Origin of the sequence: Pseudomonas sp. C 49-2 (genome assembly GCF_003970195.1) — a bacterium.
GTDB lineage: Bacteria > Pseudomonadota > Gammaproteobacteria > Pseudomonadales > Pseudomonadaceae > Aquipseudomonas > Aquipseudomonas canadensis.
Genome location: NZ_RXYG01000003.1, coordinates 342,939 through 397,132 on the forward strand (window position 1 = coordinate 342,939; position 54,194 = coordinate 397,132).

At 60.0% G+C, this 54,194-nt stretch carries 60 protein-coding genes and 2 tRNA genes (1 of these 62 only partly in view); 33 read left to right on the forward strand and 29 right to left on the reverse strand.

All coding sequences use genetic code 11. From position 1 onward, the window contains the following. From EJ576_RS07880 to EJ576_RS07895, 4 genes are all read left to right on the forward strand, one after another. Window positions 1-807: the 3' portion of a LysR family transcriptional regulator gene (locus tag EJ576_RS07880; protein WP_126569992.1), read on the forward strand. The gene continues 105 nt to the left of window position 1, outside the view; 807 of the gene's 912 nt are visible here — the last part of the coding sequence; its start codon lies off the left edge, out of view; the stop codon is at window positions 805-807. Between the two features lie 218 nt (window positions 808-1,025). Beyond that, window positions 1,026-2,219, forward strand: a complete 1,194-nt coding sequence (locus tag EJ576_RS07885) for a CaiB/BaiF CoA-transferase family protein (RefSeq protein WP_122724819.1) — start codon at window positions 1,026-1,028, stop codon at window positions 2,217-2,219. Next, complete coding sequence (locus tag EJ576_RS07890; RefSeq protein WP_078047311.1) at window positions 2,216-3,157, forward strand: hydroxymethylglutaryl-CoA lyase; 942 nt, start codon at window positions 2,216-2,218, stop codon at window positions 3,155-3,157. Before EJ576_RS07885 ends, EJ576_RS07890 begins: the two co-directional genes overlap by 4 nt. A 59-nt stretch (window positions 3,158-3,216) precedes the next feature. Beyond that, a complete protein-coding gene (locus EJ576_RS07895; protein WP_078047312.1) occupies window positions 3,217-4,548 on the forward strand; it encodes an MFS transporter in 1,332 nt (443 codons plus the stop codon). Here the strand turns inward: EJ576_RS07895 and EJ576_RS07900 are convergent, their stop codons facing one another. Continuing rightward, a complete protein-coding gene (locus EJ576_RS07900) occupies window positions 4,549-5,037 on the reverse strand; it encodes a DMT family transporter (protein WP_126569993.1) in 489 nt (162 codons plus the stop codon). A 68-nt stretch (window positions 5,038-5,105) separates the two neighbouring features. Between EJ576_RS07900 and EJ576_RS07905 the strand changes: the two genes are divergently transcribed. The 4 genes from EJ576_RS07905 (at window position 5,106) to EJ576_RS07920 (ending at window position 7,801) form a co-directional block, all read left to right on the forward strand. Further along, a complete protein-coding gene (locus EJ576_RS07905; RefSeq protein WP_126569994.1) occupies window positions 5,106-6,032 on the forward strand; it encodes a LysR family transcriptional regulator in 927 nt (308 codons plus the stop codon). Window positions 6,033-6,047: 15 nt separating this feature from the next. After that, window positions 6,048-6,458, forward strand: coding sequence for a fosfomycin resistance glutathione transferase (fos, locus tag EJ576_RS07910; RefSeq protein ID WP_126569995.1), 411 nt, complete (start codon window positions 6,048-6,050; stop codon window positions 6,456-6,458). Between the two features lie 54 nt (window positions 6,459-6,512). After that, window positions 6,513-7,154, forward strand: coding sequence for a LysE family translocator (locus EJ576_RS07915; protein ID WP_122724829.1), 642 nt, complete (start codon window positions 6,513-6,515; stop codon window positions 7,152-7,154). Between the two features lie 119 nt (window positions 7,155-7,273). Further along, on the forward strand, window positions 7,274-7,801 hold the full coding sequence (locus EJ576_RS07920) for a DUF4142 domain-containing protein (protein WP_016975135.1): 528 nt from the start codon (window positions 7,274-7,276) through the stop codon (window positions 7,799-7,801). Window positions 7,802-7,854: 53 nt separating this feature from the next. Here the strand turns inward: EJ576_RS07920 and EJ576_RS07925 are convergent, their stop codons facing one another. From EJ576_RS07925 to EJ576_RS07945, 4 genes are all read right to left on the reverse strand, one after another. Then, window positions 7,855-8,280: a low affinity iron permease family protein gene (locus EJ576_RS07925; RefSeq protein ID WP_028619315.1), complete on the reverse strand. Its 426-nt coding sequence runs from the start codon at window positions 8,278-8,280 to the stop codon at window positions 7,855-7,857. Between the two features lie 82 nt (window positions 8,281-8,362). Further along, window positions 8,363-8,863 (reverse strand): methylated-DNA--[protein]-cysteine S-methyltransferase, encoded by a 501-nt coding sequence (locus tag EJ576_RS07930; protein ID WP_122724833.1) that lies wholly within the window; start codon window positions 8,861-8,863, stop codon window positions 8,363-8,365. Window positions 8,864-9,356: 493 nt separating this feature from the next. Then, entirely contained in the window at window positions 9,357-9,767 is a 411-nt protein-coding gene (locus EJ576_RS07940; RefSeq protein WP_126569996.1) for a type II toxin-antitoxin system HicB family antitoxin, read from the reverse strand. Window positions 9,768-9,903: 136 nt separating this feature from the next. After that, window positions 9,904-10,788: a LysR family transcriptional regulator gene (locus tag EJ576_RS07945; protein ID WP_126569997.1), complete on the reverse strand. Its 885-nt coding sequence runs from the start codon at window positions 10,786-10,788 to the stop codon at window positions 9,904-9,906. 95 nt (window positions 10,789-10,883) lie between these two features. Between EJ576_RS07945 and EJ576_RS07950 the strand changes: the two genes are divergently transcribed. Both EJ576_RS07950 and EJ576_RS07955 read left to right on the forward strand, forming a co-directional pair. Beyond that, entirely contained in the window at window positions 10,884-12,047 is a 1,164-nt protein-coding gene (locus tag EJ576_RS07950) for an MFS transporter (RefSeq protein ID WP_122724839.1), read from the forward strand. After that, entirely contained in the window at window positions 12,044-13,210 is a 1,167-nt protein-coding gene (locus tag EJ576_RS07955) for an MFS transporter (RefSeq protein WP_126569998.1), read from the forward strand. Before EJ576_RS07950 ends, EJ576_RS07955 begins: the two co-directional genes overlap by 4 nt. On the opposite strand, the gene EJ576_RS07960 is transcribed toward EJ576_RS07955, so the two are convergent. Both EJ576_RS07960 and EJ576_RS07965 read right to left on the reverse strand, forming a co-directional pair. Next, window positions 13,203-13,511 carry an addiction module antidote protein gene (locus EJ576_RS07960; protein ID WP_126569999.1) on the reverse strand — a complete coding sequence of 103 codons (309 nt, stop codon included), beginning with the start codon at window positions 13,509-13,511 and terminating at the stop codon, window positions 13,203-13,205. The genes EJ576_RS07955 and EJ576_RS07960 overlap by 8 nt on opposite strands. A gap of 2 nt (window positions 13,512-13,513) precedes the next feature. After that, the gene (locus EJ576_RS07965) at window positions 13,514-13,807 is read right to left on the reverse strand and encodes a type II toxin-antitoxin system RelE/ParE family toxin (protein WP_068937614.1); all 294 of its coding nucleotides are present in this window, start codon (window positions 13,805-13,807) and stop codon (window positions 13,514-13,516) included. Between the two features lie 466 nt (window positions 13,808-14,273). On the opposite strand from EJ576_RS07965, the gene EJ576_RS07970 reads away from it, so the two are divergent. Further along, window positions 14,274-14,513, forward strand: coding sequence for a DUF6124 family protein (locus EJ576_RS07970; protein ID WP_028619323.1), 240 nt, complete (start codon window positions 14,274-14,276; stop codon window positions 14,511-14,513). A gap of 78 nt (window positions 14,514-14,591) precedes the next feature. Here EJ576_RS07970 and EJ576_RS07975 read toward each other — a convergent pair whose 3' ends face one another. The 7 genes from EJ576_RS07975 to EJ576_RS08005 all read right to left on the reverse strand — a co-directional run bounded on the left by EJ576_RS07975 (window position 14,592) and on the right by EJ576_RS08005 (window position 19,658). After that, entirely contained in the window at window positions 14,592-14,897 is a 306-nt protein-coding gene (locus tag EJ576_RS07975) for a DUF6482 family protein (RefSeq protein ID WP_122724843.1), read from the reverse strand. Between the two features lie 23 nt (window positions 14,898-14,920). Beyond that, window positions 14,921-15,445: a DUF3833 domain-containing protein gene (locus tag EJ576_RS07980; RefSeq protein WP_122724845.1), complete on the reverse strand. Its 525-nt coding sequence runs from the start codon at window positions 15,443-15,445 to the stop codon at window positions 14,921-14,923. Window positions 15,446-15,631: 186 nt separating this feature from the next. Beyond that, a tRNA-Gly gene (locus EJ576_RS07985) sits at window positions 15,632-15,705 on the reverse strand. A gap of 167 nt (window positions 15,706-15,872) precedes the next feature. Continuing rightward, complete coding sequence (locus EJ576_RS07990; protein ID WP_126570000.1) at window positions 15,873-16,757, reverse strand: alpha/beta fold hydrolase; 885 nt, start codon at window positions 16,755-16,757, stop codon at window positions 15,873-15,875. 305 nt (window positions 16,758-17,062) lie between these two features. Beyond that, window positions 17,063-17,755 carry a pseudouridine synthase gene (locus EJ576_RS07995; protein WP_126570001.1) on the reverse strand — a complete coding sequence of 231 codons (693 nt, stop codon included), beginning with the start codon at window positions 17,753-17,755 and terminating at the stop codon, window positions 17,063-17,065. Then, on the reverse strand, window positions 17,755-17,967 hold the full coding sequence (locus EJ576_RS08000) for a cysteine-rich CWC family protein (RefSeq protein WP_028619328.1): 213 nt from the start codon (window positions 17,965-17,967) through the stop codon (window positions 17,755-17,757). The genes EJ576_RS07995 and EJ576_RS08000 overlap by 1 nt, the downstream gene beginning before the upstream one ends. Window positions 17,968-18,035: 68 nt before the next feature. Beyond that, window positions 18,036-19,658 carry a methyl-accepting chemotaxis protein gene (locus EJ576_RS08005; RefSeq protein ID WP_122724851.1) on the reverse strand — a complete coding sequence of 541 codons (1,623 nt, stop codon included), beginning with the start codon at window positions 19,656-19,658 and terminating at the stop codon, window positions 18,036-18,038. A 262-nt stretch (window positions 19,659-19,920) separates the two neighbouring features. Here EJ576_RS08005 and EJ576_RS08010 point away from each other — a divergent pair, with 262 nt between their 5' ends. Beyond that, window positions 19,921-20,283, forward strand: coding sequence for a hypothetical protein (locus EJ576_RS08010; protein WP_028619330.1), 363 nt, complete (start codon window positions 19,921-19,923; stop codon window positions 20,281-20,283). Between the two features lie 55 nt (window positions 20,284-20,338). Here the strand turns inward: EJ576_RS08010 and EJ576_RS08015 are convergent, their stop codons facing one another. Next, window positions 20,339-21,451 carry an enoyl-CoA hydratase/isomerase family protein gene (locus tag EJ576_RS08015; protein ID WP_126570002.1) on the reverse strand — a complete coding sequence of 371 codons (1,113 nt, stop codon included), beginning with the start codon at window positions 21,449-21,451 and terminating at the stop codon, window positions 20,339-20,341. A gap of 136 nt (window positions 21,452-21,587) precedes the next feature. Here EJ576_RS08015 and ung point away from each other — a divergent pair, with 136 nt between their 5' ends. Further along, on the forward strand, window positions 21,588-22,280 hold the full coding sequence (gene ung / locus EJ576_RS08020; RefSeq protein WP_010212240.1) for a uracil-DNA glycosylase: 693 nt from the start codon (window positions 21,588-21,590) through the stop codon (window positions 22,278-22,280). A gap of 15 nt (window positions 22,281-22,295) precedes the next feature. Here ung and EJ576_RS08025 read toward each other — a convergent pair whose 3' ends face one another. From EJ576_RS08025 to EJ576_RS08050, 6 genes are all read right to left on the reverse strand, one after another. Beyond that, entirely contained in the window at window positions 22,296-23,231 is a 936-nt protein-coding gene (locus tag EJ576_RS08025) for a YncE family protein (protein ID WP_126570003.1), read from the reverse strand. A 120-nt stretch (window positions 23,232-23,351) separates the two neighbouring features. Then, window positions 23,352-24,380 (reverse strand): AbrB family transcriptional regulator, encoded by a 1,029-nt coding sequence (locus EJ576_RS08030; protein WP_122724857.1) that lies wholly within the window; start codon window positions 24,378-24,380, stop codon window positions 23,352-23,354. Then, window positions 24,373-25,887 (reverse strand): tripartite tricarboxylate transporter permease, encoded by a 1,515-nt coding sequence (locus tag EJ576_RS08035; protein ID WP_122724860.1) that lies wholly within the window; start codon window positions 25,885-25,887, stop codon window positions 24,373-24,375. Before EJ576_RS08035 ends, EJ576_RS08030 begins: the two co-directional genes overlap by 8 nt. Before the next feature lies 1 nt (window position 25,888). Further along, window positions 25,889-26,347 (reverse strand): tripartite tricarboxylate transporter TctB family protein, encoded by a 459-nt coding sequence (locus tag EJ576_RS08040; protein WP_126570004.1) that lies wholly within the window; start codon window positions 26,345-26,347, stop codon window positions 25,889-25,891. A gap of 59 nt (window positions 26,348-26,406) precedes the next feature. Beyond that, entirely contained in the window at window positions 26,407-27,390 is a 984-nt protein-coding gene (locus EJ576_RS08045; RefSeq protein ID WP_016975161.1) for a tripartite tricarboxylate transporter substrate binding protein, read from the reverse strand. Window positions 27,391-27,423: 33 nt separating this feature from the next. Further along, window positions 27,424-28,716: an OprD family porin gene (locus EJ576_RS08050; protein ID WP_123476402.1), complete on the reverse strand. Its 1,293-nt coding sequence runs from the start codon at window positions 28,714-28,716 to the stop codon at window positions 27,424-27,426. Window positions 28,717-28,950: 234 nt separating this feature from the next. Between EJ576_RS08050 and EJ576_RS08055 the strand changes: the two genes are divergently transcribed. Beyond that, complete coding sequence (locus EJ576_RS08055; protein ID WP_010212220.1) at window positions 28,951-29,622, forward strand: response regulator; 672 nt, start codon at window positions 28,951-28,953, stop codon at window positions 29,620-29,622. Next, window positions 29,615-31,000 carry a sensor histidine kinase gene (locus EJ576_RS08060; RefSeq protein WP_028619336.1) on the forward strand — a complete coding sequence of 462 codons (1,386 nt, stop codon included), beginning with the start codon at window positions 29,615-29,617 and terminating at the stop codon, window positions 30,998-31,000. The genes EJ576_RS08055 and EJ576_RS08060 overlap by 8 nt, the downstream gene beginning before the upstream one ends. Here the strand turns inward: EJ576_RS08060 and EJ576_RS08065 are convergent, their stop codons facing one another. Both EJ576_RS08065 and EJ576_RS08070 read right to left on the reverse strand, forming a co-directional pair. Then, window positions 31,001-31,822, reverse strand: coding sequence for an HDOD domain-containing protein (locus tag EJ576_RS08065; RefSeq protein WP_068937622.1), 822 nt, complete (start codon window positions 31,820-31,822; stop codon window positions 31,001-31,003). It lies immediately after the preceding gene. Between the two features lie 36 nt (window positions 31,823-31,858). After that, entirely contained in the window at window positions 31,859-32,800 is a 942-nt protein-coding gene (locus EJ576_RS08070) for a folate-binding protein YgfZ (protein ID WP_126570005.1), read from the reverse strand. Window positions 32,801-32,940: 140 nt separating this feature from the next. Here EJ576_RS08070 and EJ576_RS08075 point away from each other — a divergent pair, with 140 nt between their 5' ends. Beyond that, window positions 32,941-33,195: a succinate dehydrogenase assembly factor 2 gene (locus EJ576_RS08075; protein WP_012722757.1), complete on the forward strand. Its 255-nt coding sequence runs from the start codon at window positions 32,941-32,943 to the stop codon at window positions 33,193-33,195. Then, entirely contained in the window at window positions 33,179-33,625 is a 447-nt protein-coding gene (locus EJ576_RS08080; RefSeq protein WP_122724872.1) for a protein YgfX, read from the forward strand. The genes EJ576_RS08075 and EJ576_RS08080 overlap by 17 nt, the downstream gene beginning before the upstream one ends. Here EJ576_RS08080 and nadB read toward each other — a convergent pair. Continuing rightward, entirely contained in the window at window positions 33,594-35,210 is a 1,617-nt protein-coding gene (gene nadB, locus EJ576_RS08085; RefSeq protein ID WP_122724875.1) for an L-aspartate oxidase, read from the reverse strand. The two genes, EJ576_RS08080 and nadB, sit on opposite strands and share 32 nt — an antisense overlap. A gap of 463 nt (window positions 35,211-35,673) precedes the next feature. Here nadB and rpoE point away from each other — a divergent pair, with 463 nt between their 5' ends. The 4 genes from rpoE (at window position 35,674) to EJ576_RS08110 (ending at window position 39,536) form a co-directional block, all read left to right on the forward strand. Then, a complete protein-coding gene (gene rpoE, locus EJ576_RS08090; RefSeq protein WP_003172477.1) occupies window positions 35,674-36,255 on the forward strand; it encodes an RNA polymerase sigma factor RpoE in 582 nt (193 codons plus the stop codon). Window positions 36,256-36,287: 32 nt separating this feature from the next. Next, on the forward strand, window positions 36,288-36,875 hold the full coding sequence (locus EJ576_RS08095) for a sigma-E factor negative regulatory protein (RefSeq protein ID WP_003172479.1): 588 nt from the start codon (window positions 36,288-36,290) through the stop codon (window positions 36,873-36,875). Between the two features lie 15 nt (window positions 36,876-36,890). Beyond that, window positions 36,891-37,853, forward strand: coding sequence for a MucB/RseB C-terminal domain-containing protein (locus tag EJ576_RS08100; RefSeq protein ID WP_126570006.1), 963 nt, complete (start codon window positions 36,891-36,893; stop codon window positions 37,851-37,853). A 234-nt stretch (window positions 37,854-38,087) separates the two neighbouring features. After that, complete coding sequence (locus EJ576_RS08110; RefSeq protein WP_126570007.1) at window positions 38,088-39,536, forward strand: DegQ family serine endoprotease; 1,449 nt, start codon at window positions 38,088-38,090, stop codon at window positions 39,534-39,536. A gap of 66 nt (window positions 39,537-39,602) precedes the next feature. Here the strand turns inward: EJ576_RS08110 and EJ576_RS08115 are convergent, their stop codons facing one another. After that, window positions 39,603-41,036, reverse strand: a complete 1,434-nt coding sequence (locus EJ576_RS08115) for a M48 family metalloprotease (protein WP_016975171.1) — start codon at window positions 41,034-41,036, stop codon at window positions 39,603-39,605. Between the two features lie 94 nt (window positions 41,037-41,130). Here EJ576_RS08115 and EJ576_RS08120 point away from each other — a divergent pair, with 94 nt between their 5' ends. Both EJ576_RS08120 and EJ576_RS08125 read left to right on the forward strand, forming a co-directional pair. After that, entirely contained in the window at window positions 41,131-41,370 is a 240-nt protein-coding gene (locus tag EJ576_RS08120) for a sulfurtransferase TusA family protein (RefSeq protein WP_028619344.1), read from the forward strand. 31 nt (window positions 41,371-41,401) lie between these two features. Next, on the forward strand, window positions 41,402-42,472 hold the full coding sequence (locus EJ576_RS08125) for an AI-2E family transporter (RefSeq protein ID WP_033902651.1): 1,071 nt from the start codon (window positions 41,402-41,404) through the stop codon (window positions 42,470-42,472). Between the two features lie 161 nt (window positions 42,473-42,633). On the opposite strand, the gene EJ576_RS08130 is transcribed toward EJ576_RS08125, so the two are convergent. Further along, on the reverse strand, window positions 42,634-43,107 hold the full coding sequence (locus EJ576_RS08130) for a peroxiredoxin (protein WP_065928211.1): 474 nt from the start codon (window positions 43,105-43,107) through the stop codon (window positions 42,634-42,636). Between the two features lie 10 nt (window positions 43,108-43,117). Next, on the reverse strand, window positions 43,118-43,678 hold the full coding sequence (locus tag EJ576_RS08135) for a glycine cleavage system protein R (RefSeq protein ID WP_003172487.1): 561 nt from the start codon (window positions 43,676-43,678) through the stop codon (window positions 43,118-43,120). Between the two features lie 273 nt (window positions 43,679-43,951). Between EJ576_RS08135 and dapA the strand changes: the two genes are divergently transcribed. The 7 genes from dapA (at window position 43,952) to EJ576_RS08170 (ending at window position 48,596) form a co-directional block, all read left to right on the forward strand. Next, window positions 43,952-44,830, forward strand: coding sequence for a 4-hydroxy-tetrahydrodipicolinate synthase (gene dapA / locus EJ576_RS08140; RefSeq protein ID WP_016975174.1), 879 nt, complete (start codon window positions 43,952-43,954; stop codon window positions 44,828-44,830). A 17-nt stretch (window positions 44,831-44,847) separates the two neighbouring features. Next, a complete protein-coding gene (gene bamC / locus EJ576_RS08145) occupies window positions 44,848-45,963 on the forward strand; it encodes an outer membrane protein assembly factor BamC (RefSeq protein ID WP_028619346.1) in 1,116 nt (371 codons plus the stop codon). A gap of 4 nt (window positions 45,964-45,967) precedes the next feature. Further along, window positions 45,968-46,726, forward strand: a complete 759-nt coding sequence (locus EJ576_RS08150) for an MBL fold metallo-hydrolase (protein ID WP_123476389.1) — start codon at window positions 45,968-45,970, stop codon at window positions 46,724-46,726. Between the two features lie 27 nt (window positions 46,727-46,753). Continuing rightward, a complete protein-coding gene (gene purC / locus EJ576_RS08155) occupies window positions 46,754-47,467 on the forward strand; it encodes a phosphoribosylaminoimidazolesuccinocarboxamide synthase (protein ID WP_126570008.1) in 714 nt (237 codons plus the stop codon). 84 nt (window positions 47,468-47,551) lie between these two features. After that, window positions 47,552-47,641, forward strand: a tRNA-Ser gene (locus EJ576_RS08160). Between the two features lie 120 nt (window positions 47,642-47,761). After that, window positions 47,762-48,157, forward strand: a complete 396-nt coding sequence (locus tag EJ576_RS08165) for a nucleotidyltransferase domain-containing protein (protein WP_123476578.1) — start codon at window positions 47,762-47,764, stop codon at window positions 48,155-48,157. Then, complete coding sequence (locus EJ576_RS08170) at window positions 48,147-48,596, forward strand: DUF86 domain-containing protein (protein ID WP_126570009.1); 450 nt, start codon at window positions 48,147-48,149, stop codon at window positions 48,594-48,596. Before EJ576_RS08165 ends, EJ576_RS08170 begins: the two co-directional genes overlap by 11 nt. Window positions 48,597-48,654: 58 nt before the next feature. On the opposite strand, the gene EJ576_RS08175 is transcribed toward EJ576_RS08170, so the two are convergent. Then, window positions 48,655-49,881, reverse strand: a complete 1,227-nt coding sequence (locus EJ576_RS08175) for an MFS transporter (protein ID WP_123476385.1) — start codon at window positions 49,879-49,881, stop codon at window positions 48,655-48,657. A 282-nt stretch (window positions 49,882-50,163) separates the two neighbouring features. Between EJ576_RS08175 and EJ576_RS08180 the strand changes: the two genes are divergently transcribed. After that, complete coding sequence (locus EJ576_RS08180; protein WP_123476383.1) at window positions 50,164-50,412, forward strand: hypothetical protein; 249 nt, start codon at window positions 50,164-50,166, stop codon at window positions 50,410-50,412. 67 nt (window positions 50,413-50,479) lie between these two features. Here EJ576_RS08180 and EJ576_RS08185 read toward each other — a convergent pair whose 3' ends face one another. Next, window positions 50,480-51,418, reverse strand: a complete 939-nt coding sequence (locus tag EJ576_RS08185; protein ID WP_126570010.1) for a LysR family transcriptional regulator — start codon at window positions 51,416-51,418, stop codon at window positions 50,480-50,482. Window positions 51,419-51,576: 158 nt separating this feature from the next. On the opposite strand from EJ576_RS08185, the gene EJ576_RS08190 reads away from it, so the two are divergent. Together EJ576_RS08190 and EJ576_RS08195 are read left to right on the forward strand one after the other, a co-directional pair. Continuing rightward, window positions 51,577-52,896, forward strand: coding sequence for an MFS transporter (locus EJ576_RS08190; protein ID WP_028619354.1), 1,320 nt, complete (start codon window positions 51,577-51,579; stop codon window positions 52,894-52,896). 13 nt (window positions 52,897-52,909) lie between these two features. Beyond that, window positions 52,910-54,139 (forward strand): Zn-dependent hydrolase, encoded by a 1,230-nt coding sequence (locus EJ576_RS08195; protein WP_122724895.1) that lies wholly within the window; start codon window positions 52,910-52,912, stop codon window positions 54,137-54,139. Window positions 54,140-54,194: the final 55 nt, after the last annotated feature.

Consider the following 54,194-nt stretch of genomic DNA (forward strand, 5'->3'; position numbering starts at 1 on the left):
ATCGCTGTATCGGCCGCCAGCAAGCGTTTGATGGAGCTGGAGCAGGTGCTGGGGGTCAGTCTGTTCGTGCGGCGGGCCAAGGGCATGGACCTGACGGCCGCTGGCGAAACCCTGTTGCACCATGCGCGGCAGATGCTGTTCAACGTCGAGAAGATGGGCCTGGAGCTGGGCGAGCACAGCCATGGCGTGCGCGGTTATGTGCGGATGCTGGCCAATCTGTCGGCAATCATTCAGTTCCTTCCGGAAGACCTGCGGGATTTTTCCGAGCGGCATCCCGAAGTGAAAACCGACCTGGAAGAACGTCCCAGCAATGGTGTGGTGCAAGGCGTGCTGGATGGCGTGGCGGACCTGGGCATCTGCTCCAGTGACACCGACACCAAAGGCCTGCCCAGCGTGACGTATCGCCACGACAAACTGGTGGTGCTGATGCCGGCGGATCACCCATTGGCGGCGCGCAAAACCCTGGCGTTTGCCGACACCCTGGACAGTGATTACGTTGGCCTGCACGCCGCCAGCTCGATCAACATGCGCACCCACGCCGCCGCGCGCGAGGCGGGCAAGATGCTGCGCCTGCGCATTCATGTGCCGGGGTTCGATGCGATGTGCCGGATGGTCCAGGCGAATATGGGCATCGGTATCCTGCCGCAGAAAGCGTATGAACTGTTTGGTCGTGCATTGGGTTTGCATGCCGTGCCGCTGACGGACGACTGGTCGGATCGCAGCCTGATCCTGGTGGTGCGTGATGAGGCGCAGCTGTCGCCGGTCAGCCGGTTGCTGTTCGAAGATCTGCGCAGGACGACGGGTTGAGCGAAACCCTGTTGGCCCCATCGCGGGCAAGCCCGGCTCCCACATTGGAACGCGCTCAACTGTGGGAGCCGGGCTTGCCCGCGATGGCGATCTGATCAGCACTGAGCATGTAGGGGCGTTCGTATTTGGCGAATGCTCCTTGCCAACTGACGGTTGGATTTATCCTGTTCCTGGCCTTTAGTCTTGGCGCCACATTCCAAGAATAAGAGGTACACCCCATGACGGCTCCCCTGAGCGGTATCAAGGTGATTGAGATCGGCACCTTGATTGCAGCGCCGTTCGCCGCCCGGTTGATGGGCGAGTTTGGCGCCGAGGTGATCAAGATCGAGGCCATGGGCCAAGGTGACCCGCTTCGCAAATGGCGAAAGCTGCACGAAGGCACGTCGCTGTGGTGGTACCTGCAATCGCGCAACAAAAAGTCCCTGGCGCTGGATCTCAAGTCGCCCGAAGGCCTGGACCTGATCAAGCAATTGCTCGGTGACGCCGACGTGCTGATTGAAAACCTGCGCCCCGGCGGCCTGGAAAAACTCGGCCTTGGCTGGGACGTGCTGCACGCCCTCAACCCCAAGCTGACGTTGGTGCGCATCTCCGGTTACGGCCAGACCGGCCCGTATCGCGACCGCCCTGGCTTTGGTGCCATCGGCGAGGCCATGGGCGGTATCCGCTACACCACTGGCAACCCGGACTCGCCACCGGCGCGGGTCGGCGTGAGCCTGGGGGATTCCCTGGCGTCGTTGCACGGTGTGATCGGCGCGCTGATGTCGCTGTTGCGGGTCAAGACGGGGCAGGGCGACGGGCAGATTGTCGATGTGTCTCTGGCCGAAAGCGTGTTCAACCTGATGGAAAGCCTGGTGCCGGAATACGACATGCTCGGCCATGTGCGTGAACGCAGCGGCGGTGCCTTGCCGGGCATTGCGCCCTCCAATACCTACCTGACAGCCGACGGTGCCTACGTGGTGATCGCCGGCAACAGTGACCCGATCTACAAGCGCCTGATGCACACCATTGGCCGCGCCGACCTGGCCGAAGCACCCGAGTTTGCCCACAACGATGGGCGCGCCGCCAAAAGCGGTCTGCTCGACGCCGCGATCACCCACTGGACCAGCAGCCTGCCCATCGACCACGTGCTCAGCGCGCTTGAAGCCGCAGAGGTACCGGCGGGGCGCATCTACTCCGTCGCGAATATCGTCAGTGACCCGCACTACCAGGCGCGTGACATGTTGCTCAATGCCGAGCTGCCTGGCGGTGTGTCGGTAAAGATGCCCGGCATCGTGCCTAAACTCTCGGACACCCCTGGCGGCGTGAACTGGCAGGGCCCGTCTCTGGGGCAACACACCGACGAAATTCTCGGCAGCCTGGGCCTGTCCGGCGCCGATATCCAACGCCTGAAAACCTCGGGAGTGGTGCAATGATCACAGACTATTCAGACCCGCTGATCGTGCAGGAAGTGTCCCCGCGTGACGGCCTGCAAATCGAGCCGACCTGGGTCGCAACGGCGGACAAGATCGCCTTGATCGACCAGCTTTCCCTGGCCGGTTTTTCACGGATCGAAGCCGGTTCGTTCGTCTCGCCCAAGGCCATTCCAGCATTGCGCGATGGCGAGCAAGTGTTCCAGGGCATCCAACGCAAGCCGGGTGTTATCTATGTCGCACTGATCCCCAATCTCAAGGGCGCCCTGCGTGCCATCGAGTCCCGTGCCGATGAGTTGAACCTGGTGATGTCCGCCAGCCAGACCCACAACCTGGCCAATATGCGCATGCGCTGTGAAGCGTCGTTGGCGGCGTTTGGCGAGATCGTCAGCGTTGCCGCTGACCACCCGGTGAGGCTCAACGGCAGCATCGCCACCACGTTCGGTTGCCCGTTTGAAGGCAAGATCGATGAAGACCGCGTGCTGCAATTCGTTGACGCTTACCTTGAACTGGGCATCCAGGGCATCAGCCTGGCCGACACCACGGGCATGGCCAATCCACGCCAGGTGGAACGGCTGGTCAAGCGCGTGTTGCAGCGCGTATCCGCCAGCGACCTGACCCTGCATTTTCACAACACCCGCGGCCTGGGTTTATGCAACGTGCTGGCCGCTTATGAGGCTGGTGCCCGTCGATTTGACGCGGCGCTCGGCGGTTTGGGCGGCTGCCCGTTCGCACCGGGGGCGTCGGGCAATATCTGCACTGAAGATTTGGTCAACCTGTGCGAAGAGGTCGGGATTCACACCGGCATCGACCTGCCGCACCTGCTGCACATGTCCCGCCGCCTGCCGGCCCTGTTGGGCCATGAACTACCTGGCCAGGTGGCCAAGGCCGGGCGCAATGGCGACCTGCATCCGCCGCCGGCCTACATCGCCACGCTGTAGCACCGCACCAGACAACAAAAACAATCGGGCGCCTGTGAGCAGCCCGCTGGAGAGAAACCATGAGCACTAATACGTTGGAGGCCGGCGCGCGCCCGGCTGCTGAAATCGATGCCGAAAAAGCCCTGGTCAGCAAGGTCGCCTGGCGCCTGATGCCACTGATCATGGTGTGCTACCTGTTCGCGTTTTTTGACCGTATCAACATCAGCTTTGCCAAGTTCCAGTTGCAAGCAGACCTTAGCCTGAGCGACACCGCCTATGGCCTGGGCGCCGGGTTGTTCGTGGTGGGATACGTGATCTTCGAAGTGCCGAGCAACATGATGCTGTACAAGGTCGGCGCGCGGCGCTGGATTGCGCGGATCATGATGTCGTGGGGGCTGGCGACGGCGGCCATGGTGTTTGTCACGGCAGAATGGCAGTTCTATGTGCTGCGCTTCCTGATCGGCGCAATGGAGGCAGGTTTTGCGCCCGGCGTGCTGTATTACCTGACGTTGTGGTTCCCGCAGCACTTCCGTGGGCGCATCACCTCGATGCTGTTCCTGGCCTCGGCCTTTGCCGGCCTGGTGGGCGCACCGTTCTCCGGCTTGGTGCTGGAGCACCTCGACGGCGTCTTGCAAATGCGCGGCTGGCACTGGTTGTTCCTGCTCGGCGGCTTGCCGTGCATCGGCCTGGGCTTCCTGGTGCTGACGCTGCTCAAGGACCGCATCGAAGATGCCCATTGGCTGACACCCGCGGAGAAAACCTTGCTGGCCAGTCGCATCGCCAAGCATGAGCCGAACCAGCACGGTGGTTCTCTGTTGTCGGCGATCCGTATTCCAGGGTTCCTGATGCTCGGTTTCATCTACTTTCTGATCCAGGTGGCGTCCTACGGCCTCAACTTCTGGGCGCCGCAGTTGATCCGCAGCGCGGGCACCCAGAGCCCGGTGATGATCGGCCTGCTCACGGCGATTCCTTATGTGTGTGGCGCCATCAGCATGGTGGTGATCGGGCGGCTGTCGGATGCCACGGGTGAGCGTCGCAAGTTCGTCTGTGGCCTGGTGGTACTGGGGGCGGTGGGCTTCTTCAGTGCCGGCATTTTCGCCGACCACACGACCTTTCTGATTATCGCCCTGGGCATGCTGGGCGCGGGCATCATCGCCTCGATCCCGACCTTCTGGACCCTGCCACCCAAGTTGCTGGCCGGTGCCGGAGCCGGTGCAGCGGGCGGTATTGCGGTGATCAATACCCTCGGACAATTCGGTGGCATTGTCAGCCCGGTGATGGTGGGACGCATCAAGGACCTCACCGGCAGCACCACGCCGGCACTGTATGTGATCGGCGTGTGCGCGCTGTTGGCAGCAGCGTTGCTGCTGTGGGGCTTGCCGCAAAAACTGCGCACGCTCGATAAAGGCTGATCAGCCAGCGGTGGCCAACGCCCGGACCGGTGTGGCGCTGAACTGAATCAATGCCACCCCGCCAATCAACAACAACGCCCCCAGCACACGGGGCGTTGTCAGTTGGCGCTCCACCAGGCCGAACAGTCCGAAGTGATCCAGCACCAACGAGGCCAAAATCTGCCCAGCCATGGCCAGCGCGATAAACCCCGACGCACCCAGCTTGGGCAGCAGCATCAACGCCAGGGCAATAAAGCACACGCCAAACGCGCCACCGGCCCACATCCATAGCGGCGCCTTGCTGATAAACGCCAGGCTCGGTAGCGGCAGGCGCAGCGCCAGAATCACCGGCAGCAACACGATGATGCTCACCAGCAACGACGCCAACGTGGCCCACAACGGGTGGCCAAGGCCGCGTCCGAGGTTGGCGTTGATCGCACTTTGAAACGGCACCACTGCACCGGCAATGACCGCCAGCGCCAATAAACCCACCCAATGCAACGTTGTCATGGCGAATCTCCAAGAGGTTTTGCTGGACTCTAGGCTATTCGTCACGCAAATTTAAATTCCAAGTTCTTATGCCGAGCATGCAGCTGATGAATGATCTGCGCCGCATCGACCTCAACCTGCTGGTGATCCTCGACGCCTTGCTCAGCGAGCAACACGTCACCCGTGCGGCTGAGCGTTTGCACCTTAGCCAGCCGGCGGTCAGCCATGCGCTGGCGCGTTTGCGTGACCTGCTGGGTGACCCGCTGCTGGTGCGCCAGGGCGGTAGCCTGGTGCCGACGGCTCGCGCGCTGGAGTTGGCCGCGCCACTGGCTGAAGCCCTGGCCCAGGTGCAGGCCTTGCTGGCGCCGAATCGCTTTGACCCGGCGTCGGCCAAGCGCAGGTTTCGGGTGGCGATGTCTGACTACAGTGCGGCGATTTTCCTACCCGACCTGGTGCGGATGCTGCGCAGCGAGGCTCCGGGTATCGATCTGCAAATCATCCAGGCCAGCCGTGAAGGCATGGTGGAGGGCGTGCTCAATGGCGACCTTGACCTGGCGGCGGGGGTCTTCCCCGACATGCCCGCAGAACTGTGTACTACGCCGTTGTTCGAAGAGCACTACACCTGCCTGGTGGACCGCAACAGCCTGTCGGCAAGTGGCACATTGGATCTGTCCACCTACCTGTCACGCCCCCATGTCTTGTTGGAAATGCGTGGCAGCGGCACACCGGAAATCGAGCGGGCACTGACGGCGATTCGTGAACGTCGACACGTAGCAATCAGCCTGCCGCACTGGGGCGTAGCGCCGCAGTTGATCCAAGGCACCGACCTGATCCTCACCGTTTCGACGCGTGGCTTGCTGAATATTGATCACCAGCACTTGTTGGCCGTACCGCCGCCCTTTCATATTCCATCGTTTGCGTTTGAATTGGCGTGGCATGCACGCCGGGGCGGGGATTCGGGGTTGCAGTGGTTGATTGGGCAGGTGCAGGGTGTATTGTCCAAGGGCCACCGCTGACAGGAAAACAACACCATGCTTTCTGGCTTCAACCACCTCACCCTCGCTGTCACCGATTTGGATCGCAGCGTCCGCTTCTATCATCAGCTGTTGCAACTTCAACTGGACGCTACCTGGGACGCCGGCGCCTACCTCTCGCTGCCGGGCCTGTGGTTATGTTTGTCGCTCGATCCATTGCGCACTGCGCAGCCGGCGGCCGACTACACCCATTACGCGTTCACAGTGCCTGCAGATGATTTCAGCGCACTGGTGGCACGCCTGCGTGCGGAGGATGTGCAGGAGTGGCGTGACAACCGCAGTGAAGGTGCCTCGTTCTATTTCCTCGACCCGGACGGCCACAAGCTCGAAGCCCATGTCGGCGACCTGGCCTCGCGGTTGCAAGCCTGTCGCGCCAAGCCCTATGCCGGAATGCAGTTTTACCCATAGCACGGGAACGTGCAGAATCCCTTCACTGTTCAATCCTCTGTCTGAGTCACGCCCATGACCCCATCCTTGCTGCTCGCCGTGCTTGCTTCAGGTTTTATCTACGGTATTACACCGGGGCCGGGGGTGTTGGCCGTGTTCGGCATCGGCGCCGCCCGTGGCCGGCGTGCCGGCGCAGGGTTCTTGTGCGGGCACCTGCTGGGAGATGTGGTGTGGTGCTCGACAGCGCTGATCGCCATCGTTGGCGCGCGGGAAGTGGGCAGCAGTGCGTTTGATGTGCTTGGTGTGCTCAGTGGCCTGTATTTGTTCTGGCTTGGCTGGCGCGCGATTCGAACCCAGCGCCGCAGCAGCGATGCGCCTCAAGGGGCTGCACGGCATCCGTTCTGGCATGGCATTGTGTTCGGCCTGACCAACCCCAAGGCGTACCCGGTGGCGGTGGCGACATTCACGGCGTTGCTGTCCAGCCGTGCCGAGTTGCTGACCTGGTCGATGCTGCCGTCGTTGATCTTCCTCAGCTTCGTCGGCGGCCTGCTGGCCTACGCGATCCTCATCGGCGTGGTCGGCGCCCAACGGGTACGTACGGTGTATCAACGCCATGAAATCCTGATCACCAAGCTCTGCGGTGTAATGTTTATTGGCTTCGCCATCAACGCCCTGGCGCACGCGTTGCCGGGCCTGTTTGGCAGCAAACCCGCTTGATTTGAAGATGACCGTTCGTCGCACTGGCGAGTTTTTTCTAAACCTTTGCCGCCCTGAAAATTCGAATTGAGGGCGGGGTGTGTTCCCCCGCCCTTATTTTCAGCCTGGAGGAACCCATCATGAGCCGCATGGCTATCCGGTTACGCACCGCCAGTTTCGCGATGCTGCTGGGCCTCGGCGCCAGCAATGCTTTCGCCCAGTCGCCTGCTGAATTCATCGAGCAGGCTTCGGCCAAGGGTATGGCCGATATCGAAACCAGTCGCATGGCCCACGCCAAGACCTCTTCCCAAGAGATCAAGGACTACACCATCGAGGTGATCAATGAGCGCACCCTGGCCAACCAGCACCTGGCGGCCATCGCCAAAAAGCTTGATCTGCCGGTGGCGCCGCGGGAAAAGATCGTCGACAAAGCCGAAACCCTGATGCCTGAACTCAAGGACGGCGACTCGTTTGATGCGGCCTACACCGCACAGCAAGTGAAGGAAAACGAAGACGCCATCGCGCTGTTCAAACAGGAAGGCGCGGCGTCGGATGTGCCGGAAATAAAAGCGCTGGTCGATGAGACGCTGCCCAAGCTGGAAGAGCGTTTGCAGAAGGCTCGCGCCTTGGCGTCGACTTACGGTAAAGGTCATCAAGGCGACGGTTAAGTGCGTCACCTGAAATAAAAAACGGCGGTTGGATCAGATCCAACCGCCGTTTTTTATGCCTGGTTCAAATCGGTCTTGGTCGGTGCCGCATCGTCGGCAGCATGACCGCAACTGCTATTCAGGCTCACCGTACCCGCGTTGCCGATGCTGCGGTATTCCTGGCGCAGTTTCTCCAGCTCTTTGCGGTCCAGGCCGTCCAGGCTGAGCACGGCATTTTGTGCATCCTTGGACACACGCAGCAGTTCATCGATCTTGATATGCAGGATGTCGTTGTCGCGGTTCTGCGTGTTCTGGATCAGGAACACCATCAGGAAGGTGATGATGGTGGTCGAGGTATTGATGATCAGTTGCCACGTGTCGTTGTAGTGGAAATACGGCCCGCTCAGGCTCCACGCCAGGATCAACGCCACTGCCGCGTAGAACGTGCGCGGGCTGCCGGCCCAACGGGACAGGGATTGGGAGACTGCGGAGAATTTCATGACCGTTTTCCTTGGAAGGGGGTGATGAAATAATGGACCGCAGGGATTCTTTGAAATTTCTTTTTACATTTGCTGAGGGCCTTCAGAACGCCAATTGAGCCTGACCTGTACCTTCCAGCGCCAGCAAATACTGTTTGGCCTCCAACCCTCCTGCAAAGCCGGTCAGCCCACCCGACGCACCAATCACCCGATGGCACGGCGCAATGATCGAGATGGGGTTACGCCCATTGGCGGCACCCACTGCGCGTACCGCTTTCGGGTTGCCGATCTGCTGGGCGATCTGGCTGTAGCTGCGGGTCTCGCCGAAAGGAATCGTCAGCAGTGCCTGCCAGACCCGCTTCTGGAAATCGGTGCCGGAAAAGTCCAACTCCAGCTCGAACTGGTTGCGCGCACCGGCGAAGTATTCCTGCAACTGGCGTTCGGTTTCCAGCAGCACCGGGCTGTCATTGGCCTCGCGCAATTCACCCAAACGCACACGGTTGGCGCGCTCGGTTTCCCACAGGATGGCGCCGAGTTTGCCGTTGCGCGCCACCAGGGTGAGTTGGCCGACGGGGGAGGGCATGAGTTTGTATTCGTAGGGCATGGGCCTGATCCTTGACGCTGTATGGCAGTACTATCCGTCTTATAAACCGTGGGGGAACCCTGTTTCTTGCGATGGAACTCCACGCGGCTAAAAACGCCAGTGAATCCAATTGCCCGAGCCATAGACCCAGGAGACCAGGAAGATAAACCAGGCTATCGAGGGCGTCGACAATGCGACCAGTGAGCCGACATTGAGCAGAGCAATGATGGCCGCACCGATTGTCAGACCTCGACTGGCATGCTGCCTCGCGTACCACGCGCCATAGATGGACCCGGCAACGGTAGCTATCGATTTAAGGCCTCCGAGACCTATGGGGGGCAAGGGCATCAGCGGGGCCAGCAGTGGAATGACCAGCACCAGCCCCACGACTTTTCTAAAGACCGGCCTCGGCGTTTTTTGTCCGCGCGGGAGCATTCTGGGTTGTCCTGTTTCTGGGTAAGGGGTTTCCCATAGTAATAGGCGAATGTTCTTACCCCTGTAGGGATGGGCTTAATCAATGTTCCTGCTGAAGCACTTTCAGCGCTGCCGACGCCGGAAACCCCGAGCGGCTTTTTTCTTCCGGATGATGCAGTACATATTCATCGATGCGGTTGAGCAGGTAACCCGGCAGCGTGATGTTGAGCTTCTGCGCCTTGCCCAGATACTTGGTGACATCAATGTCCACCACGGCCCAGGTGCAGCCTGCGTACTGAGGGTTGGCTGCATGCAGGGTGACCTTCTGCGCACTGGGAATCGGTGCACCGTCTTCCGCCAGTATCTCGAAGTGCCCTTCGATGGCTTCGCGAGCCATGGCCATGGCGTCGTCCAGGCCGTCACCGGCGGAGTAGCAACCGGGAATATCCGGCACTTCCACGCCCCAGGCGTGATCCTCGTCGCCGCTTGAAATTGCAATCGGGTAAAGCATCATTGAACCCTCAAAAGGGTACTTACCATAACCACCAAAGCTTTGTAATCAACGCGACCGCATCCATTCATATTGAACGAATTTTCCGAAAGGAACGTACGAGGGCTCTTTCAAAACCCTTGATACGCTATCTAGGCTATATCACTCTATTTATTACGTTCATAAAAGCTTGGATCAATAAGTTGTGTTCTTGTTTTCGGGTAAGAACTAACAGTTGCGCACACGCATCCACTTCCGCCAGCGGCCGGTACGTCACGCCTTTATTCATCAAACTCTGCGTACATTCCGGCACCAACGCCACACCTTGCCCGGCTGCCACCAGTGCAATGATCGACGTGATCTGCCGCCCGGTCGGGCCCGGGCGCAAAGGCTGGCCGTGATGCCGATAAAGCTGCTCGATGGACTGGTTGAGCCCCGATCCATAATCCGCCGGAAACAGGATCAACGGGTAGGCACTGAGCTGCGCCAGGTTGACGCTTGCCTGGCGGGCCAACGGGCTCTCACTGGACACGGCGGCCACCAGCCTTTCTTCGCCCAGGGACAGCGCTTGCACCGCTTCGCCTTGCGGCAACAGGCGACTCCAACCGATATCCAGCCGCCCATCCGCCACCTGCGCGCCGAGGCTGCCGGAGGCGCATTCCACGAGGGTCAATTGGACATCGGGGAAGCGCAGGGCAAATGCCTGGATCGCCTGGCTGAACAGATCCGACAGCGCGATCGAACTCACATACCCCAGCGTCAGTTGCCCCGCAGTGCCCGCCGCCAGTTTGCCGGCGATCACTTGCGCCAACTCAACCTGCTCCAGCACACCACGGGCATAGGGCAGGAACGAGCGGCCTTGCGCGGTGAGGGTGACCGTGCGGCTGGTGCGATCGAACAGCTTGAAGCCCAACTCGGTCTCCAGCGCCGAGATCTGGCGGGTCAGCGGCGGCTGCGCCAGGTGCAGGCGAATGGCCGCGCGGCCGAAGTGCAATTCTTCGGCGACCGTCAGAAAGTAACGCAGCTTGCGTAGGTCGAGCATCCTGGTCCTTGGGTATCGATCGGTCTGAAATCGGTATTGGTTTTAGACCTGCCGGCCATTCTATAAAGACCTCACAAAATAAAACGAGAGGTTTCATGAAACCGCGCCTGCATTGTGCCCGTCTTGCCCTGTTCCTGTGTGGCTGCGCGGCGTTTCTCAACCTGTATGCCACCCAGAGCATTCTCCAGACGTTCGCCGCGCAGTTTCACATCAGCGCCAAGGCGGCGGGGTGGAGTATCACCGTGACGACCCTGGCGGTGGCGATCACTGCGCCTTTCGTCAGCCGGCTGACCGGGCGCTTTGAGCAACGCACGGTGATCAGCGCTGCGGCGTTGTTGCTGGCGGTGCCTGCGTTGATGACAGCCTATGCCGACAGCTTTGCCGAGGTGCTGGTGTGGCGGTTTGTGGAGGGCATGCTGATTCCGGTGGTGTTCGCTACCAGCGTGGCATACATCGGCGACCGCTGGCGTGGCGGCACGGTCACGGAGGTCACCAGCCTTTACGTGGCCGGGACGGTGTTGGGTGGGTTTGCCGGGCGCTTCGTCACGGGTGTGATGACGGAGTATGTGGGCTGGCGCGAAGCCTTTGAATTGATGGCGGTGCTAAGCCTGATGGTGGGTGGGTTTATCCAGTTCCTTTTGCCGGTCAGCCGTGCGCGATCCGTGAGGGTTGAAACTGCGTTTTCGGCGGTTTTTCGCAAGCCTTTATTGGCCGCCTACGCGGTAGGTTTTTGCGTGCTGTTTTCCCAGGTGGCGGCGTTTACCTACGCAGGTTTGTATCTCGGATTACCGCCGTTCAGCCTGGGGCCTGCGGCGCTGGGCACGCTGTACATGGTGTTCCTGCTGGCGCTGATCGTGATCCCCATCGCCGGCCGCCTCAGCAAGGCCCGGCCACATGCTGAACTGCTGAGCGTGGCTGCGGTGCTGGGTATTACCGGCTCCGCGCTGACGCTGTTGCCCTCTTTGTGGTGCATCGTTGCAGGCCTGGCCCTCAGCTCGACTGGCGTGTTCCTGGCCCAGGCGGCGGCCAACGCATTTACCACCGCGACCGCAGGTGACAACAAAGCAGGCGCCGTGGGCGTGTACCTCACCTGTTACTACCTGGGCGGCAGTTGCGGTGCGATTGTCCCTGCGTTGATCTGGGAGCGTTGGGGCTGGGCCGGGTGTGTGGTGCTGATTATCGCCTTCCAGGTGTTGACCTTGTTGATCGCGCTCACTGGCTGGAAGCCCGTTAAACCTCAACTGATCGCGACGCCATGAACGACACCTCAAACCGCCGCCGTACCTTGATCGCCGGCTGCAGCGCCCATGCCGTGCATGATGGCCTTACCGATGTTATCTACGTGCTATTGCCGATCTGGCAGGCGCAGTTCGCGCTGTCCTACGCCCAGATCGGACTGTTACGCGGTGCTTATTCCGGGATGATGGCAGTGTTCCAACTCATGGCCAGTCGCGCCGCGAAACGCTGGGGCCGTGTATCGATGCTGGTGGGCGGCACAGCACTTGCCGGTGCGGCTTATCTAATGGTGGGCCAAGCCACTGGATTGGTGATGTTGCTGCTGGCACTTCTGTTAGGTGGCTTGGGCGCCAGCACCCAGCACCCGCTGGCCTCTTCGATGATCAGCGACGCCTACGAGGACGGTGGCGGAATCAAGCAGGCACTGTCCCAGTACAACTTTTCCGGCGATATCGGCAAAACGCTGATTCCGGGCTTGATCGGGTTGCTGCTCACCGTCATCAGCTGGCGTGCCAGCGCCACGTTGCTGGGGTTGCTCGGCTTGGCAGCGGCGGGGTTGCTATGGTGGTTGGTTCCTGCAAAAGCATCCGAATCCACCTCTACAAAAAACGCAAAGCCTTTCAGCGGAAGTGGCTCCGTCACCGGCCTGCGCGCCTTGATTCTCACAGGCACCCTCGACAGCGCCGTACGCATGGGCTTTCTCACCTTCCTGCCATTTCTGCTGCAAGCGAAAGGCGCGGGCACTGCCGGTATTGGCCTGGCCCTGACGCTGCTGTTTATCGGTGGCGCATTCGGCAAATTGCTCTGCGGTTACCTGGGGGCGCGCATCGGCATGATGAAAACCGTGTGGCTGACGGAAACCAGCACCGCGTTGCTGATCGTTGCCGCCGTGTATGTGCCGCTGGCCGGGTTGATGGCGATGCTGCCGTTATTGGGCCTGGTGCTCAACGGTACGTCTTCGGTGCTGTACGGCGCCGTGCCGGACCTGGCGGGCGCGGGGAAGCGAGAGCAGGCGTTTGCGGTGTTCTACACCGGCACCATTGGGGGTGGTGCGCTGGCGCCGGTGGTGTTCGGCGGGGTGGGGGATGCGTTGGGCGTGTCGGTGGCGGTGATGGTATTGGCGGGGGTGTTGTTGGTGACGTTGCCGTTGGCGTGGGTGGTGCGGCGGGGCTTCGAGCTCAAATAAGCGAGCGGTCGACCGGATGTCCAGCCCGCGCAAATAGATCGATACCGAGGGAGTGGAGTACTTTGAGTACAGTTTCGAAGCGAGGTTTTGCGCCAGGGGCGAATGCCTTGTAAAGGCTCTCACGACCCATGCCCGCTTCGGCAGCGATCTTTGTCATTCCTCGGGCTTTAGCCACGTAGCCGATGGCGCGAAGAAATTCTTGATTGTCGCCGTCGGCCAGAACCTGAGAAAGGTATTCACTGATGGCCTCGTCGCTGTCGAGCAGTTCGGCCATATCAAATGTCGTCAGCGTTTGTTTCATGATCAAACCTCTTTTGCCAATTTTTTTGCTCTACGGATATCAGTGTCCTGGGAAGACTTGTCACCGCCTACCAGCAAGATGACGATCACCTTACCTCGCAAAGTGAAATAAATTCGATAACCCGAACCAACGTCTATCCGCATTTCTGAGATGCCGTTTCCTAGTGTCTTGATATCGCCCAGGTTACCCATGCTGGCTCTTTCGATACGTCGACCAATTGCGATCTTTGCTCGTAGGTCGCGTACTTCTGAGCGCCAGTTAATGAAGGCTTGGGTTTGCTGGATCAAATAGCTCACAGGACCTCGCGTGGCCTAACTGTATCCAAGTGGATACTTGTTGGCAATAGGAATGGCAGATGGCAAAGGCTGGGGAGGATGCGTGGGGAGCGCTTCGGTTTCAAACGTTCTTGAAGGTTTTCCTGTTGCCAAAATTTGCAGTGGCAGTTCGGGGAGAGAGGCTGTATTCGAACCTTGCGGCATTGCCTACACAACCATCAGAATCGTCCGAGTTGTGCGTCTTGGGCGACCTCTTTAAGGTTCGTCTGCCGCTGCCTATCAGCGGTCGGGTTTAGTAGCTCGATTTGATCAACGGCGTATGGCTGTACCATCGTTTAGGCATCTTGGTGTCTGTGCTCAATGGTGGCTGTACGCAGGGCACTTTCGAGTGCGCCGGTTTTGTTGATCCGCCGGTCTACTAACCTGCATACAGCCGCCACCCATTGATTAGTAGCTCTGGAAGGTGGTCCTTATCGAGGATCAACAGATGTGTAATGACTCATGTAATCCATCCGTAAAACTGTTCAGCGTCCGTCCCGAAGCCAACACCGAAGCACTGCTCGCCAACGCCTACGAAACCATCGCCGGCGCGGGAGCCATGACCAATGAGTTCGCCGAAACCCTGCCTTCCCAACAGCGCTACCTGGCCCTTGCGATTCAGCAAATGATCGAGTTGGGGCTGATGCTGGTGGAAGCGGCGCAGGACCGCGTGGATCAAGCCGCCTAGGTCACTCGGCGCACCGCATAGGCTTGCCTTCCCAGGCCGCCCATACCAAGGGGGAGGGGAGCCAACAAATTCCAGATGCTACGGGGACGAGGCCAGCGTAAACGGAATGCGCAATGCGCCGATCGGTCCTTCCCGCACACCGCACATTTCATCGTGCACGCAGTGCTGCACCAGCACGCAGGGAAAGGGCGGAACCCGTTGCAACAGGCTGCGCAAATGCGTGGTGGAGCCGATGCGCAGCGGCTTGGCGTCATCGCCCTGCAGTGTCATCTCAACGTTATCCAGCCTGATGCGCGCGATATAGAAGCCACCTTCCAGCGACAGTAACTCCAGCTCGCGAACTTCACCGTTCATGGCCAACTCAGTCAGCATTTGCAGGTTCATGTTTCACCCTCACTGCGGGTCATTCATTGGCGACGAAAGAACAGCGTGACTTGGCCCCATTCGACGCCGAACTTGGTCATGCTGGAGCGGTTGATCAAGGTGTCCTCGTCCATCAGATACATCCAGTCATCAAAGCTCACCTCGTAGACCGAACCGTCCACCGGCAGGTTGAGCCTGTAGCGCCAACGCAGCGCGTTACCTGCCACTTCGCCGATCGCCTCGCCGACCACATCACCCGCCCGGCCCTTCCAGCGCCCCGGGCCATCCGGTGTCAGCGTCCACACACGTTGTTGACGCGTGCCGTCGCTGTACAGAAAACGCTCGTCGAGAATCAACGCGTTGCCCTCGCGCCGGCTGGCGATATCCACTTCAAAGCGCTTGGTTACCTCACCGGAACGCTTCTGGAAAATGCCCCAGGCCTTGACGGGCTTGCTGAAGAAACGCTCCAGGTCCAGATGCGGCTGCTGATCAACGTAGCGCTCGACGCCTACGTTGGCGCAACTGCTCAAACTCAATATCAATAACAATGAAACCAGTAGACGTGTCATTGCTCGGCTCCGTGATTGTGCGTCAGCACGTTCGAATGATACTTGTACAAGATTATAGGTTTGTACAGGTATTCCCGACGCGATGATTGATGCGTCAAATCGCGGCCATAAAAAAACCGGTCATCAAGGACCGGTTTTTTATGCATCCCCCGTCAAACGCAACTTGACGCGAAACGAGAATTTGAGTGGAGCGGGTAGAGGGAATCGAACCCTCGTCGGAAGCTTGGGAAGCTACTGTTCTACCATTAAACTATACCCGCTCAGAGCGGCTGACTTTGTACCAGAAGTTCGCGGGGATTTGAAGTTTTTCTTCAAAAATGTGTGGGTTATGTGCCTTTGTAGAAGCTGGCTTGCCTGCGATGGCATCGCCTCGGTTTACCTGATCCCCCGAGAGCCATCGCAGGCAAGCCAGCTCCTACCCAAGCATTCAAATGGCGAAGGCATGCTGCGCCTGGCCCTGGTGATAGCGCATCCGGCTGACCTGCCGCTGCGGTTTCAAGAAGCTCACCACCGCATCCCGGCTGTCTCGGCACGCCGCCTTGTGCTCCATGTCCAGGAAATGCCCCGTCGCCTGAATCGTACTGAAGCTGCTGTTGGCCACATGCTGGCCAAACAGCTTGGCATCCTGGGCACTGGTGTATTCGTCCCATTCACCGTTGAGAAACAACACCGGAATGTCGATCTGCTTAGCCGCCTTGAGGTAGCACAAGCGATCGCTGTTCAGCACGTGGCTGATGTGAAAATGCATCTGCCCGTACTCATGCTCGGCCAGGCTGCTCACGTGCTTGTAGTTGAAGCGCTTGAACAGTGACGGCAGGTGTTTGCCGATGGTGCTGTTGACGAGGTGGCCGACGCGGTCGCGGTCGAGATTGCCGAGGTAGTCGACGCCGCGTTCCAGGTAGTCGCGCATCGGGGCGTTGATCACCGGGGAGAACGAACTGATCACGGCCTTCTCCACGCGGCGCGGGCGATGGGCGAGGGCAACCAGGGTGGCGGCGCCGCCCCAGGAAAAGGACAGTACGTGTTCGGCGGCGAAGTGATCGATGAGTTCCAGCAGGAGCTGGCCTTCGACTTCCTTCGTCAGCATTTGCTCATGGCGGTTGTGGATTTTGGAGCGGCCAGCGTAGGGCTGGTCGTACAAAACCACATTGAATTGCGGGTACAGGCTTTTCACGGTTTGGGCGAAGGATGCCGTGGTGGCCATGGAGCCGTTGACCAGGATGATGGTCTTTGCAGCAGCGTCCGCGCGATAGAACTCCGTGTAAACCCGATACTGACCCTGTATATCCAACACAGCGATTTCTGGCCTCATGTCGTAAGACTCCTGGCAAGCGGGTAGGGCGCGCAGATCACTCTGCACGAGCTTTGTGACAGGTAGGCATACGCCTGGAAAAGGAGGGCCCATGTCGATCCGGTGACGGCTGGCCGACGGCTGTTGTTATGGCGGGCTGTTTGCCTGAGAGGCCCGTAGATCAAGCGCGGGCGGGGCAAGGTGTTTCTTGGAGGTTATAGGCGACTCGCCAGTCATATTTAAACTGGTGATCCTGATTCAAGCAGCAGCGGTGCGACCCTGCAAGGTGCTGAGGCGGTTTTTTGCCATCACCGGCTGAACGGTCGTCAGACCTGTCGGATTTCGTCGTCAGTCAGCGCCCGATACTGGCCCGGCGCGAGGGCCACATCCAGCACCAAAGGGCCCATCCGCTCGCGATGCAGGCCGATCACCTTGTTATCAAAGTGCCCGAACATGCGTTTCACTTGGTGGTAGCGGCCTTCGACAATGCTCAGCCGTGCGGTGGTCGGCCCCAGTAATTCCAACTCGGCGGGTTGGGTGGTGAGGTCTTCGAATGCAAAGTACAGGCCCTGGGCAAAGGTCATCGCATACTCAGGGCCGATAGTCTGCTCGGTCTGCACGAGGTAGACCTTGGGCAGCTTGGTCTGTGGCTGCGTCAGTCGCCGCGACCATTGGCCGTCATTGGTGATCAGCATCAGACCGGTGGTGTTGAAATCCAGACGACCGGCAATGTGCAGCTCACCTTTGTCCGACTCATCAAGTAAATCCAGCACGGTTGGGTGCTGCGGGTCTGCGGTGGCGCTTACGCAACCCTGGGGCTTGTGCAGCATGAAGTAGCGCGCCGGTTTGCCGGCCTGCAGCACTTCATCGTCAACGCACACACGGCTGAATTCCCGGACCTCATGGTGAGGATCGCTGACGGCAACGCCATCCACCGACACACGTCGCTCTGCCAGCAACAGGCGCACTTGCTTGCGGTTGAAGCGCGGCAGGTTACTGAGGAGACGATCAACCCGCATTACGTTGGCTCAGCCCCGCGCAATTGCTGATCCACCTGGGCACAGCGTGGGCACAGACAAGCCTGGTTGCGCAGCTCCGAGGGCAGGGCCTCAAGCACCGCTGGATCGATGGTGACGCTGAAGCACCAGCAGGCTTGGTCGGCTGTGCGCGGGTCGGCCAGCGTGCAGTCGTTGCGCGCGCCACAGGCGGGGCAGAGTGTTGGCGTGGTCATGGGCGGGTTCGGGCTGGATCGGGCAAGGTATGCCGTGCACGATACAGGTCCGACCCGGCCCAAGCTACTTAGAGCTGGAACTTGCTGACCAGTACGTTGAACGAAGTGGCCAAACGCGACAGGTCCTGGCTAGACGCATTGGTCTGGTGAGCACCGGCGGCCGTTTGGGTGGACAGGTCCTGGATGTTCAGCAGGTTGCGGTCCACTTCGCGGGCCACCTGGGCCTGCTCTTCTGAGGCGGACGCGATGACCAGGTTGCGTTCATTGATCTTCGCCACGCTGGCGGTGATCCGTTGCAGCGCTTCGCCAGCGTTTTGCGCCAGGGTCTGGGTGTCGTTGGCCCAGGTCAGGCTCTTGTTCATCGCCGCGACCGCATCATCGGCGCCGGTCTGGACGTCGCCAATCATCTTTTCAATATCGACGGTCGAGGTTTGAGTACGGTGGGCCAGCGCCCGCACTTCATCGGCGACCACTGCGAAGCCACGACCTTGCTCACCCGCACGAGCCGCCTCAATGGCCGCATTCAGGGCCAGCAGGTTGGTCTGGTCGGCGATCCCACGGATCACGTCGATCACCTTGCCGATTTCCCGTACTTGCCCGGCAAGATCTGCAACCGACTGAGTGGAATCGTTGATCTCGCCCACCATCGAGCGCATGCCGGATACGGCCTGTTCCACTTGTTGGCGGCCGTCTTCGGCCTCGGTAGTCGCTTGGCGCGAAGCTTCCGAAGTCGACACGGCGTTGCTTGCCACTTCGTCCACGGCAGCGGTCATCTGGTTGACGGCGGTGGCGGCTTGTTGAATTTCATCATTCTGACGGGTCAGACCACGGCTGCTTTCATCGGTGACAGCGCTCAGCTCTTCGGCGGCCGAAGCGAGCTGGTCGGAGGCGTTGGCGATTTCCACCAGGGTGCCTTTCAAACCGCCCTGCATGTCCGACAGCGCCATCAGCAGTTGCCCGGCTTCGTCGGTGCGTTCGGTGGTAATGGCCTGGGTCAGGTCGCCTTTAGCAATGCGTTGTGCGCTCTCTACTGCCTGCGCGATGGGCCGAGTGATCAAGCGGGTGATCAATACACCCACAATGATCGCAATCATGAACGCCAGAACAATGCCGCTGATCATCCAGGTCAACGCGCTGGCACGCAGCTCATCGGCGGCGATGGCGCCTTCCTTGATCTGGCGGTTATTGGACTCGATCATCACGCGGATCAACTCGCGCGCCTGGCGGAACAGTTCATTGTTTGTGGTATTCAACTGAGTGCGGGCCTGATCGACCTGGCCGCCGTCAAGCAACGCCATGATGCGTTCGGAGCTGCTGACGTAGGTGGGCCAAATCTGGTCGAGCTTGTCTCCGGCTGCCCGTTCGTCATCTTCCAGCGGCGTCGCGCGATAGGTCGCGTAGGCGCTCTGGCTGCGCTTGAGTTCCTGGGCGATATCCTGGCGCACGCGCTCGCGGTCTTGTAGGGCCACGTTGCCGTTGGTCGCATCCATTAACCGATACAACCCGCGATTATGGGCGACCAGGCCATTGAGGGTGGCGGCCGTATTACTCACGGAGACAAGGTTGTTGGAGAACGTCAGCTCCAGTGCCGAAGAGAGGCGTACCACCCCTTTGATCCCCAACAGGCCGACTCCAAAGGTGATCAACGCACACAGTAAAAATGAAAGCAGCAGCTTAGTTGAGATTTTCATGGCTCGAATCCGGCGATAGTAGCGAAGGGCGCACGCTAGAGCCTCCTTGGCATGGTGCGATGTCATAGTGACATCATCGCAATTGAGAAAGTTGCGAGCCAGATAAATTTACTGAATCGATAAAGCTTGAACAGATGTATCAAGTCGTTACGGAAACGCACCAGATTCAGTTTTTGATGTCAGATATTTCGTCATTCGGTGAAAGCCGAGTGCCGCCCTCCAGCGTCGCTGGAGGTGCTTTTCCGCGGTCCAGGAGGCCGCCATGTATCGACGACTGCTGCTCAGCGCTTTACTCGGTCTGACCCTTTCCGCTTGCGTGCCCTATTACGATGGCGGCCAGAGCTACTACCGTTCCGAGGTCTACACCTCACCGGCACCGGTGTATTACTACGGTGGCGGCACGGCGTATCAGTACCGCCGTGATTACTACCCCGCACCGCGCTACTACGCGCCACAACCGCGCTATTACTCGGCCCCGCGTTATTACCAGCCGGCCCCGCGTTACTACGGGCCGCGTGCCGGTTACCGGCCGTATCCGAACCAGGGCTGGGGCGGTGATCGTTGGGGAAATGGGGGGCATGGACGCGGTTCCGACCATGGAGGTGGCCGCGGCGGTCACCGTTGACAGGCCAGTGATGCAAGCGGCGCATGAAGCGCCGCTTTTTTATGGGCGCCAATAATCAGTAATCAGATAGGTCCGCCAACGGATGGCGGCCTTCCCACGCCTTGTTGAAATGCGCCTGCACCACCGCCTCCGGGATCGTATTGATATCGGGCCAATGCCAATGCGGCGTCTGGTCCTTGTCGATCAACCGCGCGCGCACCCCTTCACTGAATTCCGGATGGCGGCAGCAGTTGAGGCTCATCGTGTATTCCATCTGGAACACCTGCGCCAGGGACAGGTGCCGGGCACGCTGAATCTGTTCCCACACCAAGTGGGCCGTCAGCGGGCAACCTTCGCTCAACGTCTTGCCGGCACGGCTGAACAGGGGATCGGCATGCTCACGCAGTGGGCTCAAATTACGCCAGGCACAGCGCACATCGCCCACATCCAGCCATTCGTCGATTTGTGCCCGGCGCGGCAGCCACTGCGCTTCGGGTTGCTGGTCCACAGCTTCTTGGGACAGCGCCTTGAGCAGGCTGTTGAGTTGCATCTCTGTCTGTTCCTGCCAGTTCAGTTGCAGCAAACCATCAAGCAACTCGTCTTGCTGATCATCGCGCAGGAAGCGGTCGGCCAGGCCGAGGTCCAGAGCGTCGCGGCCGTTGATATGGGCGCCGGTAAGGCCCAGAAACAACCCCAGCTTGCCCGGCAGGCGCGACAGGAACCAACTGGCGCCGACGTCCGGGTACAGGCCGATGCTGATCTCCGGCATGGCCAACCGGCTGCTTGGTGTGACGATGCGCACCGCCGCACTCTGCAGCAGGCCCATGCCACCGCCCAGCACGTAGCCGTGACCCCAGCAGATCACCGGTTTGGGGTAAGTGTGCAGGCGGTAATCAAGACGGTATTCCGCCGCAAAAAATTGCGCCGCCAGGGCTGGCACCACGCCAGGCTGTTCCCGACAGGCCTGCGCCAGGCTGCGCACTTCACCCCCGGCGCAAAACGCCTTGGGGCCGTTGCCGCGCAGCAGTACGCAGTGGATGTTCGGATCCTTGGCCCAGGCGTCAAGGTGTTCGCCCAGGGCCAGGATCATCGGCAGGGAAAGGGCATTGAGGGATTTTTCAGCGTCGAGGCTGGCGATGCCGATGCGGGCACCGTCGCTGCCGGTCAGCTCTTCGAAGTGCAGGTTCATCGTGACCTCAATCGAGAAGGTGAAGGATGAGTATGATCGCTTCGTAGGAAAGCGCCGTTGGTGTGTCAGATCAATTGACAAGCGGGGTCGGCTTTCCTAGGGTTCGCCTCATTCTTTTTGACAAGACTATTCAACCATGACCGAAGACGACCGTATCAAACTCGAACCCAGCTGGAAACACGCCCTGCGGGATCAGTTCGAGCAGCCGTACATGGCCCAGTTGCGCGAGTTCCTGCGCCAGGAACATGCCGCCGGCAAAGAGATCTACCCGCCCGGCCCGCTGATTTTCAACGCGCTCAACTCTACACCGCTGGATAAGGTCAAGGTCGTGATCCTCGGCCAGGACCCGTACCACGGCCCCGGTCAGGCCCACGGCCTGTGCTTCTCGGTGCAGCCGGGCGTGCCAGCGCCGCCGTCGCTGGTCAATATCTATAAAGAACTCAAGCGCGACCTTAACATCGACATCCCTAATCACGGCTACCTGCAAAGCTGGGCCGACCAGGGCGTGCTGATGCTCAACACCACCATGACCGTCGAGCGCGCCAATGCCAACGCCCATGCGGGCAAGGGCTGGCAATTCTTTACGGATCGGATTATCGAAGTGGTCAGCGAGCATCAGCCACATCTGGTGTTCTTGCTGTGGGGCGCGCATGCCCAGGGTAAGCAGAAGCTGATCGACGCGACCAAGCACCTGGTGTTGACGTCAGTGCACCCGTCGCCGTTGTCGGCGTATCGCGGATTTCTGGGGTGCGGGCATTTCAGCAGGACCAACAAGTTTCTTGAGCAGAATGGTGAGACGCCGATTGAGTGGCGGTTGCCGCCGGTTTGATACCCTAGCCCTGCCTTACAGCCGGACTTCTGCCACTGTTGAATTGCCGATATTTGCGACATATGCACTTCGGCCGTTGGGGGCCACAGCGATTCCACGTGGCTTGTCGAAGCCAGGGATTATGCCAGTCACGGTTTGGGTACGAGTATCGATAATGCTGACTCGGTTGCCATCGGTTTCGGTGAGATAGGCTCGCTCCAGCATGGTGTGAAAAGCTATCTGAAAAGGGCCGAGCAGGCCGCTGAGGATCGAGCTTGCCTGTGCGGTGATAGTATCCCCGATATACACCTCGCCACGGTCTCGGTAGGTGATGTAGACGCGAGCGGCGAAGCGAGCATGAGCAATGCTGGTGGGTTCTCCAGCAACCGTATTGGTTTGGAACACGACCCGGTTGGTGCCTAGGTTGATACTGGTCCAATCATCGGCTGTTGATGCCACATGTGAGCGGGCGTTTCCGGGGGCTACACAAATGTCTTTGGCATAACGCACGGCGGTGGCGATGATTCGCTGGTGGTTGGTGGTGTTGATCGCAACGACTTCGCAAGCGCCGTGGTCGGCGATGTACAGGCGCGCACCGGTGGAGTTCAACGCCATGCCATTGACGGTGGTGAATCCGCCGATTTGATTGATAACGGTGTCGCTTGAGGTGTCGATCACCGTAATGGGGGTATCGCTCGCCTGGCTGTTATCGCTGGCATAGAGGCGATGGGCTGACGGGTGCATGGCGAGCCAGATGGGCGAACCCACCCCGACAATCGTTGTGAGGACGCTCATGTTTGCGGTGTTGATGACCGTGATGCCTTGTGGGAGTGTGGCGCTGGCGACATAAAGCCGGCTTCCATCTGTGTTAAGTACAAGGCGATTAGGAGATCCCTGCACGGGAGTCGTGTTGATGATCGCAGCGGGTTCATCATTCTCGTCGTCCGCGACGGTAGGGGGGAGGGGGGTCATGTTTTAATCCTCAAGGGTTCAGTAGCACGATTGAGGATTACGGCGATGAGCTTGCCTAGCTGTGAGAGTTGACAGTTCAGACAAATGGCAGCGATCCGAAGTGAACCACTGCCACCCGGGTCAAGATTGCCGGTTCCAGCGCCTGAACAACGGCTCCGCCAGAAACAGTACAAACAACAATCGCATCACTTGCATGGCCGTCACCAACGGCACCGACAGTTGCAGGGTCTCGGCTGTAAGGCTCATCTCGGCAATACCGCCGGGCATCATGCCCAGGGTCAGCGAGCGCAGGTCCAGATGGGTCAACACACTCAGCCCTACCGCCGCCAAGGTTGCCAGCGCCATGGTCAAGGCCGTACCAATCAGGGTGCGGCCCATGAACGAGGGCGCGCGACGAAAGAATTGACGATTGAAGTGGCAACCCAGGCCGCTGCCGATCAACCATTGGCCAATCTGGCTGCCGCCGTCTGGCAGGCCGATATGCAAATCCCACACGACGCTGGCCGTCGCACTCACCAGCAGCGGCCCGAACAACCACGGGTTTGGCTGACGCAACCGCTGCCAACCCCAGGCCACCAGCGCGCCTATCGGAAACAGCACCAACAGCCAAGGCCAACTCACCGGCGCCGGATGAAACTGCGGCGTGCCGCCTTCCAGCAGATATTTGAAGATCGCCGGTACACACAGCACCACTACCAGCACGCGTAGACTCTGCCCCGCCGCGACACGGCTGAGCACCGCCCCATTGCGTGCGCCGAGGTTGACCATCTCACCGGACCCCCCCGGCATGCTGGAGAAAAACGCGGTGGCGCGGTCTTCACCGCTGCGGCGCATCAGCCACACCCCGACGACGCTCGATAAGCTAGTGACCAGCGCGCCGACGAAGATCAGCCCGAAGTGGCTCATCACCTGCTCAATCACCACCGGGGTGAAGTGCAGGCCAATCCCGATCCCCACTACCCATTGGCCGCATTTGCGCCCGCCGGGAATCTCCGCCAATTGCCACGGCGTGAGGCAACGCACCAGGATGATCGCCAGCAACGAGCCGACCATGTACGGCAAAGGCCAGCCGACGAGGCTGGCCAGGTAACCGCCGGCCAGGCCGACCAGCGGTGTTCCCCACCAATGTTTAAAGGTGACCTCAGACATCGGCCACGGCACGACGCTGCAGGGCACGTTTGCGGTAGATGCGGATCAACGGGAAGGCCAGCATCAGCGCCGTCAGTACCCACACGCCAAAGGTGATCGGGCTCGACCAGAGGATCTGCAGGTCACCGTTGGAGATCGACAGCGCACGGCGCAGGTTCTGCTCCATCAAACCGCCGAGGATAAAGCCGAGCAGTACCGGCGACAGCGGGAAGTCGAGCTTGCGCAGGATGTAGCCGAAGATGCCGATACCGACCATCAGGAACAGGTCGAAGGTGGTGGCGTGCACGGCGTAAACACCAATCGCCGTGATGATGGCAATCACCGGCACCAGCGCCCAGTTCGGCACGGCGAGGATACGCGTGAAGATGCGGATCATCGGGATGTTGAGGATCACCAGCATGATGTTGGCGATAAACAACGAGGCGATCAGGCCCCAGACGATGTCGGGTTGCTGTTGGAACAGCAGCGGACCCGGGGTGATGTTGTACAGCGACAGCGCGCCGATCATCACCGCCGTGGTGCCCGAACCGGGTACGCCGAGGGTCAGCATGGGCACCAGGGCGCCGCAGGCGGACGCGCCGATGGCGGTTTCTGGAGCAGCGAGGCCGCGCATGTCGCCCTGGCCGAACTTGCCGCTGGCACCGGCCAGGCGTTTTTCGGTCATGTAGGCAACGGCCGAGGCCAAGGTCGCACCGGCACCTGGCAAGACGCCCATGATGAAACCCAGCAAACCGCAGCGGATGTTGACGACAAAGACCGCGCCCGCTTCCTTGAGGTTGAACATCATGCGGCCCGTGGCCTTCACGGCTTCCTGGCCACGGTGGGTTTTTTCCAGCAGCAACAGGATCTCGCTGATGGAGAACAGGCCCAGCACCAACACCACAAACTGGATGCCGTCGGTGAGGTGGATGTTGTCGCCGGTAAAGCGGTACACGCCGCTGTTCGCGTCGATGCCGACAGCCGACAGGAACAGGCCGATCAGCGCAGCAACAAAGGTCTTCAAGGGTTTGTCACCGGCCATGCCGCCGAGACAGACAATCGCAAACACCATCAGTACGAAATATTCCGCCGGCCCAAAGGCAATCGCCCATTTGGCCAGCAACGGCGCAAACAACACCATGCCGCAGGTGGCGATAAACGCGCCGATGAACGAACTCCACGCCGACAACGACAGCGCCACACCGGCCAGGCCTTTGCGGGCCATCGGGTAGCCGTCGAGGGTGGTCATCACGGTGGAGGCTTCGCCCGGGATGTTCAACAGGATCGAGCTGATACGCCCGCCGTATTCGCAGCCCAGGTACACGGCTGCCAGCAGGATCAGCGCCGATTCAGGCGGCAGGCCCAGGGCGAACGCGATGGGGATCAACAACGCCACGCCGTTGATCGGGCCCAGGCCCGGCAACAGGCCGACCACGGTGCCGATCAGGGTGCCGCACAGTGCGGTGATGAGGTTGTAAGGGGACAGTGCAACGCCGAAGCCCTGGCCCAAGTAGCCGAAAGTATCCATATCAGTTCTCCAGAACGTCTAGCAGGCCGAGGGGCAGCGGCACATCCATGGCTTTATCGAACAGCAGGTAAAGGCCAATCGCCATCAGGCTGACGATCACCACACTCGGCAACCAGCGGCCGCCATACAGGCGCGCCATCGGAATGCCGATCAGCATGCTGCTGAGGATGAAACCCAGGGGTTCGAAGGTGCCGGCGAACACGATCAACAGGCCGACACAGATGCCGATCTTGATCAGGGTTTCGCGGTCCAGCGCGGGTTCTTCTTCAGTGTGTTTGGTCGGCTGTGGGCGGAACAGCATGTAGATCAGTGCCAGGCTCATCAGCCCGAGCATCAGCAGCGGGTAGGCCCGAGGCCCCACCGGCTCGTAGGAAAACGACGCCTGGTACGGCCAGGCCATCAGCGCCAGGCCGGCGCAGGCCAGCAGCAGCACGGCGGCGAAAATGCGTTGTAAGAGCATGTGAAACTCCTGGGCCACGCCACTGGGTCAAGGGGCGTGGCCGCACAAAAGAGGGGCGATTACTGGATCAGGCCGAACTCTTTGGCCAGCACTTTGTAGTCAGCCACCTGTTTCTTCACGTAGGTGTCCAGCTCCGGGCCGGTCATGGCGAACGGGAACAGCTCGCGCTGGTCGCGCAGCTTGGCGAACTCTTCCGAGGCCAGCAGTTTGTCGAACGCTTCTTTCCACCAGGCGTAGTCGGCATCGCTGACTTTTGGCCCGAGGTAGAAACCACGCACCACCGGCCAGACGATGTCGTAGCCTTGCTCTTTGGCGGTCGGAATATTCTTCATTTCCGGCTCGTCCAGGCGCTGCTCGGAGAACACGGCCAGCAGGCGCATGTCACCGCTCAGGATGTGCGGCATGGAGTCGGAGATGTCGGTACTGCCCACCTGGATATGGCCACCCAGCAGAGCAGTGGCGATTTCGCCGCCGCCTTCGAGGGCCACGTAACGCAGTTCGCGCGGGTTGATCCCGGCGGCCTTGGCGATCAGCGCGGTTTGCATCCAGTCCTGGCTGCCGACGGTGCCGCCGGAACCGATCACCACGCTACCCGGATCTTTTTTCAGGGCTTTGACCAAATCGTCCAAGGTCTTGTAGGGCGAGTCGGCTTTCACTGCGATGGCCCCGTAGCTGGTGCCGACCGCTGCCAACCAACGCACGGCGCTTTCATCGAAGCGACCAAACTTGCCCTGGGCCAGGTTCAACAGCGAACCGCTGGACCAGGCTACCAGGGTACCGGCATCGGCTGGACGCTGGGCGACCACGGCGTTGTAGGCCACTGCGCCGACGCCGCCTGGCATGTAGGTCACGCGCATCGGCTTGCTCAGCAGCTTCTCGTTGACCAGCGCGCTTTGTGCCAGTTTGCAGGTCAGGTCAAAACCACCGCCAGGCGAGGCCGGGGCGATGCATTCCGGACGCTTGGGCTCGTCGGCAGCCAGCAGTTGGCCGGCGAACAGCATGCAGCCGGCGGCGAGGGCCAATTTACGCAGTGAAGGGGTCATGGTTATCTCCATCTTTGTTGTTATGAGGGGTTACTACCAAAGTGCGACGCTATAGCTGACCAGCAAGCGCATTTCATCCGCATCACGGGCTGAGTAGTTGGAACGGTACGTGGCATTACGCAGGCGCACGGCTACATCCTTGAACGTGCCGGTCTGCACTACGTACTTGATCTCGCTGTTGCGTTCCCACTCCTTGCCGGTCTCGCCATTCTTGAGCTTGATGTTGTCACCTGACAGGTAACGGCTCATGAAGCTCAGGCCGGGAATCCCCAGCTTGGCGAAGTCGAAGTCGTAACGCGCCTGCCAGGAACGCTCTTCGGCGCCCGCAAAGTCGTTGATCTGCACGAAGTTGACCAGGTACGGGTCGCTGCCATCCACATACGGGAAGGCGCTGTCGCCGGACATGTGCTGGTAGCCGGCGCTGAGCTTGTGGCCATTGAGGGCATAGCTGAACAGGCCGTTGAGGGATTTATTGTCGATCTTGCCGCCGCGGGCGCTGCCGGTGTCATCGCTGATGGCCAGGCGCAGGTCGGTGCCGAAGGTGCCGGGGCCCATCGGGCGCGCAGCCACCAGGCCGAGGAAGTGCTGGCGGTACACGTCGTCGAGTTGGGCGAAGTGGTAGCTGCCGGTGATCTTGTCGGCGAATTTGTAGTCGGCGCCGCCAAAGTTGAAGTGCTTGCCGGTAGCGCCGCTGACGAAGCGGCTGTTCTTGTTGTTGAGGGCGATGTCTTCGTAGTTGCTGTCGTCGCGGTCCTTGGCTTTGTCCAGGCGGCCACCGGTGAACACCAGGTTCTTGAATTCCTTGGACGTGATCATGCCGCCATTGAAAGTCTGCGGCAGGATGCGGCCGTCATTGGGTTTGAGGATCGGCAGTTCGGGGATCAGCGAACCAATCTTCAGCTCGGTGGCCGAGATCTTCACTTTGCCGGTCAGGCCCAGCTTGGAGTACTCGTCGGCGGCGCGGCCATCGTCATGCGTGGGCAGCAGGCCGGTGCCGGTGCGGTCGGGGCTGGAGTCGAGCTTGACCCCGAGCATGCCCAGCGCATCCACGCCAAAGCCGACGGTGCCGTCGGTGTAGCCCGACTGCAGGTTGAGCATGAAGCCCTGGGCCCATTCGTCGCGCTTGGATTGCTGTGCGCTGGTGCCATCGCGAAAGTCGCGGTTGAAGTACATGTTGCGGGTTTCCAGGGTCGCGCTACTGTCTTCGAAGAAGGCAGCCTGGCTAAGCGGCGAAAAGCCGGCAAGGGTAGCAGCACTGGCGAGGGCGGTCTGGGTCAGGCGAGAAAAACGAACAGGCGAGGGGGCCTGGGGCTGTGTCGACAGCATCGTTGTGTACTCCGTTATTGTTCTTATTTTGGCGAAAACGCTTCGAGGCGTTTTTCGGGCGCGGCGCTGAAGCCGCTCGGCGGGCATAGACCACCGTGGCTGGATGCTAAAGGGCGAAGCTTTCACTAACCTTTCAGTTGGCTTTCAATGTTTTCGGGCTTCACAGGGCAGGCGGCGCCTGTAAACTGCCCAGCAAAGCGTGGCGCCGACCACCCCTGAATGAGGTAGAAATCCATGCGTGTCTTGCTGGTTGAAGACCATCTGCAACTCGCCGAAAGTGTCGCGCAAGCGCTCAAGAGCACGGGTCTGACCGTCGACGTGCTGCACGATGGCGTGGCGGCGGACCTGGCCCTGAGCAGCGAGGAATACGCGGCGGCGATCCTCGATGTGGGACTGCCGCGCATGGACGGTTTCGAGGTGCTTGCACGCCTGCGCGCCCGTGGGAAAAATCTGCCAGTGCTGATGCTGACGGCGCGCAGTGATGTGAAAGACCGTGTGCACGGTCTTAACCTGGGGGCCGACGACTACCTCGCCAAGCCTTTCGAGCTCACCGAGTTGGAAGCACGGGTCAAGGCTTTGTTGCGACGCAGCGTACTGGGTGGCGAGCGCCAACAGGCCTGCGGCGTGTTGGTCTATGACCTCGACACCCGACGTTTCACCGTGGGCGGCGAGCTGATGACGCTCACCTCTCGTGAACAAGCGGTGCTTGAGGCGCTGATTGCTCGGCCAGGCCGGGTGATGAGCAAGGAGCAACTGGCTTCCCAGGTGTTCGGCCTGGACGAAGAAGCCAGCCCCGATGCCATCGAAATCTACGTGCACCGCCTGCGCAAGAAGCTCGACGGCCAGCCCATCGCTATCGTGACCTTTCGCGGCCTCGGCTACTTGCTGGAAGCCCGCGATGCATAAGCCCAGCAGCCTGCGTTGGCGCCTGCTGTGGAACCTGGCGTTGTTGCTGGTGCTGTTGATGCTCGCCAGTGGCATGAGCGCCTACTGGAATGGTCGCGAAGCCGCTGACACCGCTTACGATCGCACGTTGCTGGCCTCGGCGCGCACCATCGCCGCCGGCTTGACCCAGGTGGATGGCACCTTGAGTGCGAACGTGCCGTATGTGGCGCTGGATACGTTCGCCTACGACAGCGCCGGACGCATTTATTACCAGGTCAACGACATCGACCAGAAGCTCATCTCTGGCTATGAAAACCTGCCCGGCCCACCGCCAGGCACGCCGCGTACCGATGACTATCCCGCACTGGCACGCTTCTATGACGCCGTGTATCAAGGCCAGGAAGTGCGCGTGGTGAGTTTGCTCAAGGCCGTTTCCGAACCGAACATGAACGGTATGGCGGAAATCCGCGTGGCCGAAACCGATGAAGCGCGTGTGAGCATGGCGCGCAGCTTGATGGCCGACACTTTGCTGCGTTTAGGCATGCTCGCCATCGGTGCGTTGTTGCTGGTGTGGTTTGCCGTGAGTGCGGCGTTGCGCCCGCTGGAGCGCCTGCGCACGGCGGTCGAAGAGCGTCAGCCTGACGACTTGCGTCCATTGCCATTGGTGGAAGTGCAGCATGAGTTCGGGCCGCTGGTGCGCTCGCTCAACCACTTTACCGAACGCCTGCGCGGACAGTTCGAACGACAGGCGCAGTTCATCGCCGATGCAGCCCATGAATTACGCACGCCACTGGCCGCGCTCAAGGCGCGACTGGAACTGGGCTTGCGCGCCGAAGACCCCGCCACGTGGCGCACCACTCTGGAAACCGCAGCTCAGGGCACTGACCGCCTGACCCATCTGGCCAATCAATTGCTGTCTCTGGCACGTATCGAAAACGGTGCCCGCGCCATTGCCGAGGGCGGCGCACAGTTACTTGACCTCAGCCAGTTGGCCCGGGAACTGGGCATGGCCATGGCGCCGTTGGCCCACGCACGCGGCGTGGCGTTGGCGTTGGAGGCCGACGAACCGGTGTGGTTGCGCGGTGAGCCGACCCTGTTGAATGAGTTGCTGAGCAACCTGGTGGACAACGCCCTGGCTCACACACCGCCGGGCGGCAACGTGATTCTGCGGGTGACGGCGCCGGCGGTGCTGGAAGTGGAGGACGATGGCCCAGGTATCCCGCTGGATGAGCGGGATCGCGTGTTCGAGCGTTTCTATCGTCGCAGTCAGCAGGGCATGGGCTCAGGCCTGGGGTTGGCGATTGTCGGTGAGATTTGTCGGGCGCACCTGGCACAGATCAGCTTGCATGATGGCGAGCTGGCCGGGTTGAAAGTGCGGGTGAGTTTTATCGCGGGCTGATCAATAGAACATCGAGCGGGCTTCGTCCAACTCGGCGCGCAAGGCTTCGCTGTACGGGTCGAACCGCAGTTTCTTGATCGCAGGCAAGGTCGAGACCGGTACGCTGGCCAAGGGGTGATCGGTGCCGCGATGGCAATACAACACGGCCACCTGCACCAGATCGACGTAGTCGAGGCTGGCTGAATCGCGCTCCAGGTTGAGGTATTGGCCGGGCAGTTTGGCGAGCATTTCCGGAAAGTCCCAGCCGCTCAGCAGTTTGTCACCGAGCAACGGGTGGATGCTCTCGATGACGTGATTGAGGCTGACCGGGTCCGAAAGCAACTCGTAGTGGTCTTCGGCGTACGTCAGGATCGGCAGCACGCCGATCTGGTGTACCAGGCCGCCGAGCGCCGCCTGGTCCGGCTTGAGCTGACTGTGGCTACGGCACAAGGCATAGCTGACGCCCGCCACTTCCAGGCTGCGGCGCCATACATCACGCATCTTCTGTTCGACCACGTCGGAGCGGGCGTGGAAGATTTGCTCCATCACCAGGCCGATCGCCAGGTTGCTGCTGTAGTTGGTGCCCAGCCGGGTGATAGCGGTGTGCAGGTCGGTGACTTCCTGGGTAGCGCGCAACAACGGGCTGTTGACCACTTTGATCAGGCGCGCCGACAGCGCGGTGTCGCGACCGATGACTTTGCTCAAGTGGCTGATGCTGATCTCCGGGTCTTCAGCGGCCTGACGAATATTCAGGGCCACTTCCGGCAATGTCGGCAGAACCAGGTCATCGTTGTCGATGGCCGTCACTAAAGCCTGTTGGACTTTTTCCGCCAGCTTGTTCATTCATGCTCTCTAGGGTGTTGCAAAAAGGTACGGCGACTAGCGTTGGATCTCTCGATCACGGTCGAGCGTGTAAGGCAGGTCGAGCAGTTGCAAGCCGGGACCTTCCAATGTGCCTACGTGCACATCGCCACTATCGGCAGCTTCGGCTTGCAACACGGCCAGAAGTTCAATGGTCTGGCCGGCTTTTGCAGCAAGCACCACTTCACCGATTGCGCTGTTGTGGCTGGGTGAAAAGAGTGGCGTGCCTGGCTCGGGCATTTCAGGCGCATCGAGGCTCAAACGGTACAGGCGACGCTTGAGTTTGCCCAGGTACTGCATGCGCGCAACGATTTCCTGGCCGGTGTAGCAGCCTTTCTTGAAGCTTACGCCGCCAACGGCCTGCAGGTTGAGCATCTGCGGGATAAACAGCTCGCGGGTTTGCGGCATGACCTGGCCGATGCCTGCGCGGATTTGCCCCAGCAGCCATTCATTCAGATCGGCTTGTTCAAGGGTTGCAGCCAATTGACCGCGTATGGCGTCGCCTTGCTCGGCAGGCACCCAGAGTTCAGCGCGATCTGGGGAGATACGGATGGCGATCAACCTATCGTTGCGGGCGACGCTGTCGGTATCGGCGGGTAGTTCAAGGCCAAGGCTGGCCAGGGCCGGGTCCGCATTCACCAGGCCGAAGCGCACCCAGGCGGCGCTTTCGTCGGTGAGCTTGGACTTGGAGAATACGGCGTACTTCTTCAGGTCGGCCAGTTGCGGTTCCAGCAGCGCGGTGGCCATGGCCAGCAACACGCCGTCACCTTGCAGCAGGATGCGGAAGCTCGACTGCATGCGCCCTTTTTGCGTGCAGCGCGCGCCGAGGCTGGCCTGGGTATCGCTCAGGTAATTGAGGTTGCAGGTCAGTTGGCCCTGAAGGAATTTGGCGGCATCAGAGCCGCGGACGGCGAGAACGCCTTCGTGGGACAGGGGGCAGAAGAAAGCAGAGTCAGCCATGGGTCATCGCAGGTCAAAAAGTCATGGGTGCATCATAGAGGGGCGCCCGGCAAATGGATAGTTTCCGTATGGGGCGACCAAAGCCGACTGTTCCGGTGCCGTCGGGCCTGTATACTTGCCGCCTATTTGAGGAGCGCTCCATGGTCGAAGAAGTAGAAATCAATCGCCTCTACTGGCACAGCCGTCGTGGCATGCTGGAGTTGGATGTGTTGTTGGTGCCTTTCACTAAAGAAGTGTACGCAACGCTCAACCAGGTGGATCGCGACCTCTACGTCAGGCTGCTGACTTGTGAAGACCAGGACATGTTCGGCTGGTTCATGGAGCGTGCCGAGTCTGAAGATCCGGAGCTGCAGCGCATGGTTCGGATGATCCTGGACCGTGTCCAGCCCAAGTAATTGCTTTGAATGCCGCTGGCAGGCCTCACGGCTGTTGCTGGCGGCGTATCTCCTTGCCCAGCTGTTTGCACTGGGTACGTTGTTGTTTCTTGATCTGTCCTATTCAAGCCTTGGCCTGCTGGTGTGTCTGGTGCACGCGGCCTGGGTTTTGCCGCGCTCTGTCCTGCTGACTCACCGTTCGTCGATTCGTGGCCTGCGTCGCGACGCCGACGGCTGGCAGTTGCTCAATGCGGAGCAGGGCTGGCACAGCGTGCAATTACGTCCCGACAGCCTCGCCTTGCCATTGATCGTCGTTTTGCGTTATCGGGTGCCGGGCGAATGGCGGATACGTTCTGTGTGTGTGCCCAGGGATTCGCAGGTCGCCGATGTGCATCGGCGCCTGCGGGTTCGTCTGAAGTTCAGCCGCCGTAGGTGGCTGGCACCAGGATAGTGTCACGGGCTTCGGGCAGCATCTGTGGGTAGTCGAGGGTGTAATGCAGGCCGCGGCTTTCCTTGCGTTCCATGGCCGAGCGGATCATCAGCTCCGCCACCTGGGCCAGGTTGCGCAGTTCGATAAGGTCGCGGCTGACCTTGTAGTTGCTATAGAACTCGTCGATTTCATCCAGCAGCAAGCGCACGCGATGCTGCGCGCGTTGCAGGCGCTTGTTGGTGCGCACGATCCCCACGTAGTCCCACATGAAACGGCGCAGCTCGTCCCAGTTGTGGGCGATGATCACATCTTCGTCCGAGTCGGTGACCTGGCTGGCGTCCCAGCGGGGCAGGGCGGCCGGCACCGGAATGCGCGGCAGTTGTTCAAGGATGTCCGCCGCCGCCGAGCGCGCATAGACGAAACATTCGAGCAGCGAGTTGCTGGCCATGCGGTTGGCGCCGTGCAGGCCGGTGAAGCTGGTTTCGCCAATTGCATACAGGCCTGGGACGTCGGTGCGACCGTGCTGGTCGACCATCACGCCACCACAGGTGTAGTGCGCGGCCGGAACTACGGGGATCGGGCCTTGGGTGATGTCGATGTTGAACGCCAGGCAACGCTCATAGACGGTGGGGAAGTGGGTCTTGATGAAGGCTTCGGGTTTGTGGCTGATGTCCAGGTAGACGCAGTCGATGCCCAGGCGTTTCATTTCATGGTCGATGGCGCGGGCGACGATATCGCGCGGGGCCAATTCGGCGCGTGGGTCGAAGCGCTGCATGAAACGTTCGCCGTTGGGCAGTTTCAGGTGGGCGCCTTCGCCACGCAGGGCTTCGGTAATCAGGAAGCTCTTGGCTTGCGGGTGATACAGGCAAGTGGGGTGGAACTGGTTGAATTCCAGATTGGCCACCCGGCAGCCCGAGCGCCAGGCCATGGCAATCCCGTCGCCACAGGCACCGTCGGGGTTGCTGGTATAGAGGTAGACCTTGGCCGCGCCGCCGGAGGCAAGAATGGTGAAGCGCGCACCGTACGTGTCGACTTCGCCGCTGGCGCGGTTGAGTACGTAGGCGCCGAGGCAGCGTTCGCCGTCCAGGCCCAGGCGTTTTTCGGTGATCAGGTCGACCGCGACGCGTTGTTCCAGCAATTCTATATTGGGGCGCTGGCGAGCCTGGTCGAGCAGTGTCTTGAAAATAGCGGCGCCAGTGGCGTCTGCCGCATGAATGATGCGGCGGTGGCTGTGGCCGCCTTCTCGGGTCAGGTGGAACTCAAAACCGCCGTCGTCGCTGCCCGCGTGTTCGTCGCGGGTAAAGGGGACGCCTTGATCGATCAGCCATTGAATGGCTTCACGGCTGTGCTCGACGGTGAAGCGCACTGCTTGCTCATTGCACAGGCCACCGCCGGCGTTGAGGGTGTCTTCGACGTGGGATTGCACCGTGTCGGTGTCATCCAGCACCGCGGCGACACCACCCTGGGCCCAGAATGTCGAGCCGTTGGCCAGGTCGCCTTTGCTCAGTACCGCAATGCGCAGGTGGCTGGGGAGGGTCAACGCAAGGCTCAAACCGGCCGCGCCGCTGCCGATCACCAGGACATCGTGTTGAAACTGTTGGCTCATTGGAGGGATTCCGCAAAAAGCGATCCGAAGAGGTGGCGCAAACAGGACGCCTGGATCGGCGAATCAAAGGGGCACACGGGCTACTAGTATATAGAGGGGTGGAGCGGCACAATAGCCGGGCATTCGTGGCAATGTGAGATTACGGTGCACGGCTAGGGTAAAATCGCCAGGTTATTGAGGTGGGAACTTTTTGCATAAGCCCCTACTCAATAGCAGGTTGCCCGAAAGCTGGGAAAACGTTGAGTTTATTGGCCCGTCGGGAGCATTGGACGCGTCAGAAAACCGGCGACAAGATTATTCGCGCAGTCGGCCATGCCCGTACTGCGTTTTTCGTGTGTGCCAAATCAGTGCGTGCCGGAAACTTGCTTGAAGGGGGAGAACTTTTGCGAAAAGACCGAGTCTATGTTTGCAAGCCTGATCGTTTAGTTATGCAAGCCTCCTTCAAGTACAACGAGGAGTGTTCATGCTAACCCAGGAAGAGGATCAGCAGCTGGTCGAGCGCGTTCAACGCGGCGACAAGCGAGCTTTTGATCTGCTAGTGCTGAAATACCAGCACAAAATTCTCGGGTTGATCGTGCGGTTTGTGCACGACACCCATGAAGCGCAGGACGTTGCACAGGAAGCCTTTATCAAGGCTTACCGTGCACTTGGTAACTTTCGCGGTGATAGTGCGTTTTACACGTGGCTATACCGAATCGCCATCAACACGGCGAAAAACTATCTGGTGTCTCGCGGACGCCGCCCACCGGATAGCGATGTAAGTTCAGAAGATGCGGAATTTTACGATGGTGATCACGGCCTCAAGGATCTCGAGTCGCCGGAGCGTGCATTGCTGCGCGACGAGATCGAAGGCACCGTTCATCGCACTATTCAGCAACTGCCAGAAGATTTGCGTACGGCGTTAACTTTACGTGAATTCGATGGTCTGAGTTACGAAGACATTGCGAGCGTCATGCAGTGTCCGGTGGGGACTGTAAGGTCACGGATTTTCCGGGCCCGGGAAGCCATCGATAAAGCCTTGCAACCGTTGTTGCAAGAGAACTAAAGACAGCGGCGACAGCCAAGAGAGGAACCGCCATGAGTCGTGATGCCCTGCAGGAATCGCTGTCCGCAGTGATGGATAACGAAGCGGATGAACTGGAACTTCGTCGAGTGCTCAACGCATTTGATGATGCCGAAACCCGTGATACCTGGTCTCGTTACCAAGTCGCTCGGGCGGTGATGCACAAGGATCTTCTAATCCCTCGTCTGGATATTGCTGCGGCCGTTTCTGCCGCGCTGGCTGATGAAGCCGTTCCGGCAAAAGCTGCTCGTGGACCATGGCGTAGCCTGGGTCGCCTGGCAGTAGCTGCCTCGGTGACTGTTGCCGTGTTGGCCGGTGTTCGCCTGTACAATCAGGACGAAATCGCCGGTGCCGAACTGGCCCAGCAGACTCAGCAACCAGTGATGGCTGGACCTCAAGTCAAAGGCCCAGCGGTACTGGCCGGCTACAAGGAAAGCTCAGACACCACCGGCCCGATGGCTAACGGTGTACTGCAAGGGCAATCCGGCTGGCAAGACCAGCGTCTTCCAGGCTACCTGCGCCAGCACGCACAGGAATCGGCTCTGAAGGGCACTGAAAGCGCTCTGCCATATGCTCGCGCAGCAAGCCTGGAAAACCGCTAATCCGTAAGGAGCTCTATGCGAGCCATACCGCTCCTTACGCTTTTGCTCAGTGGTTTGTTTGCACTCCCCGCCCACGCCGATGAAGCCCAAGACTGGCTGACTCGACTTGGGCGTGCAGAGCAGCAGCAAAGCTTTCAAGGTACGTTCGTCTACGAGCGCAACGGTAGTTTTTCCACTCATGACATCTGGCATCGTGTCCAGAATGGTCAGGTCCGTGAGCGGCTGTTGCAGCTTGATGGTTCTGCTCAGGAAGTCGTGCGGCTGGATGGCCGGACCCAATGTGTCAGCGGCACCCTTGTCGCAGGCCTCGGCAACTCGCGTGATGCGCCATCCCGTGCGCTGGATCCGCAAAAACTCAATCAATTCTACGAACTGGCCGTCATCGGAAAATCCCGCGTGGCCGGTCGTCATGCGGTGATCGTGTCGATCACGCCGCGTGATCAGTACCGCTACGGTTTTGAACTGCATCTGGATCGTGAGACTGCGCTGCCGCTCAAGTCCCTCTTGCTAAATGATCAAGGGCAGTTGCTGGAGCGCTTCCAGTTCACGCGACTGAACACGTCGGCATTGCCGGACGACCGCGAATTGCAGCCCAGCAACGAATGCACACCCATATCCGTCGCTAATGAAAAAGCACCCGAGGTGCAGTCTACTCAGACGTGGCATTTGGAGTGGCTACCGCCGGGCTTTCAGTTGACCAATACCAGCGCCCGCAAAGATACCCAGACCAAGGCAACAGTCGACAGCCTGATGTATGAGGACGGGCTGGCGCGTTTCTCCGTGTTCCTGGAGCCGATCAGTGATGCGAGTATCACGGAAACCCGCACTCAACTCGGCCCAACGGTGGCTGTGTCCCGTCGCCTCAATACGGTAGATGGCGAAATGATGGTAACGGTGGTAGGCGAAATCCCCATCGGCACCGCAGAGCGTATCGCGTTGTCGGTACGCGGTGAAAAAAAGCCAGTCGCCCAGCCGTGAGCCGTTAATCCTATGTTCATCCTGACGTTTCAATGTATTTGCATGCCAGGTTGGCTGTCGAGAGCATGAAATGTCTGGATCAGCATTTTCACTTGCAAAAATCTCTTATGTTTTTTATAGGTCAGGGCTTGTCGGCTCTGGCCTTGTTTTGTTCGCGGAACAAAGACGTCGGTCGCAGTTTCCGGCGTTTCTTGAACCCTGTCGCTCAACCCTGCTCGTCGTAACGGGAGCTGTATGTCGATACCACGTTTGAAGTCTTACCTATCCATAGTCGCCACGGTATTGGTGCTGGGTCAGGCCGTGTCCGCGCAAGCGGCCGAGCTGCCTGACTTCACCCAATTGGTTGAGCAGGCCTCGCCGGCCGTGGTGAACATCAGTACCACGCAAAAACTGCCGGATCGCAAAGTCTCCAACCAGCAGATGCCGGACCTGGAAGGCCTGCCGCCCATGTTGCGCGAGTTTTTCGAGCGTGGTATGCCGCAACCGCGCGCGCCCCGTGGTGGCGGTGGTGGCGGTGGTGGCCAGCGTGAGGCTCAGTCCCTGGGTTCGGGCTTCATTATCTCGCCTGATGGCTACATTCTCACCAACAACCACGTGATTGCCGATGCCGACGAGATTCTCGTGCGCCTGGCGGATCGCAGTGAGCTGAAAGCCAAACTGGTGGGCACCGATCCACGTTCCGATGTGGCCCTGTTGAAGATCGAAGGTAAGGACCTGCCGGTGCTGAAACTGGGTAAATCCCAGGACCTGAAGGCTGGGCAGTGGGTCGTCGCCATCGGTTCGCCGTTTGGTTTTGACCACACCGTGACCCAAGGTATCGTCAGCGCCATCGGCCGCAGCTTGCCGAACGAGAACTACGTGCCGTTTATCCAGACTGACGTGCCGATCAATCCGGGCAACTCCGGTGGTCCGCTGTTCAACCTAGCGGGCGAAGTGGTAGGCATCAACTCGCAGATCTACACCCGCTCCGGTGGTTTCATGGGGGTGTCGTTCGCTATCCCGATCGACGTCGCGATGGATGTTTCCAACCAGTTGAAAAGCGGCGGCAAGGTCAGCCGTGGCTGGTTGGGCGTGGTGATCCAGGAAGTGAACAAAGACCTGGCTGAATCCTTCGGTCTCGACAAGCCGGCCGGTGCCCTGGTCGCGCAGATCCAAGACGACGGTCCGGCTGCCAAAGGTGGCCTGCAAGTGGGTGACGTAATTCTGAGCATGAATGGCCAGCCGATCGTCATGTCGGCCGACCTGCCGCATCTGGTGGGTGCACTTAAGGCTGGCAGCAAGGCCAAGCTGGAAGTGATCCGCGAAGGCAAGCGTCAGACCGTTGAGCTGACGGTGGGTGCCATCCCTGAAGAGGGTGCAACCCTGGATGCCCTGGGCAACGCGAAGCCAGGTGCTGAGCGCAGCAGCAACCGCCTGGGCATTGCCGTGGCCGAACTGACCGATGAGCAGAAGAAATCCTTCGACCTCAAGAGCGGTGTGGTGATCAAGGAAGTGCAGGACGGTCCTGCCTCCCTGATCGGTCTGCAGCCAGGTGACGTCATCACCCACCTGAACAACCAGGCCATCGACAGCACCAAGCAATTCACCGATATCGCCAAGGCGTTACCGAAGAATCGTTCGGTGTCGATGCGCGTGCTGCGTCAGGGCCGTGCAAGCTTTATTACCTTCAAACTCGCCGAGTAAGTCGGTAGAAACAAAAAGCCCCGCCTTCGTTAAACGAGGGCGGGGCTTTTTTTGTGGGCGAGAGGTTTAGCTCATCATCCCTTTGACCAGGCGTTCCTGCTCGATCAGCTCGCGCTGACGGGCGTCGATGCGCGACGACAGTGGGAAGTTGTTACCGGCGCGACGTTTGGCAAAGTCCAACTGCTGGATGGCCTGCTGGAAGTCACCCACCAGGGCAAAGTATTCGGCGCGGGCCTGGTGCAGGCCGATAATATTGCCGGACAAGCCGCGTGTCTCTGCGACCTGATACCAGACGTCCGGATCATCCGGACGAGATTTGAGCAGGCTGTCCAACGCCTTTTCCGCATCCGCGGTACGGTTCTGCTTGAGAAGAAGATCCACGCGTAGCTGATTCAGTGGGTAGTTGCCCGGATACTGAGTCAGCATTCGATCAGTACGTTGCTGGGCATCAGGCAGATGGTTGTTGTCTATCTCAAGTTGGATCAGCGCCAGGTTATAGGTGATGTCGTTCGGCGCCTTGGCCAGTAACGCTGTCAGGTTTTCCCGTGCTTGCTTGAACTGAGAACCCTTGATCTGGGCGATAGCCAGGCCATAACGCGCCACATCGTTCTTCGGGTTTTCGTCCAACTGCGCCTGGAAGCGCTTGGCGGCGAGTCCTGAGGTGTCTTCGTATTGCAGCTGCACCCGTGCGCGAATCAGTTGATAACGCAGGCTGTCTTCCTTGCCGCCGGCTTTGGCCTGCTCGGCGCGGTTGCGGGTGTCGGCGATCCGCGATTCGGTCACTGGGTGTGTGAGCAGGAATTCCGGTGGCTTGGCGTCGAAGCGGTATTGGCGCATCAAGCGTTCGAACATGGTCGGCATGGAACGCGGGTCGTAACCGGCTTTTTCCAGGTTGAGGATGCCGATACGGTCGGCCTCTTGTTCGTTCTGACGGGAGAACCGGCGTTGTTCCTGAATAGCAGCGGCCTGGGTGCCGGCAATGGCGGCAATACCCGCGTCACCCGCGCCGGCTGCTGCGGCAATGATGCCGCCCAGCAGCGCGGCCATCATCGGGATCTGCATGCGCTGCTGCGCTTCAACGCCACGGGCGAAGTGGCGTTGGGATAAGTGCGCCAATTCGTGAGCCAGTACCGAGGCGTATTCCCCTTCGGTCTGGGCGTTGAGGAACAGGCCGCCGTTGACGCCGACGATGCCGCCAGGCGCGGCGAAGGCGTTCAATTGCGGGCTGTTGATCAGGATGAACTCCAGGCGTCGGTCATTGACCTGGCTGGTCTCTACCAATTTGTACACGCTGGTTTCGACGTAATCCTTGAGCTGCGGATCGTTGAGTTGCGAGACTTGGCCCCGAAGGTAAGCCAGCCAGGCGCGGCCCAACTGGTATTCCTGTTGTGGCGAGACAATGGCAGAACTGGCGTCGCCGAGTGACGGCAGGTCGTCAGCGAAGCCTGGGGAGGCCAGCAGGCAAGCCAGCGTCAGCAGGGTAGGGCGCAAAAAAGTCATGCACAAAGCCTTTCGACAAAGAGCTTACTGTAGCCGGACACTGAGCTTCGGACCAGATATTCTAAGCATCCCCGACGCTTGCCTGGAGTAAATCATGACCGACGCTGTAGCCTTTGATGCCGAACTCGATGCCAGCGGTCTCAATTGCCCGTTGCCTTTGCTCAAGGCCAAGCTGGAGCTCAATCGATTGGCCAGTGGCGCAGTGCTTAAGGTGATCGCCACGGACGCAGGCTCCCAGCGTGATTTTCGCACCTTTGCCAAGCTGGCCGGCCACACGCTGTTGCATGAAGACGACGCCGCCGGTGTGTACCGTTACTGGTTGCGCAAGGCCTGAACCGTTTGCCCCCACCCGCCGAGGTTGATTGATGTTCAAAGTGTTACGAGACTGGATCCAGCGCTACTTCTCCGATGAGGAGGCCGTGGTGCTGGCGGTCCTGCTGTTTCTGGCCTTTACGGCTGTGCTCACCTTGGGCGGCATGCTGGCGCCGGTATTGGCGGGGATGGTGTTGGCGTATCTGATGCAAGGCTTGGTCACCACACTGGAGCGCTTGCGCTTGCCAGGCGGAGCCGCCGTGGGCCTGGTGTTTGCCTTGTTCATGGGGCTGCTGGTGCTGTTTATCGTGGTAGTACTGCCGCTGCTGTGGCATCAGTTGATCACGTTGTTCAACGAGCTGCCGGGCATGCTCGCCAAATGGCAGTCGCTGTTGCTGCTGTTGCCGGAGCGCTACCCGCATCTGGTCTCGGACGAACAGGTGTTGCAGGCCATCGAAGCGGCACGCGGCGAGATCGGAAAATTCGGGCAGTGGGCACTGACCTTTTCCCTGTCCAGCCTGCCGTTGCTGGTCAACATCATGATCTACCTGGTACTGGTGCCGATCCTGGTGTTCTTCTTCCTCAAGGACCGCGCCATGATCGGCCGCTGGGTGCGTGGCTACCTACCGCGCGAACGTGCGTTGATTACCAGGGTGGCCGAGGAAATGAACCGGCAGATTGCCAACTACATTCGCGGCAAGGTCATCGAGATCATTATCTGCGGGGGCGTGACTTATATCGCCTTTATTGCCCTGGACCTGAACTACGCGGCCTTGCTGGCTTTGCTGGTGGGTATTTCGGTGGTGGTGCCGTATGTCGGCGCCGTGGTGGTAACGGTGCCGGTAGCCTTGATCGCGTTGTTCCAGTGGGGCTGGAGCGACCAGTTCATCTACCTGATGGCGGTGTACGGAATCATCCAGACCCTGGATGGCAACGTGCTGGTGCCGCTGCTGTTCTCGGAGGCCGTCAACCTGCACCCGGTCGCGATCATCTGTGCGGTGCTGTTGTTCGGTGGGCTGTGGGGGTTCTGGGGCGTGTTCTTTGCAATTCCGCTGGCGACGCTGTTCAAGGCGGTGCTGGATGCGTGGCCACGGCAGGAGCCTGTCGTCGCACCGCTGTTGTAACTGTGTAGCCTTCTGTGGTGAGCGGGCTTGCCCCGCGCTGGGCTGCGAAGCGGCCCTAATCTAGACACCGCATTCTTCCAGTTGAAACGCGCCGACAAGCTTTGGGGCGGCTTCGCCACCCAGCGCGGGGCAAGCCCGCTCACCACACAGCTCACTGCATTTCAGGCCTTGTTCAACGCCTGTGCCGCCGCCAGAACAGCATCCACATGCCCCGGCACCTTCACGCCTCGCCATTCCTGACGCAATACACCATCTTTATCGATCAGGAAGGTGCTGCGATCCACACCCAGGTATTCCTTGCCATACAGCTTCTTCAACTTGATCACATCAAACAGCTGGCAGACCGCTTCATCCTTGTCGCTGATCAGCTCGAAGGGGAATTCCTGCTTGCCCTTGAAGTTCTCGTGGGACTTCACGCTGTCCCGCGACACCCCAAACACTTCGGTGTTGGCCGCTTTGAATGCCGCGTACTGGTCACGGAAACCCTGGCCTTCAGTGGTGCATCCCGGGGTGCTGTCCTTCGGATAGAAGTAGATCACCACTTGCTTGCCCTTGAGGGCTGCAAGGCTGAAGGTCTGGCCGCTGGTGGCCTGTGCTTCGAAATCGGCTACGGGTTTGTCGATGACTACCGCCATGAAAACTTCCTTACATTGGGTTCTGTGGGCGCCATGGCTCGATCAGTGCGTCGAGGTTCAGGGCATCGGCGAAATCCAGGAACTGGTCGCGCAGCCAACTGATCTGCACACCAGCCGGCAAGGTCACGGTAAACGTGGCGTTCAGCATAGTGCCGCCAGTTTGTGGGGCCTGGTAGGTGTCGCAGGTCAGATTCTCCAGCTCGACGTTGTGGTCGATGAAGAACTGGCACAGTTCGTTGACGATGTCCGAACGATAGGCCGAACTGACATACGCCACATAAGGCAGGGCCTGGGGACGATTCTCCAGGGCGGCACTGCGCACCACATTGACCGTGAAGTCATGCTTCTTGGCCAGGCCCGGCAGGCCGGTTTCCAGGCGCGCCAAGGCGTCCCAGGTGCCGGAGATCTGCAGGACCAGCGCGCTGCACTCGCCGTGGCGGGTCAGGCGGGAAGTCACGACGGCGCAGCGGTTTTCATGGCTGGCGCGGCACAGGACGTTGGTCAGCTCCATGGGGTTGGCGCCGAGGGCACTGATAACAAGGAATTGTTCGCGAACTGTGGGGGTGGACATGCAGCCTTCCTAAAACGATGAGCGGTCGATACTGTGCGGGCTGTATCGATCAAAGGATGAAGGGTAGCGAAAACCGTCGCCAAGGGATAGGAGGTGGCCTTTTCATTGCGTAATCGGCTTGATTTTACCGTGCTCCTGGGCAGGCTTTGGCCCAATGATGGCATTGCCCGTCGTTTAGTTGCGCCATAACGCATCCTCAGGCGGTACTTCGCTTGTGCAAGCATCTTGGCGCCAGTACCATTACGGCTCTCTTTTTCCGGCAGGAGCGGTTGCATGATTGCGGGCAGTATGGTGGCACTGGTCACACCCATGGATGCACAAGGTCATCTCGACTGGGACAGCCTGGGCAAACTGGTGGACTTCCACCTGCAAGAAGGCACCAACGCCATCGTGGCGGTCGGCACCACCGGTGAATCGGCCACCCTCGATGTGGAAGAACACATCCAGGTCATCGAATTCGTGGTCAAGCGCGTCGCGGGTCGTATTGCCGTGATCGCCGGTACGGGCGCCAACTCGACGCGTGAAGCGATCGAGCTGACCAAGAACGCCAAGAAGGCCGGCGCCGATGCGTGCCTGCTGGTGACCCCTTACTACAACAAGCCGACCCAGGAAGGCCTGTACCAGCACTTCCGCGCCATCGCCGAAGCGGTCGATATCCCGCAGATCCTTTACAACGTGCCAGGCCGCACCGCGTGCGACATGAAGGCCGAGACCGTGATCCGCCTGTCCACCGTGCCGAACATCATCGGTATCAAGGAAGCCACCGGCGACCTGCAACGCGCCAAGGACATCCTGGCCGGCGTGAGCAGCGATTTCCTGGTGTATTCCGGTGACGATGCCACCGCCGTAGAGCTGATCCTGCTGGGCGGCAAGGGCAACATCTCCGTGACCGCCAACGTGGCCCCGCGTGCCATGAGCGAAATGTGCGCCGCCGCCATTGCAGGCGACGCCGTGACCGCCCGCGCGATCCACGAAAAGCTGATGCCGCTCAACAAGACACTGTTTATCGAATCCAACCCTATTCCCGTGAAGTGGGCGCTGACTGAAATGGGCATGATGCCGGACGGTATCCGTCTGCCGCTCACCCGTCTCAGCGAAGCCTGTCACGAACCGCTGCGACAGGCCCTGCGCCAGTCCGGCGTCCTGGTTTAATTGAGGAAGCACTACGCATGAAGCGATTGGCCGGACTTTCCGCACTTGCCTTGATTATCTCCAGCACCAGTGGCTGCGGTTGGATCTGGGGCCCGGAAGGCTACTTCCGTGACCGCGGCAGCGATTACCTGGAAGCACAACCCACCAAACCGATGGAATTGCCGCCAGGCGTCAACGTCGCCAAGCGTCTTGACCCGTTGCTGCCGATCCCGCGCAACGTTGCCGACGACACCACCAAGGGTGAGTACGTGGTGCCGCGTCCGCAGCCGATCTCGGCCGTGGCGGATGCCAGCGACTACAGCCTGCAGAAGAGCGGTGATTCCCGCTGGATCGTGGCTCAGCGCCCACCTGCCGAAGTCTGGCCAGTGGCCGTGCAGTTCTTCCAGGACAATGGTTTCCGCATCGACGAGCAGCGCCCGCAGACCGGTGAATTCACCACCGCATGGCAGCAGGGCAGCGAGCTATCCGCCACCATGGCCAAGCGCCTGCAGGCCGGTGGTGTAGCCGCCGACAGCGAAGCCCGCGTGCGTGTGCGCATCGAGCCAGGCGTGCAGCGCAATACCAGTGAAGTCTACGTGGTCAGCGCCGAGCGTCCGGCCGGCAGCACGGCCAATGTTGATTTCACCAACCGCTCGGTCAATACAGGCGTCGACTCGGCACTGGTCGACGAGATGCTGGCCAGCATGAGCCGTATCTCCGAGAAGGGCGGTTCGGTTTCCCTGCTCGCCGCACGTGATTACGACACCCCGAGCCGCGTCAGCCTCACCGAAGACGGCAGCGGCAACGTGGTGCTGAACCTGGGTGAAGACCTCGACCGTGCCTGGGCCAGTGTTGGCCGTGCATTGGAGCAGGGCCCTTGGCGGGTAGAGGACATCAACCGCAGCCTGGGCCTGTACTACATCAACGTGGCTGAAAAGGCCGAGCGTAAAGATGAAGAGCCAGGTTTCTTCAGCAAACTGTTTGGCAGCCAGCCGACCAAGGAAGAAATCGAGACCCGTGCCGAGCGTTACCAGGTTCGTTTGAGCAAGGTTGGCGAAAGCGTGCAAGTCACCGTCGAGAAGAACATCAATACCGTTGCGCCCGCTGAAACAGCGCGCAAAGTATTGGGCGTGATTCAGGACAACTTGGGCTGATTCGATGCGTTTTGCCGTTCTCGGCAGCGGTAGCCAAGGGAACGGCACGCTGGTCGCACATGACGACACGTATGTGCTGGTGGATTGTGGTTTCTCGTTAAAAGAAACCGAGCGGCGCCTGCTGCGCCTGGGGGTACACCCCACGCAGCTGAGCGCGATTCTGGTGACCCACGAACATGCCGACCACGTGCATGGCGTGGGTTTGCTGTCTCGGCGCTACAATCTTCCGGTGTACCTCAGTCGCGGCACCTTGCGCGGGATGCGCAAACCCATTGAAGCCGCAGGTTTCCTGGCCGGTGGCGAGCAGCTGCAAATCGGTGCCTTGAGCATCGAGGTGATTGCCGTGGCGCACGACGCCCAGGAACCGACGCAATATGTCTTCAGTGATGGTGAGCGGCGCTTCGGCGTACTCACCGACCTGGGTTCCTACTGCGCCAAGGTGCTGGACGGTTACCGGAACCTCGATGCCTTGATGATCGAGTCCAACCACTGCCGAGACCTGCTGGCTCGCGGTCACTACCCCTACTTCCTAAAGCAGCGGGTGGGCGGCGAACTGGGACATTTGAACAACCACCAGGCGGCGTACCTGGTGTATGAGTTGGGCTGGCAAGACTTGCAACACCTGGTCCTGGCCCACCTGAGCAGCAAGAACAACCTGCCGCAGCTGGCCCGGCAATGTTTTGTCGACACCCTTGGGTGCGACCCGGACTGGCTGCAACTGGCCGATCAAGATTCAGGGCTCGACTGGCGACACATCGCCTAGCCCACCATTTAGCAAGCGGAGCCCATCATGGAAAAACGTGAAGAACTCTACCGCGGCAAAGCCAAGTCGGTGTACAAGACCGACGACGCCAACCGCCTGATCCTGCTGTTTCGCAACGACACCTCGGCGTTCGATGGCAAGCGCATCGAACAACTTGACCGCAAAGGCATGGTGAACAACAAGTTCAACGCCTTCATCATGCAGAAACTCGAAGAGGCCGGCATTCCGACCCAATTCGACAAACTGCTGGGCGACAACGAGTGCCTGGTCAAGAAGCTCGACATGATCCCGGTTGAGTGCGTCGTGCGTAACTACGCCGCCGGCAGCCTGGTCAAGCGTCTGGGCGTGGAAGAGGGGCTCAAGCTCAACCCTTACACCTTCGAGCTGTTCCTGAAGGACGACGCCAAGGGCGACCCGTTCATCAACGAATCCCACGTCGTGGCGTTCGGCTGGGGCACCGCTGAGCAGCTCGTACGCATGAAGGAGTTGTCCCTCAAGGTCAACGAAGTCCTGAGCAAACTGTTCGACGACGCAGGCCTGCTGCTGGTGGACTTCAAACTGGAATTCGGCGTGTTCCACGACGGTTCCATCGTCCTGGGCGACGAATTCAGCCCGGACGGCTGCCGCCTGTGGGACAAAGACACCAAGAAGAAGATGGACAAAGACCGCTTCCGCCAAGGCCTCGGTGACGTCATCGAAGCCTACGAAGAAGTCGCCAACCGTCTGGGCGTACCGCTTTAATCGACGCAAGCATCTGATAGCACGGAAAAAAATCTCGTTTCGAGCTTTGCTTTCCTGAGTCACACTGTTATGATGCGCGCCGTTGGAGAGATGCCAGAGTGGCCGAATGGGACGGATTCGAAATCCGTTGTACCTTCACCGGTACCTAGGGTTCGAATCCCTATCTCTCCGCCATTATTGAATAATGAAAAACCCCCGATAACCTAAAGGTTGTCGGGGGTTTTTTGTTTGGGGCAGAAATTTGAAGATGAATTCTGCTACGGTCATTCATCGGGTGGCATCATGGGTCGCAACATGAACATTGAAGCAGTGTTGGCGCATTTATTGGCGAGTGTCCCTGATCTGATGGCCGTCTATATGTTTGGCAGTCAAGCGACGGGTGAGGCGAATGCCGACAGCGATCTGGACCTGGCAGTGCTTGCTGCTGGCACAGTGGAGCCGCTACTGCTGTGGCAGATAGCGGGAGAACTCGCTGATATTGTGGCGGTGCCCGTCGATTTGCTGGACCTGCGCGCGGCGTCCACGGTCATGCAATATCAGGTAATAACAATTGGGCGTCGGCTCTGGAACAAGGACAGTCAGGCGGGTATTTTCGAGAGCTATATCCTCAGTGAAAAAACCGCGCTGGACACTGCAAGGGCTGCGCTGTTGGCTGATATTCAGCAGAAAGGAAAAGTGCATGGTCGATGATGTGCTCATCAACAAAGCCTCGAGCATTGAGCGCTGTGTGGCTCGCGCTCGCGAGGAGTACGACAAGGATCCTGCCAGTTTCGCGACTGACTTCACCCGACAGGACGCGGCGATTCTCAACATTCAGCGTGCCTGCGTAGCTGCGCTGGATATGGGGCAGCATTTGATCCGTCGTGAGCGGCTAGGCGTCCCCCAGGGCGCACGCGACGTGTTTCAATTGCTATCCCAAGGTGGGTGGGTGAGCCCGTCCTTGTTGACCAACCTGAAGAACATGGTCGGTTTTCGCAACATCGCCGTTCATGAGTATCAAGCCCTTCAATTGCCGATCACAGTTGCGATCATCACTCAGCATCTAGGGGATTTTCTGGCGTTTAGCTCATTTATCCTGACTAAGGACGCAAGTCAGTCAGGTGCCACCACAGATACTCATCCCAATTAAACGAAAAAAGCCTGCTGAGCTCAACACTCAGCAGGCTTTTTAGTAAGTACTTGTTTGGTCAGGCAGTCTGCGCCGCCAAGCTATTGCTGACATTACGGCCCAACACCAGCACCGTCACAAAACCCACGCCCACCAACGCCGTCGCCAGGCTCAACAGCACCGAGCTGCCCATCTGGTCGACGATACGCCCGCCAAAGAACGACCCCAGCGCAATGATCACCTGGAACAGCGCGACAAACAGCGGCATGCCACGTTCCACATCCTTGGGCGCTACGACAAACATCCAGATACTGGCGCAAGCCGGGAAGGCGCCGAAGGCGAACCCCCAGAGTGCGATCAGCATGGCGGCGCCGGTCAGGCCGGTGGCGAAGTAGGGGAACAGGGCAGTGCTGGTGCCGATCATCAGTGCGACCAGCAGCAGGGTGTAACGCACACTGCGGTTGGCGGCGAAGCCAGCGAAGATGTTACCTGCCACACCTGCAATGCCAAACATCAGCAGCAGCGAGCCAATAGTCGGGCCATCGAAGCCGGAGCTGTTCTTGAAGAAGGGGGCGACGTAGGTGTACGCGGCAAAGTGCGCCAGGCCGATCAGCAATACCGCGATCAAGCCGACCCGGGCCCGTGGGTTGATGAACAACGCCGGCAGGTCGCTGACGAGAATGGCTTTTTCCGGTTTGAGCGTTGGCAGCAGGAGAACCTGCGCCAACAGCACCGGCAGGCCCACCAGCGCGGTGACCAGGAAGGTCATGCGCCAGCCCATCAGGCCGCTGAGCCAAGTGCCGACGGGCACGCCGAGTACGGTGGCCAGTGTCACGCCCATCATGATGATCGAAGTGGCCTTCGCGACGTCCACGCCTCTGGGGGCCAGGCGGCCGCTGAGGGCGATGGCTGTCGCCCAGAAACCGCCGATGCTGATACCCAGCAATACGCGACCGAATAGCAGAAGGCTGAAATCACTGGCGAAGGCCACGACCATGTTGGCCACGATCATGATCAACGTCAGGCCGATCAGCAGGTAACGGCGATCCATAGCGCCAATGATCACTGACAGCAAAGGGGCCGCCAGCGCGGCCATGATGCCGGGCAGGGTGACCATCAGGCCTGCGTGGCCAGCAGTGATGCCCAGGTCCGCAGCGACATCGTTGAGTACGCCCACCGGTAGGAACTCGCTGGTCACCAGGGCAAAGGCGCCCACCGCGACCGAGAGGATCGCCAACCACTGCTGTTTGACGCTCTGTTGATTATGTTCGGGAAGGCCGCGGGGGGCCTGGCTGGCACTTGGCATAGTGTTGGGTTCCAGGATGAACGTCGCCTGAAGCCAGGCGAGGGGGAGGGAATTAGGACGCGATTATAGGAATCAGTGCTGAAAATCGGGCAGGCGCTCGTTTCGATAGTAATCATCAGTGCTATCGATGCGACGCTCTAGCACGCACTACGTAAGCCATACCCCTTTCATACAGACGTCCCCAACGTTGCCTACAGGCAGCGCATTGCAGTGGCTCCGGCAACTGATTACTTTGTGGTAGCGCACTCGATCAGGCGCTTCCCACTGCAAAGGAGTTGCAGCATGAGCAAAAACACTAAGAAAACCTCGGGCAAGATCGCGACATTGGCAGCGCATACGCTCAACAGTCCAACCTCATCTGCCACTGCCAGAAGTCTTGCCGCTTCAGCGCTAGCCCAGAAAAGCACCGACAAGCAGACCAGCGCAGAGATGGAGGAGACGGCTGGCAAAGTGCTGGGCAGCGATAAATACAACGAAGACACGAAGGCGCTTGCGGCGTCGGTGCTTTCTCAGGCCAATAAAGCGCGTTGACGCGGAGTCACTTCGATTAGGTAGGGAAAGCCCCCGTGGTCTCATCGACCACGGGGGCCAGGTTCGCTCATCGCGCGAGTTTTTCAGAAAGACTTTCGATAAATACCGTTTCTGCCCGGCTCATCTTCTGTTCCCGGTTCCACAGCAGATGGATATCCACGTCCGTAATGCCCTCGTCCGGCGGTAGCCTCCATAGCAGCCCGTTCTTCACATCCTCCGCCACCACATGGATCGGCAGGCAGCCCAGGCCGAAGCCGGCAATCACCAATCGCCGCACTTCTTCCAGGCTTGAAGACGACGCCACGATCCGACCGCTGAACCCTTGCTGATCCCGGAAAATCGTCAACGGCGAGAGCATCCCGCCAATCTGGTCGCTGGTAAAACTGACGAAGTTCTCAGATTGCAGGTCCCCCTCCGCCAAACCGATGCGCCCGAACAATGGATGGTGTCGCCCACAAAAAAACGCATAACGCTGGCGCAGGAACAGGTGTTGTTCCAGGCGTGGCTGCGGCCGACGGTTGAGGCTCAGACCCAGGGTCGCGGTTTTTTCCAGGAGCGCGGCGACGATATCCGAGCTGCGCATTACCTCGACTTCCAGGTCGACCCGAGGATGTTCACGATGAAAATCCGCCAGAAATTCGTCGAAGGTTTCCGAGTTGATCCGACTGATCATCAGCAATCGCACTTTACCGATCACCTCATCACCCGGTTTTTGCAGGGCATTGCTCATCTGCGACACCTGGCCGTACATCTCGCCGGCGATGGCGAAGATCTGCTCACCGGCCTCCGTCAACACAAATCGCGGACCTCGACGGACGATGAGCTGGCAGTCGAGTTGTTCTTCCAGTCGCTTGAGCGCCTGGCTGATTGCTGGCTGGGTCAGATGCAGGCGGGCGGCGGCGCGGCTGATGCTCAGCTCTTGGCCGATCACACGGAAGGTGCGCAGCAGGTTCCAGTCCAGGCGGTCGTTGAGCAAGGGATGAATGTCGCGGCGGGGTTCGGGCATGGCGCAGCTCGACAATAAGCAGGATTTATAATTGGAATAATAAATAGAAAATTGACTAATCATAGCCCCGCGACGATAAATCACCCTCAACAAGCGCCATCAGAGCGCATGCGTTCGACCTTTCTCCTGCCAAAAAAATAACCAAAGGAGCCAGCCCCATGAAGCCTTCCGCTTCGCCCCAGCCTCGCCGTGCTGCGGCCGCCGCTTTTATCGGCACGATGATCGAGTGGTACGACTTTTACATCTACGCCACTGCCGCAGCGCTGGTGTTTGGCCAATTGTTTTTCCCCTCCGAAGACAAACTCTTCAGCACCATGGCGGCGTTCGGCACCTTTGCCGTGGGTTTCTTCGCACGGCCGTTGGGCGGCATTGTGTTCGGGCACATCGGTGACCGGATCGGCCGCAAGAAATCCCTGGTGATCACTTTGGTGATGATGGGCGTGGTGACCGTGTGTATCGGTCTGCTACCAACCTATGCGCAGATCGGTGCCGCTGCGCCGGTGCTGCTGATCCTTCTGCGCGTGGTGCAGGGTATTGCCGTTGGCGGCGAGTGGGGCGGTGCGGTGTTGATGGCGGGCGAGCATGCGCCGAAAGGTCGGCGCAACTTCTTTGCTTCCTTCGCGCAATTGGGCAGCCCGGCTGGGCTGATACTGTCGCTGCTCGCGTTCAGTGCGGTCACCCGTCTGCCGGAAGAAGAGTTATTGAGCTGGGGCTGGCGCGTGCCGTTCCTGGCCAGTGCGTTGCTGTTGGTGGTCGGCCTGGCGATTCGCCTGGGCGTGAATGAGTCGCCGGAATTTCTTGAAGACAAAGCCTTGGCGGAAAAAGCGCGGGCGATCAAGAAAGACCAGGCGCCTGTCATAGAGGTGCTACGAACCGCCTGGCGCCCACTGCTGCTGTGCATCGGGGCCAACACCCTGGGCATTGCCGGCGTGTATTTCACCAACACCTTCATGATTGCCTACAGCACTCAGCAACTGGGCCTACCGCGGTCGCTGATTCTGGAGTGCCTTTTCTTTGTCGCCATCATCCAGTTCTGCGTCCAGCCGCTAGCCGCCTGGGTAGCGGAGAAGGTCGGCGCCACGCGTTTCCTGTGCGCAATGACGGTGCTGGCCATGGCCTCGCCTTATCCGATGTTCGTATTGGTCAGCAGCGGCCAGGCACCGTTGATCATCCTCGGTATTGCCCTGGCGGTGGTGTGCATGGCGTCGTTTTATGCGGTGATCGCCGGCTTCGTCAGTGGCCTGTTTGAAACCCGCGTGCGCTACACCGCGATCTCCCTGGCCTACCAGGTGTGCGGCGCGCTGGCGGGTGGTCTTACGCCGTTGATCGGCACCTGGCTGGCCCACGAATACCAAGGCCAATGGTGGCCGATGGCAGTGTTCTACAGCTTGATCGCGGCGGTCTCGCTGGTGTGTGTACTGGCGTTGTCGCGTCGGCATGCCACCGCCCACCGTCGTGAAATGGCCCATAGTGTTTGATGGAGTGTCTGTAATGTTGAAGATCAATGGCGAGCGACTGTGGGCCAGCCTGATGGCCATGGCCGAGATTGGTGCCACGGCACGCGGTGGCAGTTGCCGCCTGGCTTTGAGCGCCGAAGACCAAGCCGGTCGCGAACTGTTCAACCACTGGTGCACGGCCGCCGGGCTGACTCTGAGCGTGGATGCCATCGGCAATCTGTTTGCCCGTCGTGCCGGTACGGACAAGGATGCGTCGCCAGTGATGATGGGCAGCCACCTCGACACTCAGCCCGAAGGTGGGCGTTTTGACGGTGTCTACGGTGTACTGGCGGGGCTGGAGGTGATCCGCAGCCTTGACGATCACGGGATCCAGACACGCAAGCCGCTGGAAATTGCGGTATGGACCAATGAGGAGGGCGCCCGTTTTACGCCAGCCATGCTCGGCTCGGCGGTATTCACCGGCACCCTGGCACTGGATAAGGCCCTGGCCACTGCCGATGTCGATGGCATCAGTGTGGCCGAGGCTTTGCGTGCTACTGGCTACGCCGGCTCACGCCCGTTGGGCGGCGCCGTGGATGCGTATTTCGAAGCGCATATCGAGCAGGGCCCTATTCTTGAGGACAACGCTAAAAGCATCGGTGTGGTCACCGGCGGGCAGGCGATTCGCTGGCTGGATGTGCGCGTCGAAGGCATGGCTGCCCACGCCGGCACTACGCCGATGCTGCTGCGTAAAGACGCCTTGTATGGCGCCGCGCAAATGATCCAGGCCCTGGAGAAACTGGCGGCGGATTTTGCCCCCGAAGGCCTGACCACCGTGGGTGAACTGAGCATCGCCAAATCGTCGCGCAACACTATTCCTGGCCTATTGAATTTCACCGTCGACCTGCGTCATCACCGCGACGTCGATATCCACGCCATGGAACAGCAAGTGCGCCAACAACTGCAGGCCATCGCCGAGCAACGCGGGCTGTCCGTGACCGTCAGTCCACACTGGATCAGCCCGGCCACACCGTTCGACGCCGACTGCGTCGCCTGCGTGCAAGCCGCTGTGGATGCCCTGGGTTACAGCCAGCAACGCATCGTCAGCGGCGCCGGTCACGACGCCATCCACCTGGCGCGCTATTGCCCGACTGCGATGATCTTCATCCCTTGCGTCGGCGGCCTTAGTCACAACGAAGCCGAAGACGTGTTGCCCGAGGACGTGCGCCAGGGCACCGACGTATTGCTCAACGCCGTGTTGAAGCGCGCCGGCCAAGCGACCTGAACACTCATATTTCAAGCCTGACCGAATTCAAATGTGGGCGCAGGCAAGCCAGCTC

Coding starts and splice junctions, on each gene's coding strand:
- EJ576_RS07885 (WP_122724819.1), top strand. CDS start 1,026: ATGACGGCTCCCCTGAGCGGTATCAAGGTGATTGAGATCGGCACCTTG.
- EJ576_RS07890 (WP_078047311.1), top strand. CDS start 2,216: ATGATCACAGACTATTCAGACCCGCTGATCGTGCAGGAAGTGTCCCCG.
- EJ576_RS07895 (WP_078047312.1), top strand. CDS start 3,217: ATGAGCACTAATACGTTGGAGGCCGGCGCGCGCCCGGCTGCTGAAATC.
- EJ576_RS07900 (WP_126569993.1), bottom strand. CDS start 5,037: ATGACAACGTTGCATTGGGTGGGTTTATTGGCGCTGGCGGTCATTGCC.
- EJ576_RS07905 (WP_126569994.1), top strand. CDS start 5,106: ATGCCGAGCATGCAGCTGATGAATGATCTGCGCCGCATCGACCTCAAC.
- fos (WP_126569995.1), top strand. CDS start 6,048: ATGCTTTCTGGCTTCAACCACCTCACCCTCGCTGTCACCGATTTGGAT.
- EJ576_RS07915 (WP_122724829.1), top strand. CDS start 6,513: ATGACCCCATCCTTGCTGCTCGCCGTGCTTGCTTCAGGTTTTATCTAC.
- EJ576_RS07920 (WP_016975135.1), top strand. CDS start 7,274: ATGAGCCGCATGGCTATCCGGTTACGCACCGCCAGTTTCGCGATGCTG.
- EJ576_RS07925 (WP_028619315.1), bottom strand. CDS start 8,280: ATGAAATTCTCCGCAGTCTCCCAATCCCTGTCCCGTTGGGCCGGCAGC.
- EJ576_RS07930 (WP_122724833.1), bottom strand. CDS start 8,863: ATGCCCTACGAATACAAACTCATGCCCTCCCCCGTCGGCCAACTCACC.
- EJ576_RS07940 (WP_126569996.1), bottom strand. CDS start 9,767: ATGCTTTACCCGATTGCAATTTCAAGCGGCGACGAGGATCACGCCTGG.
- EJ576_RS07945 (WP_126569997.1), bottom strand. CDS start 10,788: ATGCTCGACCTACGCAAGCTGCGTTACTTTCTGACGGTCGCCGAAGAA.
- EJ576_RS07950 (WP_122724839.1), top strand. CDS start 10,884: ATGAAACCGCGCCTGCATTGTGCCCGTCTTGCCCTGTTCCTGTGTGGC.
- EJ576_RS07955 (WP_126569998.1), top strand. CDS start 12,044: ATGAACGACACCTCAAACCGCCGCCGTACCTTGATCGCCGGCTGCAGC.
- EJ576_RS07960 (WP_126569999.1), bottom strand. CDS start 13,511: ATGAAACAAACGCTGACGACATTTGATATGGCCGAACTGCTCGACAGC.
- EJ576_RS07970 (WP_028619323.1), top strand. CDS start 14,274: ATGTGTAATGACTCATGTAATCCATCCGTAAAACTGTTCAGCGTCCGT.
- EJ576_RS07975 (WP_122724843.1), bottom strand. CDS start 14,897: ATGAACCTGCAAATGCTGACTGAGTTGGCCATGAACGGTGAAGTTCGC.
- EJ576_RS07980 (WP_122724845.1), bottom strand. CDS start 15,445: ATGACACGTCTACTGGTTTCATTGTTATTGATATTGAGTTTGAGCAGT.
- EJ576_RS07990 (WP_126570000.1), bottom strand. CDS start 16,757: ATGAGGCCAGAAATCGCTGTGTTGGATATACAGGGTCAGTATCGGGTT.
- EJ576_RS07995 (WP_126570001.1), bottom strand. CDS start 17,755: ATGCGGGTTGATCGTCTCCTCAGTAACCTGCCGCGCTTCAACCGCAAG.
- EJ576_RS08000 (WP_028619328.1), bottom strand. CDS start 17,967: ATGACCACGCCAACACTCTGCCCCGCCTGTGGCGCGCGCAACGACTGC.
- EJ576_RS08005 (WP_122724851.1), bottom strand. CDS start 19,658: ATGAAAATCTCAACTAAGCTGCTGCTTTCATTTTTACTGTGTGCGTTG.
- EJ576_RS08010 (WP_028619330.1), top strand. CDS start 19,921: ATGTATCGACGACTGCTGCTCAGCGCTTTACTCGGTCTGACCCTTTCC.
- EJ576_RS08015 (WP_126570002.1), bottom strand. CDS start 21,451: ATGAACCTGCACTTCGAAGAGCTGACCGGCAGCGACGGTGCCCGCATC.
- ung (WP_010212240.1), top strand. CDS start 21,588: ATGACCGAAGACGACCGTATCAAACTCGAACCCAGCTGGAAACACGCC.
- EJ576_RS08025 (WP_126570003.1), bottom strand. CDS start 23,231: ATGACCCCCCTCCCCCCTACCGTCGCGGACGACGAGAATGATGAACCC.
- EJ576_RS08030 (WP_122724857.1), bottom strand. CDS start 24,380: ATGTCTGAGGTCACCTTTAAACATTGGTGGGGAACACCGCTGGTCGGC.
- EJ576_RS08035 (WP_122724860.1), bottom strand. CDS start 25,887: ATGGATACTTTCGGCTACTTGGGCCAGGGCTTCGGCGTTGCACTGTCC.
- EJ576_RS08040 (WP_126570004.1), bottom strand. CDS start 26,347: ATGCTCTTACAACGCATTTTCGCCGCCGTGCTGCTGCTGGCCTGCGCC.
- EJ576_RS08045 (WP_016975161.1), bottom strand. CDS start 27,390: ATGACCCCTTCACTGCGTAAATTGGCCCTCGCCGCCGGCTGCATGCTG.
- EJ576_RS08050 (WP_123476402.1), bottom strand. CDS start 28,716: ATGCTGTCGACACAGCCCCAGGCCCCCTCGCCTGTTCGTTTTTCTCGC.
- EJ576_RS08055 (WP_010212220.1), top strand. CDS start 28,951: ATGCGTGTCTTGCTGGTTGAAGACCATCTGCAACTCGCCGAAAGTGTC.
- EJ576_RS08060 (WP_028619336.1), top strand. CDS start 29,615: ATGCATAAGCCCAGCAGCCTGCGTTGGCGCCTGCTGTGGAACCTGGCG.
- EJ576_RS08065 (WP_068937622.1), bottom strand. CDS start 31,822: ATGAACAAGCTGGCGGAAAAAGTCCAACAGGCTTTAGTGACGGCCATC.
- EJ576_RS08070 (WP_126570005.1), bottom strand. CDS start 32,800: ATGGCTGACTCTGCTTTCTTCTGCCCCCTGTCCCACGAAGGCGTTCTC.
- EJ576_RS08075 (WP_012722757.1), top strand. CDS start 32,941: ATGGTCGAAGAAGTAGAAATCAATCGCCTCTACTGGCACAGCCGTCGT.
- nadB (WP_122724875.1), bottom strand. CDS start 35,210: ATGAGCCAACAGTTTCAACACGATGTCCTGGTGATCGGCAGCGGCGCG.
- rpoE (WP_003172477.1), top strand. CDS start 35,674: ATGCTAACCCAGGAAGAGGATCAGCAGCTGGTCGAGCGCGTTCAACGC.
- EJ576_RS08095 (WP_003172479.1), top strand. CDS start 36,288: ATGAGTCGTGATGCCCTGCAGGAATCGCTGTCCGCAGTGATGGATAAC.
- EJ576_RS08100 (WP_126570006.1), top strand. CDS start 36,891: ATGCGAGCCATACCGCTCCTTACGCTTTTGCTCAGTGGTTTGTTTGCA.
- EJ576_RS08110 (WP_126570007.1), top strand. CDS start 38,088: ATGTCGATACCACGTTTGAAGTCTTACCTATCCATAGTCGCCACGGTA.
- EJ576_RS08115 (WP_016975171.1), bottom strand. CDS start 41,036: ATGACTTTTTTGCGCCCTACCCTGCTGACGCTGGCTTGCCTGCTGGCC.
- EJ576_RS08120 (WP_028619344.1), top strand. CDS start 41,131: ATGACCGACGCTGTAGCCTTTGATGCCGAACTCGATGCCAGCGGTCTC.
- EJ576_RS08125 (WP_033902651.1), top strand. CDS start 41,402: ATGTTCAAAGTGTTACGAGACTGGATCCAGCGCTACTTCTCCGATGAG.
- EJ576_RS08130 (WP_065928211.1), bottom strand. CDS start 43,107: ATGGCGGTAGTCATCGACAAACCCGTAGCCGATTTCGAAGCACAGGCC.
- EJ576_RS08135 (WP_003172487.1), bottom strand. CDS start 43,678: ATGTCCACCCCCACAGTTCGCGAACAATTCCTTGTTATCAGTGCCCTC.
- dapA (WP_016975174.1), top strand. CDS start 43,952: ATGATTGCGGGCAGTATGGTGGCACTGGTCACACCCATGGATGCACAA.
- bamC (WP_028619346.1), top strand. CDS start 44,848: ATGAAGCGATTGGCCGGACTTTCCGCACTTGCCTTGATTATCTCCAGC.
- EJ576_RS08150 (WP_123476389.1), top strand. CDS start 45,968: ATGCGTTTTGCCGTTCTCGGCAGCGGTAGCCAAGGGAACGGCACGCTG.
- purC (WP_126570008.1), top strand. CDS start 46,754: ATGGAAAAACGTGAAGAACTCTACCGCGGCAAAGCCAAGTCGGTGTAC.
- EJ576_RS08165 (WP_123476578.1), top strand. CDS start 47,762: ATGAACATTGAAGCAGTGTTGGCGCATTTATTGGCGAGTGTCCCTGAT.
- EJ576_RS08170 (WP_126570009.1), top strand. CDS start 48,147: ATGGTCGATGATGTGCTCATCAACAAAGCCTCGAGCATTGAGCGCTGT.
- EJ576_RS08175 (WP_123476385.1), bottom strand. CDS start 49,881: ATGCCAAGTGCCAGCCAGGCCCCCCGCGGCCTTCCCGAACATAATCAA.
- EJ576_RS08180 (WP_123476383.1), top strand. CDS start 50,164: ATGAGCAAAAACACTAAGAAAACCTCGGGCAAGATCGCGACATTGGCA.
- EJ576_RS08185 (WP_126570010.1), bottom strand. CDS start 51,418: ATGCCCGAACCCCGCCGCGACATTCATCCCTTGCTCAACGACCGCCTG.
- EJ576_RS08190 (WP_028619354.1), top strand. CDS start 51,577: ATGAAGCCTTCCGCTTCGCCCCAGCCTCGCCGTGCTGCGGCCGCCGCT.
- EJ576_RS08195 (WP_122724895.1), top strand. CDS start 52,910: ATGTTGAAGATCAATGGCGAGCGACTGTGGGCCAGCCTGATGGCCATG.